The sequence below is a fragment of the Acidovorax sp. Leaf191 genome (assembly GCF_001424425.1).
In the GTDB taxonomy this organism is placed as follows: Bacteria; Pseudomonadota; Gammaproteobacteria; order Burkholderiales; family Burkholderiaceae_C; genus Acidovorax.
The window spans coordinates 735,654-790,864 of the sequence record NZ_LMPT01000001.1; the positions used below are offsets into that span (position 1 = coordinate 735,654).

General features: G+C 70.3%; 52 protein-coding genes (2 of these 52 cut by a window edge). 36 read left to right on the forward strand and 16 right to left on the reverse strand.

The window, feature by feature from the left end; translation table 11 throughout:
• Positions 1-137: the 3' portion of a GNAT family N-acetyltransferase gene (locus ASG27_RS03175; protein WP_056411257.1), read on the forward strand. 364 nt of this gene lie to the left of the window's left edge; 137 of the gene's 501 nt are visible here — the last part of the coding sequence; its start codon lies off the left edge, out of view; the stop codon is at positions 135-137.
• A 157-nt stretch (positions 138-294) separates the two neighbouring features.
• The gene (locus ASG27_RS03180; RefSeq protein WP_056171071.1) at positions 295-546 is read left to right on the forward strand and encodes a hypothetical protein; all 252 of its coding nucleotides are present in this window, start codon (positions 295-297) and stop codon (positions 544-546) included.
• 56 nt (positions 547-602) lie between these two features.
• Here the strand turns inward: ASG27_RS03180 and yjjJ are convergent, their stop codons facing one another.
• Positions 603-1,952 carry a type II toxin-antitoxin system HipA family toxin YjjJ gene (yjjJ, locus tag ASG27_RS03185; RefSeq protein WP_056411260.1) on the reverse strand — a complete coding sequence of 450 codons (1,350 nt, stop codon included), beginning with the start codon at positions 1,950-1,952 and terminating at the stop codon, positions 603-605.
• A gap of 178 nt (positions 1,953-2,130) precedes the next feature.
• Between yjjJ and ASG27_RS03190 the strand changes: the two genes are divergently transcribed.
• The gene (locus ASG27_RS03190; RefSeq protein WP_056411261.1) at positions 2,131-2,706 is read left to right on the forward strand and encodes a hypothetical protein; all 576 of its coding nucleotides are present in this window, start codon (positions 2,131-2,133) and stop codon (positions 2,704-2,706) included.
• 155 nt (positions 2,707-2,861) lie between these two features.
• Here the strand turns inward: ASG27_RS03190 and ASG27_RS03195 are convergent, their stop codons facing one another.
• The 3 genes from ASG27_RS03195 to ASG27_RS03205 form a co-directional block, all read right to left on the reverse strand.
• Positions 2,862-3,944 carry a serine hydrolase domain-containing protein gene (locus tag ASG27_RS03195; RefSeq protein WP_056411263.1) on the reverse strand — a complete coding sequence of 361 codons (1,083 nt, stop codon included), beginning with the start codon at positions 3,942-3,944 and terminating at the stop codon, positions 2,862-2,864.
• Between the two features lie 144 nt (positions 3,945-4,088).
• Positions 4,089-4,850, reverse strand: a complete 762-nt coding sequence (locus ASG27_RS03200; RefSeq protein ID WP_082485733.1) for an aspartate/glutamate racemase family protein — start codon at positions 4,848-4,850, stop codon at positions 4,089-4,091.
• Between the two features lie 129 nt (positions 4,851-4,979).
• The gene (locus ASG27_RS03205) at positions 4,980-5,903 is read right to left on the reverse strand and encodes a LysR family transcriptional regulator (protein WP_056411267.1); all 924 of its coding nucleotides are present in this window, start codon (positions 5,901-5,903) and stop codon (positions 4,980-4,982) included.
• Positions 5,904-6,058: 155 nt separating this feature from the next.
• On the opposite strand from ASG27_RS03205, the gene ASG27_RS03210 reads away from it, so the two are divergent.
• Complete coding sequence (locus tag ASG27_RS03210) at positions 6,059-6,871, forward strand: SDR family oxidoreductase (RefSeq protein WP_056411269.1); 813 nt, start codon at positions 6,059-6,061, stop codon at positions 6,869-6,871.
• A 39-nt stretch (positions 6,872-6,910) separates the two neighbouring features.
• Here ASG27_RS03210 and ASG27_RS03215 read toward each other — a convergent pair whose 3' ends face one another.
• A complete protein-coding gene (locus tag ASG27_RS03215; protein WP_056411271.1) occupies positions 6,911-7,894 on the reverse strand; it encodes a LysR family transcriptional regulator in 984 nt (327 codons plus the stop codon).
• 168 nt (positions 7,895-8,062) lie between these two features.
• Between ASG27_RS03215 and ASG27_RS03220 the strand changes: the two genes are divergently transcribed.
• From ASG27_RS03220 to ASG27_RS03230, 3 genes are all read left to right on the forward strand, one after another.
• On the forward strand, positions 8,063-8,953 hold the full coding sequence (locus tag ASG27_RS03220; protein ID WP_056411273.1) for an oxidoreductase: 891 nt from the start codon (positions 8,063-8,065) through the stop codon (positions 8,951-8,953).
• Between the two features lie 170 nt (positions 8,954-9,123).
• The gene (locus ASG27_RS03225; protein WP_056411275.1) at positions 9,124-10,128 is read left to right on the forward strand and encodes an SDR family oxidoreductase; all 1,005 of its coding nucleotides are present in this window, start codon (positions 9,124-9,126) and stop codon (positions 10,126-10,128) included.
• A gap of 111 nt (positions 10,129-10,239) precedes the next feature.
• The gene (locus tag ASG27_RS03230) at positions 10,240-10,674 is read left to right on the forward strand and encodes a hypothetical protein (RefSeq protein WP_056411277.1); all 435 of its coding nucleotides are present in this window, start codon (positions 10,240-10,242) and stop codon (positions 10,672-10,674) included.
• A 99-nt stretch (positions 10,675-10,773) separates the two neighbouring features.
• On the opposite strand, the gene ASG27_RS03235 is transcribed toward ASG27_RS03230, so the two are convergent.
• Entirely contained in the window at positions 10,774-11,310 is a 537-nt protein-coding gene (locus tag ASG27_RS03235; protein ID WP_056411280.1) for a hypothetical protein, read from the reverse strand.
• 23 nt (positions 11,311-11,333) lie between these two features.
• Positions 11,334-12,137, reverse strand: coding sequence for an NIPSNAP family protein (locus tag ASG27_RS03240; protein ID WP_082485734.1), 804 nt, complete (start codon positions 12,135-12,137; stop codon positions 11,334-11,336).
• A gap of 187 nt (positions 12,138-12,324) precedes the next feature.
• Here ASG27_RS03240 and ASG27_RS03245 point away from each other — a divergent pair, with 187 nt between their 5' ends.
• On the forward strand, positions 12,325-13,338 hold the full coding sequence (locus ASG27_RS03245; protein ID WP_056411281.1) for a helix-turn-helix transcriptional regulator: 1,014 nt from the start codon (positions 12,325-12,327) through the stop codon (positions 13,336-13,338).
• A gap of 69 nt (positions 13,339-13,407) precedes the next feature.
• Here ASG27_RS03245 and ASG27_RS27840 read toward each other — a convergent pair whose 3' ends face one another.
• Together ASG27_RS27840 and ASG27_RS03255 are read right to left on the reverse strand one after the other, a co-directional pair.
• On the reverse strand, positions 13,408-15,027 hold the full coding sequence (locus ASG27_RS27840; protein WP_056411282.1) for a methyl-accepting chemotaxis protein: 1,620 nt from the start codon (positions 15,025-15,027) through the stop codon (positions 13,408-13,410).
• 298 nt (positions 15,028-15,325) lie between these two features.
• The gene (locus tag ASG27_RS03255) at positions 15,326-15,973 is read right to left on the reverse strand and encodes a TetR/AcrR family transcriptional regulator (protein WP_056411284.1); all 648 of its coding nucleotides are present in this window, start codon (positions 15,971-15,973) and stop codon (positions 15,326-15,328) included.
• A 100-nt stretch (positions 15,974-16,073) separates the two neighbouring features.
• On the opposite strand from ASG27_RS03255, the gene ASG27_RS03260 reads away from it, so the two are divergent.
• The 14 genes from ASG27_RS03260 (at position 16,074) to ASG27_RS03325 (ending at position 30,718) form a co-directional block, all read left to right on the forward strand.
• A complete protein-coding gene (locus ASG27_RS03260) occupies positions 16,074-16,502 on the forward strand; it encodes a VOC family protein (protein ID WP_056411656.1) in 429 nt (142 codons plus the stop codon).
• Positions 16,503-16,510: 8 nt separating this feature from the next.
• Positions 16,511-17,170 (forward strand): glutathione S-transferase family protein, encoded by a 660-nt coding sequence (locus ASG27_RS03265; RefSeq protein WP_056411658.1) that lies wholly within the window; start codon positions 16,511-16,513, stop codon positions 17,168-17,170.
• Positions 17,171-17,237: 67 nt separating this feature from the next.
• The gene (locus tag ASG27_RS03270) at positions 17,238-17,723 is read left to right on the forward strand and encodes a DUF1579 domain-containing protein (RefSeq protein ID WP_082485735.1); all 486 of its coding nucleotides are present in this window, start codon (positions 17,238-17,240) and stop codon (positions 17,721-17,723) included.
• A 95-nt stretch (positions 17,724-17,818) separates the two neighbouring features.
• Positions 17,819-18,187, forward strand: coding sequence for a DUF1428 domain-containing protein (locus ASG27_RS03275; protein WP_056171024.1), 369 nt, complete (start codon positions 17,819-17,821; stop codon positions 18,185-18,187).
• A 289-nt stretch (positions 18,188-18,476) separates the two neighbouring features.
• Positions 18,477-19,562: a pirin family protein gene (locus tag ASG27_RS03280; RefSeq protein WP_056411286.1), complete on the forward strand. Its 1,086-nt coding sequence runs from the start codon at positions 18,477-18,479 to the stop codon at positions 19,560-19,562.
• Between the two features lie 166 nt (positions 19,563-19,728).
• Positions 19,729-20,202 carry an FKBP-type peptidyl-prolyl cis-trans isomerase gene (locus ASG27_RS03285; RefSeq protein ID WP_056411288.1) on the forward strand — a complete coding sequence of 158 codons (474 nt, stop codon included), beginning with the start codon at positions 19,729-19,731 and terminating at the stop codon, positions 20,200-20,202.
• 51 nt (positions 20,203-20,253) lie between these two features.
• Positions 20,254-20,790 carry a prolyl hydroxylase family protein gene (locus ASG27_RS03290; RefSeq protein WP_235503882.1) on the forward strand — a complete coding sequence of 179 codons (537 nt, stop codon included), beginning with the start codon at positions 20,254-20,256 and terminating at the stop codon, positions 20,788-20,790.
• Positions 20,791-21,214: 424 nt separating this feature from the next.
• Positions 21,215-22,867 carry a hypothetical protein gene (locus ASG27_RS03295; RefSeq protein WP_056411289.1) on the forward strand — a complete coding sequence of 551 codons (1,653 nt, stop codon included), beginning with the start codon at positions 21,215-21,217 and terminating at the stop codon, positions 22,865-22,867.
• Positions 22,868-23,128: 261 nt separating this feature from the next.
• Positions 23,129-24,688, forward strand: a complete 1,560-nt coding sequence (locus tag ASG27_RS03300) for a sensor histidine kinase (RefSeq protein ID WP_082485736.1) — start codon at positions 23,129-23,131, stop codon at positions 24,686-24,688.
• Positions 24,673-26,079 carry a sigma-54-dependent transcriptional regulator gene (locus ASG27_RS03305; protein WP_056411291.1) on the forward strand — a complete coding sequence of 469 codons (1,407 nt, stop codon included), beginning with the start codon at positions 24,673-24,675 and terminating at the stop codon, positions 26,077-26,079. The genes ASG27_RS03300 and ASG27_RS03305 overlap by 16 nt, the downstream gene beginning before the upstream one ends.
• A gap of 364 nt (positions 26,080-26,443) precedes the next feature.
• Positions 26,444-27,616 (forward strand): SLC13 family permease, encoded by a 1,173-nt coding sequence (locus ASG27_RS03310; RefSeq protein ID WP_056411292.1) that lies wholly within the window; start codon positions 26,444-26,446, stop codon positions 27,614-27,616.
• A gap of 181 nt (positions 27,617-27,797) precedes the next feature.
• Complete coding sequence (locus tag ASG27_RS26465) at positions 27,798-28,766, forward strand: hypothetical protein (protein ID WP_156370424.1); 969 nt, start codon at positions 27,798-27,800, stop codon at positions 28,764-28,766.
• Positions 28,767-28,884: 118 nt separating this feature from the next.
• Complete coding sequence (locus ASG27_RS03320; protein ID WP_056411294.1) at positions 28,885-29,433, forward strand: hypothetical protein; 549 nt, start codon at positions 28,885-28,887, stop codon at positions 29,431-29,433.
• Positions 29,426-30,718 carry an MFS transporter gene (locus tag ASG27_RS03325; RefSeq protein WP_082485737.1) on the forward strand — a complete coding sequence of 431 codons (1,293 nt, stop codon included), beginning with the start codon at positions 29,426-29,428 and terminating at the stop codon, positions 30,716-30,718. The genes ASG27_RS03320 and ASG27_RS03325 overlap by 8 nt, the downstream gene beginning before the upstream one ends.
• A gap of 81 nt (positions 30,719-30,799) precedes the next feature.
• On the opposite strand, the gene ASG27_RS03330 is transcribed toward ASG27_RS03325, so the two are convergent.
• Positions 30,800-31,753, reverse strand: a complete 954-nt coding sequence (locus ASG27_RS03330) for a LysR family transcriptional regulator (RefSeq protein WP_056411296.1) — start codon at positions 31,751-31,753, stop codon at positions 30,800-30,802.
• Positions 31,754-31,861: 108 nt separating this feature from the next.
• Between ASG27_RS03330 and ASG27_RS03335 the strand changes: the two genes are divergently transcribed.
• Positions 31,862-32,506 carry a glutathione S-transferase family protein gene (locus ASG27_RS03335; RefSeq protein ID WP_056411297.1) on the forward strand — a complete coding sequence of 215 codons (645 nt, stop codon included), beginning with the start codon at positions 31,862-31,864 and terminating at the stop codon, positions 32,504-32,506.
• Positions 32,503-33,489: a pyridoxamine 5'-phosphate oxidase family protein gene (locus ASG27_RS03340; RefSeq protein ID WP_056411299.1), complete on the forward strand. Its 987-nt coding sequence runs from the start codon at positions 32,503-32,505 to the stop codon at positions 33,487-33,489. The genes ASG27_RS03335 and ASG27_RS03340 overlap by 4 nt, the downstream gene beginning before the upstream one ends.
• A 45-nt stretch (positions 33,490-33,534) precedes the next feature.
• On the opposite strand, the gene ASG27_RS03345 is transcribed toward ASG27_RS03340, so the two are convergent.
• Both ASG27_RS03345 and ASG27_RS03350 read right to left on the reverse strand, forming a co-directional pair.
• Positions 33,535-34,422, reverse strand: coding sequence for a TIGR03915 family putative DNA repair protein (locus ASG27_RS03345; RefSeq protein ID WP_056411300.1), 888 nt, complete (start codon positions 34,420-34,422; stop codon positions 33,535-33,537).
• 146 nt (positions 34,423-34,568) lie between these two features.
• The gene (locus tag ASG27_RS03350) at positions 34,569-35,849 is read right to left on the reverse strand and encodes a putative DNA modification/repair radical SAM protein (protein ID WP_056411302.1); all 1,281 of its coding nucleotides are present in this window, start codon (positions 35,847-35,849) and stop codon (positions 34,569-34,571) included.
• Between the two features lie 233 nt (positions 35,850-36,082).
• On the opposite strand from ASG27_RS03350, the gene ASG27_RS03355 reads away from it, so the two are divergent.
• Entirely contained in the window at positions 36,083-36,481 is a 399-nt protein-coding gene (locus ASG27_RS03355; protein ID WP_156370425.1) for a hypothetical protein, read from the forward strand.
• A 43-nt stretch (positions 36,482-36,524) separates the two neighbouring features.
• Here ASG27_RS03355 and ASG27_RS03360 read toward each other — a convergent pair whose 3' ends face one another.
• Complete coding sequence (locus tag ASG27_RS03360) at positions 36,525-37,409, reverse strand: gamma-glutamyl-gamma-aminobutyrate hydrolase family protein (protein ID WP_056411306.1); 885 nt, start codon at positions 37,407-37,409, stop codon at positions 36,525-36,527.
• A gap of 294 nt (positions 37,410-37,703) precedes the next feature.
• Here ASG27_RS03360 and ASG27_RS03365 point away from each other — a divergent pair, with 294 nt between their 5' ends.
• The 3 genes from ASG27_RS03365 (at position 37,704) to ASG27_RS03375 (ending at position 43,877) form a co-directional block, all read left to right on the forward strand.
• Positions 37,704-41,318: a TonB-dependent receptor domain-containing protein gene (locus ASG27_RS03365; protein ID WP_056411307.1), complete on the forward strand. Its 3,615-nt coding sequence runs from the start codon at positions 37,704-37,706 to the stop codon at positions 41,316-41,318.
• On the forward strand, positions 41,299-43,284 hold the full coding sequence (locus tag ASG27_RS03370) for a CHASE2 domain-containing protein (protein WP_056411309.1): 1,986 nt from the start codon (positions 41,299-41,301) through the stop codon (positions 43,282-43,284). Before ASG27_RS03365 ends, ASG27_RS03370 begins: the two co-directional genes overlap by 20 nt.
• A gap of 224 nt (positions 43,285-43,508) precedes the next feature.
• A complete protein-coding gene (locus tag ASG27_RS03375; RefSeq protein ID WP_056411311.1) occupies positions 43,509-43,877 on the forward strand; it encodes an HPF/RaiA family ribosome-associated protein in 369 nt (122 codons plus the stop codon).
• A gap of 221 nt (positions 43,878-44,098) precedes the next feature.
• On the opposite strand, the gene ASG27_RS03380 is transcribed toward ASG27_RS03375, so the two are convergent.
• Together ASG27_RS03380 and ASG27_RS03385 are read right to left on the reverse strand one after the other, a co-directional pair.
• The gene (locus ASG27_RS03380; protein ID WP_056411312.1) at positions 44,099-45,064 is read right to left on the reverse strand and encodes a PDR/VanB family oxidoreductase; all 966 of its coding nucleotides are present in this window, start codon (positions 45,062-45,064) and stop codon (positions 44,099-44,101) included.
• Positions 45,061-46,119, reverse strand: a complete 1,059-nt coding sequence (locus tag ASG27_RS03385; RefSeq protein ID WP_056411663.1) for an aromatic ring-hydroxylating dioxygenase subunit alpha — start codon at positions 46,117-46,119, stop codon at positions 45,061-45,063. Before ASG27_RS03385 ends, ASG27_RS03380 begins: the two co-directional genes overlap by 4 nt.
• A gap of 280 nt (positions 46,120-46,399) precedes the next feature.
• Between ASG27_RS03385 and ASG27_RS03390 the strand changes: the two genes are divergently transcribed.
• From ASG27_RS03390 to ASG27_RS03420, 7 genes are all read left to right on the forward strand, one after another.
• Positions 46,400-47,179 carry a GntR family transcriptional regulator gene (locus tag ASG27_RS03390; RefSeq protein ID WP_056411313.1) on the forward strand — a complete coding sequence of 260 codons (780 nt, stop codon included), beginning with the start codon at positions 46,400-46,402 and terminating at the stop codon, positions 47,177-47,179.
• A gap of 292 nt (positions 47,180-47,471) precedes the next feature.
• Positions 47,472-48,662, forward strand: coding sequence for an ABC transporter substrate-binding protein (locus tag ASG27_RS03395; RefSeq protein ID WP_056170959.1), 1,191 nt, complete (start codon positions 47,472-47,474; stop codon positions 48,660-48,662).
• A 384-nt stretch (positions 48,663-49,046) separates the two neighbouring features.
• Entirely contained in the window at positions 49,047-49,919 is an 873-nt protein-coding gene (locus ASG27_RS03400) for a branched-chain amino acid ABC transporter permease (protein ID WP_056170957.1), read from the forward strand.
• A 1-nt stretch (position 49,920) separates the two neighbouring features.
• Positions 49,921-50,916, forward strand: coding sequence for a branched-chain amino acid ABC transporter permease (locus ASG27_RS03405; protein ID WP_056411316.1), 996 nt, complete (start codon positions 49,921-49,923; stop codon positions 50,914-50,916).
• Position 50,917: 1 nt separating this feature from the next.
• Positions 50,918-51,691 (forward strand): ABC transporter ATP-binding protein, encoded by a 774-nt coding sequence (locus ASG27_RS03410; protein ID WP_056411318.1) that lies wholly within the window; start codon positions 50,918-50,920, stop codon positions 51,689-51,691.
• The gene (locus tag ASG27_RS03415) at positions 51,684-52,415 is read left to right on the forward strand and encodes an ABC transporter ATP-binding protein (RefSeq protein ID WP_056411321.1); all 732 of its coding nucleotides are present in this window, start codon (positions 51,684-51,686) and stop codon (positions 52,413-52,415) included. Before ASG27_RS03410 ends, ASG27_RS03415 begins: the two co-directional genes overlap by 8 nt.
• Positions 52,416-52,434: 19 nt before the next feature.
• The gene (locus ASG27_RS03420; RefSeq protein ID WP_056411665.1) at positions 52,435-53,415 is read left to right on the forward strand and encodes a tripartite tricarboxylate transporter substrate binding protein; all 981 of its coding nucleotides are present in this window, start codon (positions 52,435-52,437) and stop codon (positions 53,413-53,415) included.
• Between the two features lie 194 nt (positions 53,416-53,609).
• Here ASG27_RS03420 and ASG27_RS03425 read toward each other — a convergent pair whose 3' ends face one another.
• Positions 53,610-54,530: a LysR substrate-binding domain-containing protein gene (locus ASG27_RS03425; protein ID WP_056170950.1), complete on the reverse strand. Its 921-nt coding sequence runs from the start codon at positions 54,528-54,530 to the stop codon at positions 53,610-53,612.
• Positions 54,531-54,715: 185 nt separating this feature from the next.
• On the opposite strand from ASG27_RS03425, the gene ASG27_RS03430 reads away from it, so the two are divergent.
• On the forward strand, positions 54,716-55,211 hold the 5' portion of the coding sequence (locus ASG27_RS03430) for a substrate-binding domain-containing protein (RefSeq protein ID WP_200912368.1). The gene runs 194 nt beyond the window's last position; the window shows 496 of its 690 coding nt (coding positions 1-496); it begins with the start codon at positions 54,716-54,718; its stop codon lies beyond the right edge, outside the window.

A 55,211-nucleotide genomic window follows, 5' to 3' on the forward strand; every position in this document is an offset into this window, starting at 1 on the left:
GCCTGACCGCCGAGCCGTTTTTTGCCGCGCAGGGCTTTGTGGTGCAGGCGCGCCAGCAGGTGGAGCGCGCGGGCGTGGTGCTGCACAACGCGCGCATGGACAAGGCGCTGGGGGTGGGGATGGGCGCCCACTCCTGATTCGATAGCTGGTGGCGCTTTATCATCGGGCACCACAGGCCGATTTGGCTTGCAGTCAGCCTGCCCTGCCGGGCTCCCGTGTTCGCCGGTGCCTTACAGTAGCCGCCCCGCAGCACGCAAACCACCCCCACACCACAGCCCCCAGGCTGCCCCACCCATGACCAAAGACCTGGCCCGACAGAACGATCTCAAACCCATGGCTCTGTGCGAGCCGTGCCAGGGCATCCAGCGCAACTGGCGCAAGGCCCCTGGCCACGCCGAGCTGGTGCAGCGCGGCAACCGCAAGGAAGAGCGCGACCACGGCACCGTCACCATCACCCGCTATGTGTGCGACCGCTGCGGCACCGCGTGGGAGTATGAGAACGACAAGACCGACCAGAAGGTCGGCTGGTCGGTGGTGGGGCGCTGAGACGCCAGGGACTTCAGCTATTGAAATAATAGCTGGCAGCGCTTTGTGGATAAGCGCTAGCGGCCTATGTGGCCTATGTGACCTGCATTCTCGGCCGCGATGTCCCGAAACTGAGCCGACACCCGCGCATCCGCCGCCGCTGCGCGCCAGAACGCCAGTGCCAGGCCCCGCGCGTCGGCCCATTCGCTCAGCGTGGCGGCGGTGGGTTGCAGGGGGCGGCTGGCAAAGTCGCGCGGCACCAGCTCGCCACCCACCGGGGCGTAGAGCATGGGCAGCATGTCGTAGGTGGGGGACAGCGCCCAGTCGTCATCTTTGAGCACCAGCGAGATGTTGCCGTAGTGCCGGTCGGTGTTGGCGATGAGCTGGCCGTAGGCCTCCAGCAGGCGCAGGGTGCGGGCGTCGGCCGGGGTCAGCAGGTGGCGCGCTGCCATGCGGTTGGCGGTGGCGGCCCAGTTGTCGATCTCGCCCACGTACTCGGCGTTGTACACCTGCAGCGACACCATGCCGATGCGTCCGCCCAGGCTGTCGGTGCCCTGCCACGTCAGCGGCGTGCGGTCAAAACGCTCCGATTCCAGGAACACGCGCCCCGCGTCCATGAACAGCTGCGTGGGCGCCGCCGGCAGCCCGGCCTGCGCCAGGGTCTGCAGCGCCAGGTGCTCGCACACCAGCAGGTCGCGCAGGCGCTGGTCGGCGGGGGCGTCGCCCGCGGGCGAGAACTTGACGATCACGTGCCGCCCCGCGGTGATGGTGCAGAACTTGGGCTGCTCGCCGCCCGCCGACGAGCCGGGGTGGGTGCCGCGCATGGCCTGCTCGGCCAGGGCCGGGTAGGCCGCGGCAGAGTCCACCCGCGAGGCGCGTGCTGGCAGCGTGTGAAAGCGCTGGAACGCGGCCTCGCCCATGATGAGGTTGCCCGGCAGGTCGTCGCCATACAGCGTCATCGCGCGCAGCACGTCGTCGTCGCTCCAGTGGCCCGGGTCGTGGCCCAGCTGCAGCTCGGGGTGGGCGTGCGCAAAGGTGCGGCCCATGAAGCCCTGGGGCCGCATGTCGTCCAGAAACCAGGGCAGGCCGTCGTGCCGCGCACTCACACCGTCGGCCTCGTCCACCCAGAAGGCGCCGCCCTCCAGCGGCACCATGCGTGCAAACGGAGACGGGCGGCCGTGAGCGTCGATGCGCATCACCAGCACTTCGTTGCCCACGTTGGGCACGGTGCGCGGCAGTACATAGCGCTGCGACCGTGCCGCGCCCACCTTTTGCACCTGCCCCCCGTGGATCAGCGGTGCCAGCGCCCGCGACACGGTGGGCTGGCTCACGCCCAGCAGCTCCTGCAGCTCGGCACTGGTGAGCACGCCGCCCTGGCGGCGCAGGGCGGCAAGGGCTTTGGAGGTGAGGTCTGGGGCGCGCGCCATGAATGATTATATGAATGGATAAAAATCAGTGGATAGCCAATGAATTCAATGGTTTTTTGATATTTTTGAATAGATAAATTGGAATGCAGCTGGCGCGAAGATGGCACGATGGCGGTGATGGCCCGGCACCTTTTCAAAGCATCCGTGTCTCACCCAACCCTTCAAGGAGAGAACCCCCATGCTGCACCGCCGACGATTTCTGACCACCGCCTCCCGCAGCCTGGCCCTGGGCGGCGCTGCGCTGACGCTGGCGGGGCGTGCCGCGTGGGCCCTGCCCAGCTACACCGTGCCGCTGTCGCAGCTGCAGGAGATGACGGCCACCAAGTTCCCGCGCAGCGTGCCGGTGCAGGGCCTGTTCGACCTGACCCTGCAGGCGCCGCGGCTGCGCCTGTTGCCCGAGGTGAACCGCATCGGCGCCACCATGGCGGTGGACGCGGCGGGCGCTGCGCTGCGGCGCAGCCATGCGGGCACGTTCGATGTGGAGTTTGCGCTGCGCTACGAGGCCAGCGACCGCACGCTGCGGGCGCACCAGATCAAGCTGGGCAAGCTGGATTTCCCCACGCTCAAGCCGGCGGTCAACGAACTGCTCAACGCCTACGGCCCGGTGCTGGCCGAGCAGTCTCTGGGCGAAGTCACGCTGCACCAGCTGCGCCCGCAAGACACCGCCGTGTTCGACGGCATGGGCCTGCAGCCGGGGCCCATCACGGTGACGGCCAAGGGGCTCACGGTGGCGTTCGTGAACAAGCAGCCTTGACGCCCTGGGGCGCTGCTGCCATCAACCACCACCGCAGCGCCCTGCCTGACTCCCTCTCCCCCCGCGGGAGAGGGCCGGGGAGAGGGGGCTTTTGCGGGGGGGCGCGGCGCTTGTCCCTCCTCAGGCCAGGAGGGCGGATTCAACGCCCCGCCTTGCTACTTCCGCTTCGCCGCCACCCGCCGCTGCGCCGCTGCAAACGCATGGTGGCGAATCCACTGCAACGCCTGTCCGCGCTGCCCGCTCTCGGCCGACACGGTGGACGTGGTGGCCACCACCAGGTCCATCGGCGGATACACCCAGATGAACTGCCCGCCAAACCCGCTGGCCATGAACGTGGGGCGCGGCGCCTTGCCGGGCACCACCCACCACAGGTACCCGTACGACAGCCCCACCGGCGGGCCGCCGGTGTTCTGCACCTGCACTGAGGCATCGGCGAATGCCTCTGGCACCAGCGGCTTGCCGTCCCACTGGCCGCGTTGCAGGTACAGCTGGCCGAGCTTGGCCATGTCCTGGGTGCGCAGGTGCACGATGCTGCCCTGGTAGCGCGGCGCCGCCCACCCCATGGGGCCGACCAGTTGCTGGTGCGCATAGTCGGGCAGGGGCATGCCGGTGGCTTTCTCCAGCACGGCGGCCAGCAGCGGCGTCACGGAGTTGTCGTAGGCGAAGGCCTGGCCCGGGTCCGCCACCAGCGGCCGCGCCCAGGCCTCGCGCGCGGGCAGCGGCGGCGCGTTGCCGGACCGGGTGCGCGGGTCGCTGGGCAGCGCAAAGCCCGCCGTCAGCGTCAGCAGGTTCCGCAACGTGATGGTGGCGGCGCGCGGGTCGGGGTTCAGGGGCGCCCATTCGGGCACCAGGTCCACCACGCGCTGGTCCACGCTGGCAATGCGGCCCTGCGCGATGGCCGTGCCCAGGAGGGCCGACAGTGCGCTCTTGGAGGCCGACTGCGTGTCGCGCAGCTTGTCCGGCTCGCCATCGCGGTAGAAGCGGTACACCACGCGGCCGCGCAGCACCACCACGGCGCTGTCGACATCGGCAAACTGGGGCGTGGCCAGCGTGGCCTGCACGCCCTCGAACGCCGCGGCATCCAGCGCCTGCTCTTCAGGCGTGGAGGTTTCGCGCCAGGGCGTAGGGGTCGATTGCGTTGGCGATTGGGATTGCGCCTGCGCGGCAGGCCCGGCCAGACACGCCAGCAGGCCGACGGTGATGCCGATCGAGCGAATGGGCCAGCGACGAGTGCGCATGCAGACTCCTTCATCAAGCGGTGGGCGGACGGTGCGTTCGCGCAGTGTAGAAGCGCAGACCTTTGCGGCAGCCAAAGGCGGCGCGCTGTGCCGCGCGCCCACGTGGTCGTGCGTTGAAGTGAGCCGGACCCTGGGAGCTATCGCTCAGTGGCCCGCCACAGCCCTGCGCAGCGCTGCGCGCGCCAGCAGCCGCGTCGAATCCAGCGTGGGCAGGGCCGAGTTCGCGTCGCTGAGGATGAGCGGGATCTCGGTGCAGCCCAGCACCACCGCGTCGCAGCCCTCGTCGCGCTGCATGCGCGCGATGACCTGCTGAAACGTCGCCACCGACGGCGCGCGGATCACGCCGGGCACCAGCTCGTCCATGATGATGCGGTTGATCTCGCTGCGCTCGGCCTCGGCGGGCCTGACCCAGGCCAAGCCCTGTGCAGCCAGGGCGTCGGGGTACACGCTGCTGTCCACCAGCCAGCGGGTGCCCGTGAGCGCCAGGCGCTGGTAGCCCCGCGCCGCGGCCTCGGCGGCCACCACCTGGGCAATGTGCAGCCAGGGCAGCGGTGAATGCGGCTGCACCCGGTCGAACGCCTGGTGGATCGTGTTGTCCGGGCAGATCAGAAAGTCCGCGCCCGCCCGCGCGAGCTTGTGGGCCGACGCCAGCATCAGGTCGGCCACGCCCTGCAGGTCGCCGCGGTCCAGGCAGTCCACGTAGTCGGCCAGCGAGGGCGTGTGCATCGACACCTCGGGGTGCGCGTGCGCACGGCCCATCAGCGCTGCGCCTTCGGTGCACAGCGTGCGGTAGCACAGGGCCGCACCTTCGGCGGAGCAGCCCACGATGCCGATGTGCAGCGGCTTTGCGCGCGCGTGTGCCGGGGTTGGCAAGGGGGTGTGGGGGGCGGGCGTGGATGCGGTCATGCGGCGGCGGGCACGGTGGCCGGGTGGGCGACGGGGAGGCCTCCATGATGCCAGCCGCGCCAGCCGCGCCATCCCCCACCAGGCCAAGTCAGCGCAGCGCCGCGCTGCCCGTCCCTGGCCGGTGCGCCGTCAGTCGCCCCGCACGCGCTGCGCAAAGCCGCGCTGCGCGAACTGCTCGACGATGAAGTCCACGAACACCCGGGTGCGCGCGGGCAGCAGCTTCTTGCTGGGGTAGTACAGCGACGTGGGGCCCGAGTCGGCCCACCAGCCGGGCAGCACCCGCACCAGGTCGCCGCGCGCGAGCCAGGGCTGCGCAAACGGCATGGGCAGCACGGCCATGCCCAGGCCCATCATCGCAGCCTGGCACATGGCCTCGGGGTCGTCGAAGACGATGCGCGGGCGCAGCTCCGCGGGGGCCGCATCGCCCGCCTTGTTGCGCAGGGTGGTCACCTGCACGCGCCCGGTGCGGATGGTGCGGCGCGCAATGCCGTCCCAGCGCGCCAGGTCGGCGGGGTGGCGCGGCGCACGCCGGCCGCGCAGCAGCGCGGGCGCGGCCACCACCACTAGGTGGATCTGCCCCAGCGTGCGCGCCACCATGTCGGGGTTCAGGTTGAGGCCACCGCCGATGCCCGCGTCGAAGCCCTCGCCGATCAGGTCGACCTGCCGGTTCTCGAAGCGCCAGTCCGGCTGGATGGCCGGGTAGCGCTGCAAGAACTCATCGAGCAACGGCACCAGGTAGGCCCTCCCGAACGCCAGGCCCATGCTGACCTTGAGCGTGCCCGCCGGCTGCCCATCGGCCTCGGCCGCGTGTGCCACCGCGTCGGCCAGCGTGCCCAGCGGCTCGCTGATCTGCGCCAGCAGCCGCTGCCCGCCCTCGGTCAGCGCCAGGCGCCGCGTGCTGCGCTGGAACAGCCGCACCCCCAGGCCGGCTTCGAGCCGCGCCACGTTCTTGCTCACGGCCGCAGGCGTCAGGCCCATGAGCCGCGCGGCGGCCGAGAAGCTGCCGGACTCGGCGGATTTGACGAAGGACTCGAGGTGGCTCAGGGGCTGCATGGTGGGGCTCGGGGTGGCACGCCATTTTCAACCAGGGGTTGAAATAAATACAGCCCATTCATGGCTACCGCACATGCAATGGTTTGCCGACACTGCAGGTGTTTCGCGGCTTCCACAACCGCTCTTTGCAAACCCCTGATTCCCCGGAGAACACCATGACCAGCACCTCTACCCCTGCCCCCGCTTCCGTGCAGCCTTCACCGTCCCCCGCAACCACCGCAGGCGCCCTGGCCGGCAAGGTGGCGTTCGTCACCGGCGGCTCGCGCGGCATCGGCGCGGCCATCGTGCGGCGCCTGGCGCGCGATGGCGCCGCCGTGGCCTTCACCTACAGCAACTCCGAGGCACCGGCCCAGGCCGTGGCCGCAGCCGTCGAGGCCGCCGGTGGCCGTGCGCTGGCCTTGCGCGCCGACAGCACCGATGCCGCGGCCCTCACAGCGGCCATCGACAACGCCGCCCGCACGCTGGGCCGCATCGACATCCTGGTCAACAGCGCCGGTGTGGCGGTGGCGGGCGAGATCGACAGCTTCTCGCTGGCGGACTTCGACCACACGGTGAACGTCAACGTGCGCGCCGTGTTCGTTGCCACGCAGGCCGCCGTGCGCCACATGGGGCAGGGCGGCGCCTACGGCCGTGTGATCACCATCGGCAGCACCAACTCCGACCGCATTCCATGGGCGGGCTTCAGCGTGTACGGCATGAGCAAGGCCGCCATCGTGGGGCTGACCAAGGGCCTGGCGCGCGACCTGGGGCCGCGCGGCATCACCGTGAACAACGTGCAGCCCGGGCCGGTGAATACCGACATGAACCCGGCCGACGGCCCGCTCGCCGGCAACATGCATTCAATGATGGCGCTGGACCGCCACGCGCACCCCGACGAGATCGCGGGCATGGTGGCCTACCTGGCGGGGCCCGAGTCGGGCATGGTCACGGGTGCCAGCCTGCTGATTGACGGCGGCTTCGCGGCCTGACCGGCCTGACCGGCCCGTGCATCGCCCGGTGCGCTACCGTCACTGCGCCGGCTTGCGTGCGCGGGGCTTTTTCTGGACGCCAGGGCCGTGGGCCGCCAGCTCCTGCGGCGTGAGGGTGTAGGCCGGGTTGCCCGCCACCATCTCCACCGCCAGGTCGATGAAGGCCCGCACCCGCGCGGGCAGCGCGGTGCGGCTGCCGTAGTACGCGTACAGCGCCAAGTGCTGCGCCACGTGCTGGGGCAGCAGCGGCACCAGCTGGCCGCTGCGCACCAGCGGCGCCGCGGTCACGCCCACCAACTGGCCCACCGCGTGGCCGCCCACCACGGCGCGCGCCTCGACCTCGATGTCGTTGGTGCAGAACGCGGGGTGCACCGTGCGCGCCACGATGTCGTCGCCCACCTGGAACTCCCACGGCATGGGTTTGCCGGTGGACGGGTGCCTAAACCCGCTGCAGCGGTGCTGCGCCAGGTCGTCGATGCTGGCGGGCGCGCCGTGGCGGGCGATGTAGGCGGGCGCGGCGCACACGATGAGCTGCAGGGTGATCAGCCGCCGCGCGACCACGCCGCCCTCAGGCGGGTAGCCCGAGCGAAAGCCCACGTCCACGCGGTCTTCCACCCAGTTGCCGATGCGGTCGTCCAGCTGCACATCGGGCTCCACCCGCGGGTGGCGGCGGCAGAACTCGTGCAGCACCGGCCAGATCACCTCCAGCACGATGGAGCGCGGCGCCGCAATGCGCAGCGGCCCGGTCATCTCCTCGCGCCCGCGCCGGGCGCCCTGCACCGCGTGCTGCAGCGTGGCCAGGCCCGGCTGCGCCGACGCCAGAAACTGCCGGCCCTCCTCGGTCAGGCTCAGGCTGCGCGTGGTGCGGTGGAACAGCCGCACGCCCAGGTGCGACTCCAGCTGCACCAGCAACTGGCTGGCCGCCTGGGGCGTGATGCCCTGCGTGGCGGCGGCCTGGCGCAGGCTGCCCAGCTCGGCGGCCTTGGCGAAGTTGGCGATGGCGCGCAGTTCATTGATGGCCATGGTGGGCAGGCATTGTGCCGTTCGGGTGCGGGGTGAGTGTGTGGTGGATTGGCAAGCACTGCTTGCGAATGAATCCAGAGATTATGGGCTAGTCGCTTGGCAATGAAGTGCCTAAAGTTCACGGCCATGGGCACCGCCCATTGCTCAACACCACCTCAAGGACCTGCCATGACTTCCACCACAGCCACCACCATCCATTCCTCGTATCCCCGCGTCTGGATGATCACCGGCGCCTCGCGCGGCATCGGCGCGCGCATTGCCGAGGCCGCGCTGGCCCAGGGCGATGCCGTCGTCGCCACATCGCGCAGCGCCGCATCGGTCGAACAGCGCCTGGGCGCCCGCGACGCGCTGCTGCCCCTGGCGCTGGACGTGACCGACGAAGCCCAGGCGCAGGCCGCCGTGCAGCGCGCGCTGGCGCACTTTGGCCGCATCGATGTGCTGGTCAACAACGCAGGCTACGGCCTGCTCGGCGCGGTCGAAGAAGCCACGGCCGACGAGGTGCGCCGCCTGTACGACACCAATGTGTTCGGCCTGCTGCACGTGACCCGCGCGGTGCTGCCCGCCCTGCGTGCGCGCCGCGCCGGGCACGTGGTCAACATCTCGTCGCTGGGCGGCGTGCAGTCGGCCGCGGGGTTCGGTGTGTACTGCTCGACCAAGTTCGCGGTCGAAGGGTTGACCGAGGCCCTGCACGCCGAACTGGCGCCGCTGGGCATCCACGCCACGGTGGTGGAGCCCGGGTACTTTCGCACCGAGTTCCTGGACGGCAGCTCGCTGGCCGTGTCGCCCCAGGTGATGGACGACTACGCCATGAGCGCCGGCGCCGTGCGCGAGGCCGCGCGCCGCATCAACCTGAACCAGCCCGGCGACCCGGTGCGCCTGGCCCAGGCCATCATGCAACTGGTGGCCAGCCCCACGCCCCCGCTGCGCCTGCCGCTGGGCACAGACACGTTGCAGACCATTGCCGACAAGCACGCGTTCGTCGAGCGCGAAACCGCGCAGTGGCGGGCGGTGGCGGCGTCCACGGACTTTCCGGCAGAGACGGCATTGCGCGCGGCTTGACGCAGGCCGGATGCACGGCGCGGGCTGGGCGGCGTGCGCCCCGCCCGCCGCATCGGGTGGGGGTTCTGGCAACCGTCCTACAGCGGCGCGGCAGCGCGTGGATTACAACCGGACATCGTTGTTGTCCATGCCCTGCCGACGCACCGGCCGGCGCTGATCCCCCTTCTGCCATGGCATCTCCATCCTCCGCTTCTTCCAACGCCTTCCGTACCGCCAGCGCCCGGGTGGCGCCGGTGGTGGTCATCACCGGTGCCTCCAGCGGCATCGGCCACGCCACCGCGCTGGCCTTCGCCCGCCGCGGCGCGCGCCTGGTGCTGGCGGCCCGCAACCCCGACACCCTGGCCCCCGTGGCCATGGCCTGCCGCGAGGCCGGCGCCAACACCGCGCTGGGCGTGCCCACCGACGTGACCGACCCCGACGCCGTGGCCCAACTGGCCGATACCGCGCTGCGCCACCATGGCCGCATCGACGTGTGGATCAACGGCGTGGGCGTGGGAGCGGTGGGCCGGTTCGACGAGACACCGGTTGCATCGCACCGCCGCGTGCTGGAGGCCAATCTGCTGGGGCACCTGCACGGCGCACATGCAGCGCTGCGCCACTTCCGCGAGCGCGGCGAGGGCACGCTGATCAACATGATTTCTGCGGGCGGCTGGATCCCCTCGCCCTATGCGGCCGCGTACACGGCCAGCAAGTTCGGGCTGCGCGGCCTGTCCGAGGCGCTGCGGGCCGAAGTGTCCGACCTGCCCCGGGTGCATGTGTGCGATGTGGCGCCCACCTTCGTCGATTCGCCGGGCCTGTCGCACGGCGCCAACTACACCGGCCGCAACCTGCAGCCCCGCATCCCGATGCTGGACCCGCGCCGCGTGGCCGACGCCATCGTGGCGCTGGCCGACAGCCCCCGGGCCGTGACCTGGCTCGGCGCTGCCGCCGTGCCGGGCCGCGTGGCCCACACGCTGGCGCCGGAGCGCCTGGGCGCGGTGATGCGCTGGGTGACCGAGCGCGCCCTGGGCAGCGCGCGCGCCGTGCCGTCCGGTGACGGCAACCTGTTCGAGCCCTCGCGCGGCACCGCCATCGACGGCGGCCAGCGCCGCGCGCAGCGCCACAGCCTGGGCCTGGTGGCCGCGCTGGGCGCCGCAGGCCTGGCCCTGGGCGTGTGGGCGGGCCGCCGCCGTTGACGATGATGATGGGGACGACCCAGCGCAGATAACGAAACCCAGCGCAGCGGCTCTGGCCGGCCGCTGCAACGACGCCCGCAGAGTTTTTACAGCCGCTCCAAGGAGCTTGCCATGCCGGATTCCATCCCCCTGTCGTCGGCGCCCGTTGCGGCACCGGTCGCTCCCGCTGTTCCCACTGCCCCTGCTGCGCCTGTTGCTGCTGCGGGCAGGGCCGCGGCGCCCTTCGTGCTGTATGCGGTGCGGGGCCGCGTGTACGCCAGCAACGTGAAGAACAAGCTCGTGGACCTGGGCCGCCTGTCGCACGACGGGGCCGATGGCACGTATGCCTATCTGCTCGATGGCGACAAGGCCACGGGCAGCGGGTTCGCCGATGCGCAGGCGGCGCTGGCGCACATCGCGCAGACGACCACCTTCCTCTTCCTGGACGGCCAGTTCACCGCGCTGGAGGACCTGGGCGGTGCCGACCGACCCGACATCGCCGATGTACCGCAATTGTCGGTCGCGCTGGAGCGCCCGGGGCGCGGCGATACGGCGGTGTCGAGGTAGCGAACGAGCTTCGGCCGGGGCACTGCCAGGCCGCCGGCAGGCAGCGCCCGGCATCGGCCAGGGGGCCTGTCTGGCACGGCGGCCTGCAGCGCGGCGTGTTCACACCGGCCGCGAGAATTCCATCACCCAGTTCACTTCCCAGGTGCCGCCACCGTCGCCTGAAAACGCCTGCTGCCAGCGCGGCGTCGGCGTGCCGGTCCGGGTCCATTCAAAGCGCACCTGCACGGGGCGGCCGTCCAGCAGTTCCTGGCCTTCAAAAATGCCCACGCCGTTGTCGAAGCCGCCCACCACCGGCGGCATCAGCAAACCCGTGGCGGCATCAAGCCCGCCGGTGGTGTTGTCCAGCCAGTAGATGCTCCAGCGCTGCGCGGCGGGGCTGAACACCCGCAGCGTCATGCCCACGAAGCCGGGCTTCCAGGCCAGCGGCACAAAGTCGTCGCAGTTGCCGATGCCGCCGGGCAGGGGCCGCGCCTGCCCGGTGGCGTCGAACACCTCCCAGTCGTTGCAGCCCGCCAGGCGCCGCACCAGCCGCGTGTTGCGGATGCGCCAGGGGCCCATGAGGAAGTCGAAGTCGCGCGCGGCGCTGGGCGCCACGGCGGGCGAGGGGATGGTGATGAGGTGGGGCGTCGTGGCCATGGTGGTGCTCCGGTGAGGCCGCTTCAGGCGTGCAACGCGCTGCGCGCCGTGGGCTGCAGCCGCAAGGACTCGGGCGCGCGGGCCAGCCAGGGCGCCAGGCCCGGCGCGACGCCGCGCTCCCAGGCGCCGCTGGTGGCAAACGCCTGCGCCGCCGATTCGCTGCCGAACAGTGCCAGTGCCAGCAGCACATGCTCGCCTTCGCGCACCGGCAGGCGGGGAAAGGTGTTGGGGCTGGTCTCGGTGCAGTACCACGCCACCTGCCGCGCGCCGCTGCGCTGCAGCAGGGGCGCCATGCGGTGGCGGCAAAAGTCCAGCAGCGCGGGCGTGGCGGCCTCGTGCAGGTGGAACACGGTGGCCGCCAGCAGGCCGGGGGCTGCGCCGCTGGCGGCGGCGGCACCCGGTGCGGGGCGCGGGTGCTGGGGCAATGCCGCCGCGGCGCCGGGCCAGGCGGGGCGCAGCAGCAGCACGTTGTCCGAGTCGATCATGGTGGCGTTGGCGGCGCTGCGGTGCGCCGCCCAGGTGGGCCCGCCGTAGAAGGCTTCGAGCGCCTGGCGCCGGGCGGGCATGCTGGCAAAGCCGCGCAGCCAGACGAACAGGTCGGGCCGCTCCAGGTCGCGGAACTGGCCCAGCACGCGCATGCCCTGTGCCTCCTGCGTTTCCACGAACTCGCGGTCGAACAGGTCGATGAGCACGTCGCGCTGGTGCGGGTGCAGCGTGTACTGGCGCAGCTCGACGATGGCGCATGCGTCGGCGGCAGCGGGCGGGGCGGTGGTGTCGGTGGTGTCGGTGGTGTCGGGCGTCGTGGCGGTGAGGGTGTCTTCGGGCATGCGGGCTCCTGGTGGAAATGGCGGGTGAAAGGGGTTGAAAGGCAACCAGCACTGCAGTCTGCGCCCGCATACCTGCCACCGCATGGCAGGTATTTCGGCTATCTTTGCGATGCCTGTTTCTGGCGGGGTGCGGCCGGCCGTTCGGCCCGCCGGTCCCCGTCACGCCACCGACCTCATCGATCCACCCATGCGCGCCAGCCGCCTGTTGTCCCTTCAGATGCTGCTCGAGACCCAGGGCCGCATGAGCGCGACCGTGCTGGCCGATGCGCTGGAGATCTCGGTGCGCACGCTGTACCGCGATGTGGACCAGCTGAGCGCAGCCGGCGTGCCCATCTACGCCGAGCGCGGGCGCCACGGCGGGTTTGCGCTGCTGCCGGGCTGGAAGACCACGCTCACCGGGCTCACGCCGTCGGAGGCGCAGGCCGTGTTCCTGAGCGGCCTGCCCGGCCCCGCGCAGCAGCTGGGGCTGGGCGACGAGGTGGAGGGCGCGCGCCTGAAGCTGCTGTCGGCCCTGCCCGCTGCCTGGCGCGAAGACGCCCAGCGGGTGAGCACCCGCCTGCACCTGGACCCGGTGGACTGGTACCGCGAGAGCGACCCCACGCCCCACCTCGCCACCGTGGCCGCCGCCGTTTGGAACGGCCACCAGATCACGATGCGCTACGTAAGCTGGGCCGACACCGTGCAGCGCACCGTGAGCCCGCTGGGCCTGGTGCTCAAGGCCGGTGTCTGGTACCTGGTGGCGCTGCCTGCCGCCCGGGCAGGGGGCGATGCCCCGGCGCGCGGCGAGGGCGGGCCGCGCACCTACCGCGTCTCCAACATCCTGGCGGCGCAGGCGCTGGAGGCGGCGGTGCGGCGCCCGGCGCGGTTCGACCTGCCCGCGTATTGGGCGGCATCCATCGAGCGCTTCGAGTCTTCGCTGTACACCGGCGAGGCCACGCTGCTGGCCACGCCGGCAGGCCTCAAGGGGTTGCGCATGCTCAGCAGCGCGGTGGCGCGGGCGGTGGCAGCGGCGCCGGCCTCACGCCGGCAGGACGGGCGGGTGGCGGTGACGGTGCCCATCGAATCGGTGGAGCACGCCTGCGGCCAGTTCATGCGCCTGTCGCCCCAGGTCGAGGTGGTCAAGCCCGCCGCGCTGCGTCGCGCGCTGGTGGAGCGGTTGCGCCGCACGGCAACGCTCTATGGCCTGTCGGTCGATGGGTAATAGGGTGCTATTAAATTTGTAGCTGGTAGCGCTGGATGGTCGCGCGGTAGAGGCCGAAAAGATTCTGAATCAGGCCGCGAGCAGTGCCGGTGCGGGATGCGCGTGCGTCAGCTGAAAGCGGGTGTCCACGCGGAACACGGCCACCGATTGCACGAGCCCGTGGGTCTGCTGGTTCAGGGTGTGCGCGGCGGCGGCCATCTGCTCCACCAGGGCCGCGTTCTGCTGCGTGGACTGGTCGAGCTCGGCCACGGCGCTGCCGATCTGGCTGATGCCGGTGGTCTGCTCGCGGGTGGCGGCGCTGATCTCGCCGATCAGGTCGGCCACGCGGTGCACTTCGCCCACGATCTCCGTCATGGCCGAGCCCGCGGTGGTGACCAGGGTCGAGCCGGTCTTGACCTTGTCCGCGCTGGCTTCGATGAGCGACTTGATCTCCTTGGCGGCCTGGGCGCTGCGCTGCGCGAGCGTGCGCACCTCGCTGGCCACCACGGCAAAGCCGCGGCCCTGCTCGCCGGCGCGCGCCGCCTCGACCGCAGCGTTCAGCGCGAGGATGTTGGTCTGGAACGCGATGCCGTCGATCACGCTGGTGATGTCGGCGATGCGGCGCGAGCTGGTGGCGATGTCGTTCATGGTGGTGACCACCTGGGCCACCACCGTGCCCCCGTTTTCGGCCGCGGCGCGTGCGGAGGATGCCAGCTGGCTGGCCTGCTGCGCGGTGTCGGAGTTCTGCTGCACGGTCGCGGTCATTTCTTCCATGGACGCGGCGCTCTGCTGCAGGCTGCGCGCCTGCTGTTCGGTGCGGTGGGACAGGTCGGTGTTGCCCGTGGCGATCTCGCGCGAGCCCGCTTCGATGGCGGTGGCCGCGGCGCGGACCTGGTCCACGATGCCCGCCAGCGCCGCCTGCATGCCGCCCAGCGAGGCGAGCACGCTGTCGGCCGGCGCTGCCGCGCCGCCGGGCACCGGGCCCAGGTCGCCCGAGGCCACGCGGCGGGCCGCGGCGCTCAGCTCCACGGGGTCGGCGCCCAGGGAGCGCATGAGGCTGCGGTTGATCAGCAGCGCCAGGCCCACGGCCGCAGCGATGGCGACGAGCGCCACCGCCACGAGCGCCAGGCGGTTGTCGCTGTAGTGTTCAGCGGCGATGCGGATCTCCTGCGCGCCCGACGCGGTGATGAGCTGCGTGTACTGCGACGTGGTGGCGATGAGCTGCTGCAGCAGCGGCTGGCATTCGGCGTTCATCTTGACCGTGGCCTCGTCCTTCCTGCCGGCCAGCGCCAGGGCCACGATGTCGAGCGCCACCGGGCCGTAGCGGCTTTCGATGGCCTCGAGCTTCTCGAACAGCGCGCGCTCGCCGGGCTCGACGTGCGTGCCGCGGGCCAGTGCCGCGCGCAGCTGGGACATCCCGTCCTGCACCCGCTCGTGCGCCGCCTTCACGGCGGCGGTTTCCATCGCGATGTCGGACGCACCGGTGAGCAGGATCAGGTTGCGCGCCGAGATCGCCCGTGCGCTGGCGGCGGCGTGCACATCGCGCGCCAGGCTGCCGCGGGTGAATTCGTTGCCGACGAAGCTCTGGAACTCGGCCTGTGCGCCGCCCAGGCTGCGCAGCGACAGGATGGAGACACCGATCAACAACGCGATCAGTACAAAAAATGCCATCGTCAGTTTCTGGGTGACGGTTTTGCTGTGGAAGTTCATGGTGGTGCTCAAGGGGCGCTGCAACGGTCACATCGGCGTGCGGCTCCCGGGGGACGCACTGGCGGTTAGCGGCTTTGTGACCAATTGGTTTTGTTTGTGACTTTTGGTTTCAATATGCGAATTATTGGTACGCAGGCGGCGCGTCTGTGTAGGCGAACTTCGACAACCCAGTCTAAAAAGGGGGCATCGGGTGGCGATGGGAGGGGGTGCAGGCCCACTTGAGCGGTCCCTGGCCGCAGCGAAGGGCCGCCTCCAGGCGATGCGGGTCGGGGGTGGGCTGCGCAGTGTGCGCCGCGGTCTACAGCCCGCGCTCGACCATGTCCAGCAGCCGCTGGCCCAGGGCGTCCAGCATCGGCTGCGGCGTGCCCCGCAGCGGGCCGTCGATGGCCAGCAGCGCCATGCCGTGCACGGTGGACCAGGCCAGGTACTCCGCGCCGGGGCGGCGCTCGGCGGGCAGCGCGCCAGCGGCCACCAGGTCATCGAGCGCCGCACTCAGGTGCTCGAAAGGGTTGAGCCCCGTGGCGCCGCCCATGGCCGGGTCCGGGTCGTGCTGCACCGTGAAGCGGCCGCCGAACGCCGTGCGGAACAGCCCGGTCTCGGCGTGGGCAAACCGCATGTAGCCCGCGCCCACGGCGCGCACCCGGGCGTGGGCCTGCTCGGTGGGCGTACCGGTGGCGGGCACCCGGGACAGCTCGTCCTCCATGAAGCGCGCGGCCGAGGCCACGGCGGCGGCGCGCACGGCATCGAGCAGATCGTCGCGGTTGGCGAAATGCCGGTACGCCGCATTGGGGGCCACACCCGCGCGGCGCGTGGCCTCGCGCAGCACCACCGCGTCGGGGCCGCCCTGGCGGGCCAGCTCGATGCCGGCATCCAGCAGGGCGCGGCGCAGGTCTCCATGGCGGTAGGTGCTGCGTGCGGCCGGGGTGTTGCGGGTGCTTACGTTCATGGGTGGGGCAGATGTGGACACTGTCCATTATCTTTGGTATTGTTTGTGGACGGTGTTCACAATTGCGCGCCGCACCCCACACGACCCCAAGGAGACCGCCATGAAGATCGAGCCGTACCTGATGTTTGAAGGCCGCTGCGAAGAGGCCCTGGATTTCTACCGAAGCGCCCTGGGCGCCCAGGTGACCACCCTCATGCGCTACAAGGACAACCCCGATCCCGCCGCCGGCCCGGGTTGCGCCGAGGGCGGCGGGCCCGGCCCCACGCCGGAGATGGTCATGCACGCCGCGTTCACCGTGGGCGAGACGCAGCTCATGGCGTCCGACGGCATGGGCTCGGGCAAGGCCAGCTTCCAGGGCATCTCGCTGGCCCTGAGCCCTGCCGACGAAGCCGAGGCCCGGCGCTACTTCGATGCGCTGGCCGACGGCGGCCAGGTGCAGATGCCGCTGACCAAGACCTTCTTCTCCAAGGCCTTCGGCATGGTGGCCGACCGCTTCGGCGTGTCGTGGATGGTGGTGGCACCCGAATGAGCGCGCCGATGCTTGCCCTCTACGGGCACCCCTTCTCGTCGTACACCCAGAAGGTGCTGACCGCGCTGCATGAAACCGGCACACCGTACGAGCTGCGCAATCTCGACCCCGCCGCGCCGGGCGGCCACGCCGCCGAGTGGCTGCGCCACTGGCCGTTGGCGATGTTCCCGGTGCTGGTGGACGGCGAGCGGACGGTGGTGGAGAGCAGCATCGTGATCGAGCATCTGCAACTGGCCCACGCGGGCCCCGTGCGCCTGATACCGCTCGACCCGAAGGCCGCGCTGGAGGTGCGGTTCATGGACCGCTTCTTCGACCTGCACGTGATGGCCCCGGTGCAGCAGGCCGTGAGCGCGGCGCTCACCGGCGACCCGGCCCGCCGCGCAGAGGGCGTGGCCGCGGCGGCCGACAAGCTGCAAAAGGCCTACGCGTGGCTGGAAGGCGAGTGGGGCGGCCGGACCTGGGCCGCTGGCGCCGATTTCACGATGGCGGACTGCGCCGCGGCACCCGCGCTGTTCTACGCCGACTGGACGCATCCCATTGCCGACGCCTACCCGATGCTGCGCGCCTACCGGGCCCGGCTGCTGGCCCGCCCGTCGTTTGCGCAGGCTGTGGACGGCGGACGTCCGTACCGCCACTACTTTCCGCTGGGCGCACCCGACCGCGACTGAGTGAAGCCCGTGCCACCTTCCCCCCATCCTCCATCCCAGCATTGACTGAACCCATAAGGAGACCGCCATGATGAACACCGAACCCCACACCATGCACCGCTGGCTGCAGCAACTGCTGGGCGACTGGACTTGCACGTCCGACTGCGACATGGGCCCCGACCAGCCGGCCGAAAAGGGCACCGGCACGGAACACGTGCGCGCGCTCGGCGACCTGTGGGTCATCATGGAAGGCGCGGGCACCATGCCCGGCGGTGGCGGCGAGGCGCGCATGCAGATGACGCTGGGCTATGACCCTGAGCAGAACGTGTTCCTCGGCACCTGGGTCGGCTCGATGATGACCCACATGTGGGTGTACCGCGGCACGCTGGACGCCGGCCAGAAGGTGCTCACGCTGGAAACCGAAGGCCCGAGCTTCAAGGGCGATGGCGCCACGGCGCGCTACCGCGACGTCATCACCCTTGTCGGCCCCCATGAACGCACGCTCACCTCATTCGGCCAGCAGCCGGACGGGAGCTGGAAGCAGTTCATGCAGGCGACGTATCGCCGCAAGTGATGGCAAGGCGGGCTCCGGTCCGCCGGGCCGGGTGAATACGGGATGAGACGCCCCAGGTGGGTAGGTCGAACAGTCAACCTCACAGGAGTCAGGATATGTCTTACATCGATGGTTTCGTGATCGCGGTCCCCACCGCCAACAAGCAGAAATTCATTGAGCACGCACGCCAGCTCGACCCGATATTCATCGAGCTCGGCGCTCTGCGTGTGATCGAAGGCTGGGGCGATGACGTCCCCGACGGCAAAGTCACCGATTTCCGCCGCGCGGTCCAGGCGACGGCCGAGGAGACGGTGGCCTTCTCCTGGATCGAATGGCCGGACAAAGCCACGCGCGATGCAGGCATGAAGAAGATGATGGAAGACCCGCGCATGGACCCCTCCACACCCGGCAACCCGCCCATGCCGTTTGATGGCAAACGCATGATCTTCGGCGGCTTCGTACCGGTGGTCGAGGTGAAGGCCTGAGCCGCTGTCGCAGTCGTGCTGCCCGGGCCCGGGCCATGGGACGAGAAGGGCGACCATCACGATGGCTGTCCTGATATCAAAACCATAGCTATCTGCGCTTGCCAGACAAGCGCTGGAGCCGAATTTTGTCAAATATCTCCGGCATGGCTGGGTGAGCCGCCAAGCCCCCACTGTCCCGCCCGGCGCACCGCACTGTCCTATCCGCCGCACTTCTGTTCAGGCACCATGGGCTCCATATTCGACAGGCAACCGTCCGATAGTGGCGGTGCACAACACGAGGAGCCCCCTGATGTCGTCGTCCACCCCTGCCACCACCGCCACGCTGGTCCCCATCGTCCGGGCCCAGCTGCTGGGCCCGCAGTGGCCCACCATGGACCCGTTTCTTTTCTGCGCCCACCACGACGATGCCTACCCCGCGGGCAACGCCGCGTTCGGCCCCGCCGTGCCGGTGGAAGACCGCCAGATCGGCAGCGACTTCAGCGGCAAGGACGGCTGGAGCATGTACCACGGCGACACCGTGCCCGGCTTTCCCGGCCACCCGCACCGCGGCTTCGAGACCGTGACGCTGGTGCGCAAGGGCCTGATCGACCACTCCGACTCGCTGGGTGCGGCCGCGCGGTTTGGCGGGGGCGACGTGCAGTGGGTCACGGCCGGCAAGGGCATCGTGCATTCCGAGATGTTCCCGCTGCTCAACGCCACCGAGCCCAACCCGCTCGAACTGTTCCAGATCTGGCTGAACCTGCCCGCCAAAAACAAGATGGTGGAGCCGCACTTCACCATGCTGTGGGACGAGCGCATTCCGCGCCTGGTGCACAACGACGCCGCCGGCCGCGCGACCACCGTCACCGTGGTGGCGGGTGCGCTGCCCGGCGCGCCCGACCCCCTGGCGCCGCCGCCCGAGTCCTGGGCCTCGCAGCCCGAGGGCGACGTCGCCATCTGGACGCTGCGCATGGACCCGGGCGCCGAGTGGACCCTGCCCGCCGCGCAGGGCGAAGGCACGCAGCGCATGCTGTACTTCTTCGTCGGCGACAGCCTGCGCGTGGGCCCGCAGGACGTGGACCGCCACGCCGCGCTGCAGGTGCGCGCCACCGAGGACTGGCTGCTGACCAACACCGGCCCCACCACCGTGGAATGCCTGGTGCTGCAGGGCCGCCCCATCGGCGAGCCCGTGGCGCAGTACGGCCCGTTCGTGATGAACACGCAGGCCGAGATCATGCAGGCCATGAACGACTACCGCCGCACCCAGTTTGGCGGCTGGCCTTGGGACGACCAGGACCCTGTGCACGGCACTGAAGCCCGCCGCTTTGCGCGCTACCCCGGCCAGACCGAGGAAGAGCGCCCGGGCGAGGACGCCGCAGCGGCGGTGCAGGCCTGAACACCTTCCCCCGGTGGGGTCGCCGGGGGTGCCCGGCAGGCGCCGGGCGGCTCGTGGACAATCCAGGGTTTCGATGCGCGCAGCGCTGCCAGGGGTTGGTGCCCGTTGGCCGACCGCTGCGCTGCGCCCTCTTTTTTAGACACCCAGACGAAAGCGCCAGCGAGCCATGACCACCATCACCAAAGACTCCGCCGTCACCATCACCTACAAGGTGACCACGCCCCAAGGCAAGCCGCTCGATGCCGGCAGCCTGGCCTACCTGCACGGCGGCTATGACAACATCTTCCCCAAGGTCGAAGCCGCACTGGAAGGCCAGGCCGTGGGCTTTGCCACCACGCTGCAACTGGCGGTGGAAGACGCCTTCGGCGTGCGCGACGAAGGCCTGGTGCGCACCATCCCCAAGAGCGAGTTCCCGCCCGGCGTGAAGGTCGGCGGCCAGCTGCAGGGCGTGGGCACCGACGGCCAGCCCGCGGTGTTCAACGTGGTCAAGATCAAGGGCCCCGAAGTCCACCTGGACGGCAACCACCCGCTGGCCGGGCAGGCGCTCACCTTCAGCTGCAAGGTCACGGCAGTGCGCTCCGCCAGCGCCGAAGAGATTGCGCACCGCCACGTGCACGGCGACCACGGCCACCAGCATTGAAAGCGGTCACCTGGCACCGCACCCACACCCACGCACCGCGCCGCACGACCCATGCGCCTGATCCGTCACTCCGAGCGGGCCTTTTCGCTGCAGGACTTCCTGTCGGCCGATGAATGCGCCCAGCTGGTCGAGCTGGCGGAGGCGGGCGGCTTCAGCGCAGCGGGCGTGCGCACCACCGGCGGCCCCAAGTCCATGCCCCTGGTGCGCAACAACGAGCGCGTGATGGTCGAGGCGCCCGGCTGGGTGGCGCTGCTGTGGCAGCGGCTCGGCCAGGTGGCCCTGCCCGCCGTGGGCACGCAGGTGGCGCAGGGGCTGCCCAAGGACCTGCGGTTCTACAAATACGCCCCCGGCCAGCGCTTCAAGATGCACAAGGACGGCCCGTGGATGGAGTCGGGGCTGACCAGCCAGCTCACGCTGCTGGTGTATCTGAACGACGACTTTTCCGGCGGCACCACCGACTTCCGCGAGTTCGCCGTGGCACCGCGCACGGGCAGCGCGCTGCTCTTTGTCCACGACACCTGGCACGAAGGCACCGCCGTCACCGAGGGCACCAAGTACGTGCTGCGCTCGGACGTGCTGTACGGCTGAGGCAGGCGCCCACGCTGCGTTGACCTGGTGTTGACGTGGCGTTGGCATTGACGCGGCCCGTCGGCTGTCGCGTCCATCGGCCCCACCTCTACGCATTCGGTCGCCCGCATGGCGGCGTGCCCGGGACTTGGCCCCTCTGCAGGCGCTGGCGCACCCGCCGCAGCTTCTGTCTAAGCGCGGGGCGCTCACCCATTTTTGTGTCGAACATGCCCCTCGTTTCAGCGCCGCCGGTTCGGTGCCGGGGCCGGCACGGGCATGTCGAAAAGCCGCGTTTTCATAGGCGCGAAGCTTTCAAAACAGGCGCTTTTTGCGCACTGCGCGGCCCACACAACGCGTCACAGAACGTTCATCTGCGCTACCTATAACCACGCGCTGTGCGGGCCCCACCACGGTGGTCCGACAGCCCTCCCACCATCGGTACGCCATGAACACTCCCTCCGCTCCCTGCCTTTCCGGCCTTCCCCGCGGCCGCCGCGCGCGCCTGCTGCCCGCTGCGCTGCTGCTCCCCGTCTTCCTGCTCAGCGCCTGCGGCAGCTCCGGCGATGGCACCGGCACCACGGCCGCAGAGCCCGGCCGCTGGACCACCGGCGACCTGCACGTCCACACCGTGCAGTCCGACGACTCGCGCACCACCCAGACGCTCGACTTTGTGCTGGGCAAGGCGTTCGGCACCTACCACCTCGACTGGATGTCGCTGAGCAACCACCTGCGCTCGTCCAAGTACGACCACGCTGCCAACCCCCTGCCGGCGCCCAAGGCCTTTGCCTACGGCATGGAGGCCTACGAGATGCCCCGCGTGGCCGCACTGCAGGCCGCGGGCACCTACGCCGACAAGACCATCTTCTCGGCCTTCGAGTGGGACATGCCCACGCGCGACCACGTCAACGTCGGCATCTTCGAAGGCAGTCCCACCTTCAAGACCTCGGCCAGCGCGGCCAAGGAGTTCCAGTACCGCTTCACCACGGGCGACGAGTCGCTGTTCGATGCGTCCGACGTCGCGCGGTGGAAGGCGCAGTCGCCCGAGCGCTACAACAAGACCGGCGAAGACGCGATGAAGGCCATCGCCTGGCTCAAAGACAAGCACCCGAACACCAGCTACGCCACCATCAACCACCCCTCGCGCAACCCCGGCAAATACACGATCGCCAAACTCCGCGAGATGCACGACCTGGCGCCCCGGATCGTCTTCGCGATCGAAGGCATGGTCGGCAACCAGCTCGAACCCGACCGCGGCGGCTACACCTCGGCCTACATCGACGCCAACAAGCCCAACCGCACCTACGGCGGTGTCGACAACGTGGTGGCGCAGCTGGGCGGCACGTGGGACGCGCTGCTGGGCGAAGGCCGGCGCATCTGGAACATCGCCAACTCGGACTCGCACTTCGAGATCGACGCCAACAACAACAGCAGCGGCTACTACCCGGGCGAATACGCCAAGAACTACGTCTGGCAGACCAAGTCGCAGTCGCAGGCCGGCATCTCCGGCGTGGTGGACAGCCTGCGCGCGGGCCGCAGCTTCGGCGTGTTCGGCGACCTGATCAACGGCCTGGACTTCAACGCCACGGGCGCCGAAGGCACCGCCACCATGGGCCAGGACCTCAAGGCCACCAAGGGCGAGACCGTCACCGTGCGCATCCGCTTCAAGAGCCCGCCGGTCAACAACTACCAGCGCCCGGTCAGCAGCGGCAACCTGGGCAACATGACGCCCAAGGTGGACCACATCGACCTGATCGCAGGCGACGTGGGCCCCCGGGCGCAGCCCGGCACGGCCGCCTACCAGCAGGCCACGAACGCGAGCACCCGCGTCGTCAAGCGCTTCACCGCGGCGGACTGGACGCAGGAGAGCGACGGCTACTACGCCATGGAGATCACGCTGCCCGCGGCCAAGAGCCAGTACTTCCGCCTGCGCGGCACCAACCTGGGCGAGAACGTCGCGGGCCTCACGCTCCAGGGCGAGCCGCTGTCCGACCAGCCCGTCAAGACCGCCGACGCGGCCACCCGGCACGACCAGATCAACGACCGCAACTACGGCAACCTGTGGTTCTACTCGAACCCGATTTTCGTGTCGGTGCGCTGAGAGCGGGGTGGCGGTGGCTCGGCCCGCCGGGGTGGCGGATGACCCCTGCGCTGTAGGCGCACAGCCCGCTGTGGACGCCCGTTTGCCTCACACGCCGCGGGTGTCAACTTGGATACGATGACCGCGGGCTGTCACCCGCACCCTGGTGCCTGAGCACCGAATGGCGGGTGGCGACCCCGGCCGCCCTTGCGGCTGGCGTGAACGTCGACCTCGCACCCCGCACCCCGCCACCTTCCACCGACCCTGCCTGCTGCCCCCGCCATGAGATCGCTCCGAAGCCAGCTGGTTTTCTTCTGGGTCCTGCTGTTCGCCATCTGCGCCACGCTGGCGGTGGTGATGGTGTCGGTCTACCGGGGCAGTGCCGGTGCCCAGCTGGCGGCCGGCCGCACGGCGGCCGAGCGCTCGTGCAGCGCCATCGCCGCACGCTACGCGCGGTCGGTGCCGCAGCCCGCGCCCGCGCAGCCGCAGATCGACCTGCTGCAGGTGCTGCTGCAGCTGGTGCTGATCGAGGTGCCGCATGTCGAGGGCGGCGTGTGGCAGGCCCAGGGCGGGTTCCTGGCGTATGCCTACCCCACCTACGAAGGCAGCGGCGTCAAGCGCGACGTGCCCGCGGCCGAGCAGCCGCTGATCCTGGAGATGGCCGAGCTGGCCGCCCGCACCCGCCAGCCCCAGACCGACGTGGTGCGCGGCAGCCGCGAGGCGCTCATCGTCACCGCCTGCCCGCTGGCCGCGCCGGGCAACGACCTGGCCGCCTGGACCATGACGCGCACCCATGCGGGCGCGCTGGCGGCCGAGAACAGCCTGCGCATCGGCCTGGCGGTGCTGCTGGTGGGCGTGCTGGCCTCGGGTGGTTGGCTGGGCCTGATCCTGCTGCGCGGCCTGCGGGCGGTGCAGCGGCTGGAGGCGCGCCTGGCCGCCGCCGAGGGTGACGCGGTGCCGGTGCTGGAGCCCACGGGCGTGCGCGAGATCGACCGCATCGTCGACGGCTTCAACCGCTACCGCCTGCGCTTCGAGGAAACGCGGGCCCAGCTGCGCGCCGCCGCCCAGCAGCGCAGCCGCGACCAGCGCCTGGCCGCGCTCGGCCGCATGACCGGCGGCTTGGCCCACGAGATCCGCAACCCCATCGCCGCGATGCGCCTGAAGGCCGAGAACGCACTGGCCGCCGCGCCCGAGCGCCACCCGGCGGCGCTGCGCGCCATCCTCGGCCAGATCGAACGGCTGGAAGGCCTGGTGCAAAGCCTGCTCGCGCTGGTGCAGCCCTTGAACCTGGCCCCCCGGCGCATCGACCTGCCCGCCTGGCTGCAGGAGCGGCTCGATGCCGCCGCCCCCCGCGCCGCCGGGCGCGGCGTGGCGCTGGTGCTGCGGCCCGGCGCCCCCGCACAGGCCGAGTTCGACCCGCAGCACGTGGGCCGCGCCATCGACAACCTGCTCGACAACGCGGTGCGCCACGCGCAGCAGGGGGGCACGGTCACGCTGGGTGCCGTGGTGCAGCCTGCCGACCGCCTGGTGCTGCAGGTGGACGACGACGGCCCCGGCGTGCCCGAGGCGCTGCAGGCGCGGCTGTTCGAGCCCTTTGCCACCGGCCGCGCCGACGGCACCGGCCTGGGCCTGGCGCTGGCGCGCGAGGTGGCGCTGGCCCATGGCGGCGACCTGCACCATGTGCCGCTGGGCGGCGCCACCGCCACGGCCTCCACCGAAGCACCCGAAGCAATCGACGCACCCGCAGCGCCCCACCACGACCCCGCAGGCGCCACGCCGCCTGCCGCCGCGCCGCCCCGCGGCACCCGCTTTGCACTGGAGCTTCCATGGCACGCCTCTTGATCGTCGACGACGACGACGCCTTCCGCGAAACCCTGGCCGAGACGCTGGAGGGCCTGGGCCACACGGCGGACCAGGCCGCCAGCGGCGATGCAGCGCTCGAAGGCATGCCGCGCCAGCGCTACGACGCCGTCTTTCTGGACCACCGCATGCCGGGCATGGACGGCCTGCAGACCCTGGCCGCATTGCAGGCCCGGCTGCCCCGCCTGCCGCCGGTCATCGTGCTGACGGCGTATGCCAGCGGCGCCAACACCATCGACGCGATGCGCCTGGGCGCCTTCGACCACCTGGCCAAGCCCATCGGCCGCGACGCGGTGATCGAGGTGCTGGCCCGCGCGCTGCGGCAGGAGACGGCGTCGCCCGACACGGCGCGGCAGCTCGCCCACGGCGCGGACGGCGGCGGCGATGGCAACGATGACGAGAACACCCTCGTCGGCCCCAGCCAGGCGATGCGCGAGGTGCACAAGCGCATCGGCCTGGCGGCGGCCAGCCACGTGCCGGTGCTGGTGCTGGGCGAGACCGGCACCGGCAAGGACATGGTGGCGCGGGCGCTGCACCGGCATTCGGACCGCGCCCACGCGCCCTTCGTCGCGATCAACTGCGCGGCCATTCCGCCCGAGCTGCTGGAGAGCGAGCTGTTCGGCCACGTGCGCGGCGCCTTCACCGGCGCCACCGGCGACCGGCCCGGGTGCTTCCGTGCGGCCGACGGCGGCGTGCTGCTGCTCGACGAGATCGGCGACATGGCGCTGCCGGTGCAGGCCAAGATCCTGCGCGTGCTGCAGGCGGGCGAGGTGACGCCGCTGGGCAGCCACCGCACGGTGAAGGTCGACGTGCGCGTGGTGGCTGCCACCCACCACGACCTGGCCGCGGCGGTGCGCGCGGGGCGCTTTCGCGAAGACCTGTACTACCGGCTCGACGTGCTGTCGATCCGCGTGCCGCCGCTGCGCGAGCGCCTGGCCGACATCGTGCCGCTGGCCGAGCATTTCCTGCGGCTGGCAGCGGGCCACGGCGTGCCCAAGGCGCTGTCTGCCGACGCGGCGCAGGCGCTGCTGCAGTACCGCTGGCCCGGCAATGTGCGCGAGCTGCGCAACCGCATGGAGCGCTGCCAGGCGCTGGTGCGCCACCCGGTGATCAGCGCGGCGGACGTGCAGGGCGACCTGGCACACGGCTCCGCGCCCACCGATGCCCATGCTGTGGGCGCGGAAGGCGCCGCAAGCGCATTGCCCGCCGACTGGTTCGACACCGAGCTGCCCGTGGCGGTGGAGCGGCTGGAGCGGCTGCTGATCGAGCAGGCGCTGCAGCGCGCCCAGGGCAACCGCGCCGAGGCCGCGCGGCGCCTGGGCATCCACCGGCAGCTGCTGTACCGCAAGCTGTCGCAGTACGGGCTGGAGTAGCGATGGCGATAAGCACTCCGTCCGCGCAGCCCACGGCCTGCGCGCGCCGCCAGTGCGGCTACAAGCTGTCGCCGTCACGCGCCCAGGTGTCTCATCCGCGGACACCGCCTGTCCGCATTGCATCCACGCCAACGTGCCTGGCAGCCCGGTCGCCCTGTACGGGGCAGCGTTCGTGCGGTGTTGAACAGCGGGCACGGGTCTTGAGTGCCACATCGCTTCCTGCGCGCTGCACGCACTGGCCATTGGGCTGGCACTGTGACCGGCCCATGCCTGCCTCTGTGTCCGCCGCCGTCGTTGCCGGTTTCGATGTCGCTGTCGCGTTCTCATCGCTCCGCGCGCCTCGTTTTCTTACCTTCGCCCGTCCATGACCGACTCCTCTCCCGCCCGCGCAACCGCACCTGCCACATCCACTGCGCCTTCCCACAGCGCGTCCTCTGCAGCCGATGAGGCGCCCGGCGGCGGCAACGGCCTGTTGTGGGTGCTGGTGGCCGTGGCCGTCCTCTTCGCCGTGCTGCGGCCCCGCGCACCCATGGACTACCTGCGGCTGGTGGACTGGCAGACCGTGGGCGCGCTGGCGGGTCTTTTGGCCATCACCCAGGGCGTGGAGAAAAGCGGCATGCTGCAGGCCACCGCCCAGCGCCTGCTGGGCCGCATGACGGATCTGCGCAGCCTGGCGATGCTGCTCACGGCCGGTGCCGCGGTGCTGTCGGCGCTGGTCACCAACGACGTGAGCCTGTTCCTGCTGGTGCCGCTGACCCGCGTGCTCGCCACCCAGGCCGACCTGCCGCTCGCGCGGCTGGTGGTGCTGCAGGCACTGGCGGTGAATGCGGGCTCTGCGCTCACGCCCATCGGCAATCCGCAGAACCTGTACCTCTGGCACCGCTCGGGCGAGAGCTTTGTCGGCTTCATGGGGATGATGGCGCCCACGGTGGCGATCATGCTGTTCTGGCTCTTCGTGGCGGTGTGGGTGCTGGTGCCGCGCACCGCGATCACGCTGCGCCCTGCGACCGAGGTGCCTGCCGTGCAGCCCCGGCTGTTGACGCTGGCCGGCGTGCTCTTCGTCGCCTTCGTGGTGGCGCTGGAGCGGCACTGGCTGGTGGCCGGCCTGGCACTGGTGTTCGGCGCGTTCGTGGTGTTCTACCCGCGCGTGCTCAAGGGGGTGGACTGGGCGCTCTTGGCCATCATCGCGCTCATGTTCGTGGACCTGCGCCAGCTGGCCGACCTGCCCGCGGTGGCCAGCCTGCTGCAGCACGCGCCCATTGCCGAGGGCTGGCGCGCGTACCTGGCGGCCATCGTCGCCTCGCAGTTCATCAGCAACGTGCCTGCGGCCATCCTGCTCGACGGCCCGGTGCGCGACCTGCCCGCGCTCGCCGCCGGGGTGAGCGTGGGCGGCTTCGGCTGCGTGCTGGGGTCGCTGGCCAACCTGATCGCGCTGCGGTTGGCGCGCCTGCCGCACGGCCTGCGCGAGTTCCACAAGATCAGCATTCCCTTCCTCATCGTGTGTGCGCTGTCGGCGCTGTGGCTGCGGATGGGGTGATGCGGGGGCGGCGATGGGGGGGATGGCCTGTGCCACCTGTCCGCAAAGCGGACGCCAGGGTGTCCCCCGCGCATGCAGCCAGCCGGCGGTGCAACGATGCAAGTGGTTGATTTGAAAGGGAATCGTGCCTGGCACGCAATGTGAGTACAGCCAGGGCATTCCCACCCACTGGAGTTGATCCATGCGACATTCCCTTCGTCCCCTTGCCCTGTGCGCAGGCCTGTGCCTGGCAGGTGCTGCCTGGGCCCAGCAGCCCCCACCACCGCCTCTCGCGCCGCCACCAGCCGGCGCAGCGGTCCCCGGTCTCGCAGGCGCACCCGGTGCCCTGCCACCGCCCGGCGCACGCCCCGCGCGGCCGCTGCCGCCGCCGCCCGATGCGGCGCAGCAAGGCACGGCGCCCGTCATCTCCGGCCAGCTCAAGCGCTGGCTGGTCAACCCCGGCGGCGACGTGGACGGCCTGCTGCTGACCGACGGCACGCAGGTGCAGTTGCCACCCCACCTCTCGCCAGCCTTGCTGCAGGCCGCACGGCCCGGCGACACGGTGCAGGTCAGCGGCTGGCGCGCGCCCAATGCGCCGGTGCTGCGCGCCGTGCGGCTGACCGTCGGTGGCCGCACGGTCGAAGACACGCCACCGGCCCCGGGCAGCGCCCCTGCGCCGCGGCCCGACCCCGCTGCGCTGGCCGCGATGAGCGCCAGCGGCCGCGTGGCCCAGGTGCTGTACGCCCCCGGCGGCGAGGCGAACGGCGTGCTGATGGACAGCGGCACCATCGTGCGGTTCCCGCCGCATGTGGGCACGGCCATGGCGGCGTCATTGCAGCCGGGCAGCACGCTGTTCGCACGCGGATGGGGCTCTCGCGGGCCGCATGGCAGTGCGCTGGAGGCCACGGCGATGGGCCCTGCTGCCGACACCGCCCGCGAGCTGTTCGCAGGCCCTGGCGTGGAGCCCCCGCTGCCCGGTCCGCGAGGAGCCCAGCCGCCCCAGGCCGGTCCCAAGGGCGGCCCCGGAGCACGCGGTCCTGCCGGCCCCAAAGGCCCCCGCGAGCCAGGCCCCGGGCCTGCGGGTCCTGCCGGTGTCCCGCCGGCAGCCGGGCCGGGAGCGCCCATGGCGCCGCCAGTACCACCTGTGCCAGCCCCGCTGCCCGCATCGTGACCTGTCGTCAGGCCGGCGGTGTCGCAGCCGCCGCCTGACGGGTCCCCGCAGCGTTGTCAGTCCTTTTTCTCTTGCATTTTCTTTCGCGTTTTTTCGTTCACTTCACACAAGGATTTCCATGCCCGCCCAACCCCATGACATCGACGTCTGGTCCGTCGAAGGCCAGTTCCAGCACCTGATCTACAGCCCCAAGGGCACCATTGAAGGCGTGATGATCGACAGCGAAGGTGCCCCCGCCCAGTTCGTGTGCGACGCGCACGACAGCGCGGCCCACGCCGCACTGGCGGGCCTGAAGCCCGGCCAGGCCGTGGTCATCGAAGGCACCGTCGCCGAGCCCTCGCCCAAGGGTGAAGCCGAGCACGAGGTCTACCAACTGGAGCGCGTGGTCTCGGTCGACGGCAAGCCCGCCGCGCCGCACCACCACCCCGGCCACGTGGCAGGCACCGTGGCGCGCCTGAACTACGCCAGGCACGGCGAGCCCAACGGGGTGGTGCTGGACACCGGCGACTTCATCCACACCAAGCCCGATGGCCTGAAACACCTGGGCCTGAAGGTCGGCGACAAGGTCAAGGCCGAGGGCGATGTGCGCCCTCTGGCCAACGGCGGCGGCCAGGTGGTGCAGGCGCGCACGGTGAACGGCAAGCCCGTGGGGCCTGGCCATGGCTGATGCCGGCGCAGCAACTGTCGGCGGTCTGCCCGCTGGCGGCAACGCTGGCGCGGGCCCGGCAGCGGTGCCGGGCTCGCTGATGGCGCTGGCGCTGCTGGCGTTCTTCATGGCCGATGTGCGCGACGGCCTGGGGCCGTTCCTGGCCACCTACCTGCAAAAGAGCCAGGTGCAGCAGGAGCTCATCGGCTACACCATGACCGCTGGCGGCCTGGCGGGCATGGCGATGACGCCGCTGGCCGGCGCGTGGGTGGACGGCTCGCGCGCCAAGCGCCTGCTCACGGTGGTGGCGGCGCTCGCCATCCTGGCGGCCAGCGCGCTCGCGTTTTCGACGCTGCAGGGCACGTGGCTGATCGCATCACAGGTGGTGACCGGCGTGGCCGGGGCGTTGCTGGCGGCCACCATGGCCGCGCTCACGCTGGGGCTGGCGCGGGCTTCGGGCTTCAAGCACCAGACGGGCCGCAACGAGGCCTGGAGCCACGCGGGCAACATGGTGTCGGCCATCGGCGCGGGGCTGGTGGCGCACTGGTTCGGCGCGCACTGGATCCTGGCCGTGATGGCAGCGATGACCGTGGGCGCGGTGCTGGCGGTGTTGTCGATCCGCGCGGGGGACATCGACCACCAGGCCGCGCGCGGCTGCGAGTCGCCCGAGACGCTGGGCGAGCATGTCGAGCGCGGCACCGGCTGGGGCGCACTGCTGTCCAACAAGCCGCTGCTGCTGTTCGGCATCACCTGCCTGTTCTTTCACCTGGGCAATGCCGCGATGCTGCCGCTGCTCAACCAGCGGCTGGCCGCCACCGTGGCCGATTCGTCGCCGCTGCTGTGGACCGGTATCGCCATCGTGGTGGCCCAGGTCACGATGATCCCGGTGGCGCTCTGGGTGTCGCGCAGCAAGCGCTTCGACGTGGCGTGGTTCGTGTACGCCGCCATCCTGGTGCTGCCGGTGCGCGGCGCGCTGGCCTACCTCATCGCCGCCGACTGGGGCAACGTGCCGGTGCAGATCCTGGACGGCCTGGCCGCCGGCGCGCTGGGGGTGGCCACGCCGCTCATGGTGCAGCGCTTCACGCAGGGCAGCGGCCGCTTCAACACCGCGCTGGGCCTGGTGATGACGCTGCAGGGCGTGGGCGCGGCGCTCAGCCCCACGCTGGCCAACTCGGTGGTGGGTGCCGGGCAGCACTTCGGCCTGGCCTTCGTCGCGCTGTCGGTGGCGGCGCTGGTGGCATTGCCGATGTTCTGGTGGGCGCAGCGGCACGCGCCAGTGATCGATGGTGCAGTTGCTATTGATTAGATAGCTGCTTGCGCAATGGCAGCGAGCGCAAGGCCATGAAATCGCCGTGAACTGCGTGGTCCACCGCGCACCCGCCGGTGCTCACCGCTTGCTGCTTCTGGTGCTGCTTCTGGTGCTGCTGCTGCGCCGTGCCAGGCCGCGGCCCTGCAGCACCGGCTCGGCGGCCAGGCGGTGCCGTGCGAACTCCACAAAGGCCCGCACCTTGGCCGGTGCGCGCCGCCCCGCGGGGTAGACGATGTGCACGGGCACCGGGTCGGGCTCATGCTCGGCCAGAACGATGCGCAGGCGCCCTGCGCGCAGGCTGGCGGCGGCCTGGTAGGCCAGGCAGCGGGTGAGCCCCAGGCCCGCCTCGGCCGCGGCGATGTCCACCTCGTTGCTGTTGCTGATCCAGGCCTGCTGCGGTGTGCCCGTGGTGCCATCGCGAAACCGCCAGGGCGAGGGGGCCCGCGCGTCGAACGAAAACGCAATCGCGCGGTGCTGGCCCAGCTCGTGCGGGTGGCGCGGCTCGCCGTGCCGCGCCAGGTAGCCGGGCGATGCGACCACCATGCGCCGCAGCGCGCCCACCTGCAGCGCGGTCAGGCCCGAGTCGTGCAGGTGCGCGATGCGCACGGCCACGTCCATGTCCTCCTCCAGCAGATGCACCACGCGGTTGACGAACAGCGTGCGCGCCTGCACCCGTGGATGCGCCTGCAGAAAGTCGAGCACGATGGGCGCCACATGCTGAATGCCGAACATCTGCGGCGCGGTGATGGACAGCAGGCCCTGCGCCTCGGCCTGTGCGCCGCGCGCCGCCTGCTCGGCCTCGTGCAGGTCGTTCAGCAGTGGGCGGCAGTCGGCCAGAAAGCGCTCACCCGCCTCGGTCAGCCGCACCATGCGCGTGCTGCGCTGGAACAGCAGCACCGACAGGCGCGCCTCCAACGCCGCGATGGCGCGCGTGACCGCCGCCGCCGAGCAGCCCAGCCGCCGCCCCGCCACCGCAAAGCCGCCCGCATCGGCCACTGCCACAAAGCAGCGCAGGGTCTCCAGATGGTCCATTGTTTCGATTCGTGCAATTTTGAAAGTCGCACTATCGCTATTCACGCCGTGGTGCGCAATAGATAAGGTCGAGTCCTGCACAACTTCTGACACCAAGGACACGACACCATGGCCCCCACCCCACCCATCACGCTGTACCGCATGGCCGTGTCCGGCCACTGCCACCGCGTCGAACTGATGCTGTGCCTGCTGGGCCTGCCCTACCAACTGGCCGAGGTGAACCTGCTGCAGGGCGAGCACCAGCGCGCAGAGCACCTGGCCCTGAACGCCCTGGGCCAGGTGCCCGTCATCGTGGATGGCACCGTGGTGCTGAGCGACAGCACCGCCATCCTGGTCTACCTGGTGCAGCGCTACGCCCCCGGCAGCGCCTGGATGCCGCAGGACCCGGTGGGCCAGGCGCGCCTGCAGCGCTGGTTCAGCCTGGCCGCCGGCCTGCTGGCACCGGGCGTGGCCGTGCCGCGCTTTGCCGCCATCACAGGCAAGCCCTTGAACGCAGCCTCCCAGGCCATCGGCCAGCGGCTGCTGGCCTTCATGGAGGGCGAGCTGCAAGGCCGCACCTGGCTGCTGGACGGCGACGCGCCCACCCTGGCCGACATCGCCATGGTGAGCTATATCTCGCAGGCACCCATCGGCGGACTGCCGCTGGCCGCCCATCCGCGCGTGGCCGCCTGGGTGGCGCGCATGGAGGCCCTGCCGGGCTACGTGCCGCTGGCCGACCGCCTGCCCGACGCCGCTGCAGCGGTACCCGCATGAGCGCCGGCCTGCGGCCCCTTGAAGCCCCGGCCTTCCACGCGGGCGAGCAGGCCCTGCAGGACCGCGTGGGCGTGCGCGAACGCATGGGCGAGATCGGCCCCATGGTGCTGCGCGACCACATGCCCGACCAGCACCGCGAGCTGTTCGAGAAGCTGCCCACGCTGCTGCTGGGTGCGCTCGACGCCGACGGCCAGCCCTGGGCCACCATGGTGGCGGGGCCCCCGGGCTTTGTGTACACGCCCGATGCGCGCAGCATGCAGGTCGCGGTGCCGCCTGATGCGGCCGACCCGGCGCTTGCGCAGCTCGCGCCCGGCACCCCTGTGGGCGTGCTGGGCCTGGAGCCCCACACGCGCCGCCGCAACCGCATGAACGGGCGCGTGGCCGCCTTCGGTGCGCAGGGCCTGGCGGTGGACGTGGTGCAGAGCTTCGGCAACTGCCCCAAGTACATCCAGGCGCGCGCGCCCGGCCTGCGGGAGGTGGTGACCCCGCCCGCACCTCCACAGGCCCTGGGCCCGCAGCTCGACGCCGCCGCGCTCGCGCTCATCGCCCGCAGCGACACGCTGTTCATCGCCAGCGCCTCGGCCGCGCGCCCCGGCGCAGCGCGCAACGAAGGCGTGGACGTATCGCACCGCGGCGGCGAGCCGGGCTTCGTGCACATCGCGCACAGGGAGGAGGGCGGCGTGGTGCTGTCGGTGCCCGACTACCCCGGCAACCTGTTCTTCAACACGCTGGGCAACCTGGCCCTGCACCCGCTGGCGGGGCTGCTGTGGGTGGACTACGACGGCGGTGGCCTGCTGCACGTCGCGGCACGGTCCGAGCTGCTGTGGGACGACGCAAGCCGCGCGCCCTGGCCCGGTGCCCAGCGCGTGCTGCGGCTGCAGGTGCTGGGGGGCGTGTGGCGGGCCAATGCGCTGCCGTGGCGGTGGACGGCGGCGCAGGCTGCGCCGCAGTTCGGGGTGCTGCGGGCGCGGGCAGCGGGGTAGGGTGGGGTAGGGCGGGACATTGGCCCCGGCATGCCCCACCAGGGTTTATGCGTGCCGCCGCATCGGCTCGATCCGCTTGCGCGGCGTGCTCGCCTCGGCCTCCACCATGTGCCCGCTGCGTTCGTGCGCACCGTGCGACAGCTCGGTGATCAGCGCGGCCTCGGGCAGGTTGCGCCAGTAGCGGGTGGGCATTTCCTTTTTCATCATCGTGGTCTTGAGCCGCGCGGGGTTAAAGATGTGGCGGTAGTAGGTGAGCCAGAGCGCCTCGCCGGCGTCGGGCGGCGGGGCGTCGCTGCGCTGGCCGCCGGGGCCCACATGCAGCGCCGTGCCGTCCCAGCGCACGCTGGCGTCGGGCGTGAGGATGGCCCAGTGCATCTGCGTGAAGCGCCGCACGAAGAAGCCCGCGTTGGCCTCGGTGATGTAGTGGTCGGGCTCGAACCAGGCGACCTGCACGGTGTGGCCGTCGCTGTCGGTCACCGGGCGAAAGCGCACGAAGGCGTGCATCTTGTGCATGTCGCGTGCCACGGCGCGCACCATGTGGTGGGCCTGCATGCGGTCGGCGTCCAGCGGGTCGTGGCGCAGCGCGCGGTCGTGCGCCAGGCGCCACAGCAGCCGGTACATGAGCGCGAAGCGCGCGGGGTTGCGGTGCAAGACCAGGCGCTCGCACAGGCGCACGAAATCCTCGGGCACGCGCGGCGCTGGGCGGTCGGTGCGGGGCTGCAGTGCGGCCAGGTCGAGCGGCGTCGATGCGGCAGCATCAGCATCGGTGCCAAAGCCAGCAGTTGGACTGGCGAACAAGTCTTCCGCGACGTCCTGCGTGGTGAACCAGTCGACAGCCTGCGGCGGCACGCCGGCCTGCACCAGCGTGCGCGCGGCATGGCGAAAACCGGCCCAGTCGGTCGGGTGGTCGAGCGTCACAGTGTGTTGTGCCATGGCTTATCGAGGCACGCGGGAATGCGCGCCACGGACCGTTCGGGCTGAGCCCGTCGAAGCCAGTGTGCTGCCGCAGAACGTGGCCCGGGCGGGGCCCGAGGGCGCAGGGAGGGTCTTGCTGGCGCAGCGGGGCATCGATCGGTCCCTCAAAACAGGCTGCGCTGCGCGGGCGGCGGCGCCAGGCGGGCGGCCAGGTCCGCGGCATCGAGCGCGCGGCCCGGGCGGTAGTCGGCCGCTTCCACAAACGGCAGCACCTTCTTGAGCGGCACATGCAGACGGGTCAGGTCGGCATGCCGCAGGCGGCGCACGCGGCGGGCGGCCAGCAGGCGGTCCACCGTCTGCACGCCGAAGCCGGGCACGCGCAGCATCAGCTCGCGCGGGGCGGTGTTCAGGTTGACCGGGAAGCGCTCGCGGTGCGCAATCGCCCAGGCGAGCTTGGGGTCCATGTCCAGCGCCAGCATGCCGCCCTGGCTGGCGGGCACGATCTCGCCGTGGGTGAAGCCGTAAAAGCGCATGAGCCAGTCGGCCTGGTAGAGCCGGTGCTCGCGCACGGTGGGCGGGGCGATGAGCGGCAGCGCGCGCGCCGCATCGGGGATGGGGCTGAAGGCCGAGTAGTACACGCGCCGCAGCCGGTGCACGCCGTACAGCCCTGCGCTGGTGGCCAGGATGGTGCGGTCGTCGGTGGCGTCGGCGCCCACGATCATCTGCGTGCTCTGCCCGCCCGGCGCGAAGTGGGGCGCCGCAGCGCGCCGCGTGAGGGTGCGTGTGGTGGCGGGCATCGACACCACCTTGGCCGCGGCCTGCTCCTTGCGCGCCTGCCGCGCGTCCTCGATCCGCACCGCCATGCGCGCCATGGACCGTTCAATCGCCGCGCCGTCCTTCTGGGGTGCCAGGGCGGCCAGGCCTTCGGGCGTGGGCAGCTCCACGTTGATGCTCAAGCGGTCGGCATAGCGGCCGGCACGCTCCATCAGCTCGGGCGACGCATCCGGGATGGTTTTGAGGTGGATGTAGCCGCGAAAGTCGTGGTCCTCGCGCAGCACGCGGGCCACCTCCACCACCTGCTCCATGGTGTAGTCCGGGCTCTGGATGATGCCGCTGGACAGGAACAGGCCTTCGATGCAGTTGCGCCGGTAGAAGTCGAGCGTGAGCTGCACCACTTCATCGACGGTGAAGCGTGCGCGCGGCACGTTGCTGGTGACCCGGTTCACGCAGTACAGGCAGTCGTACTGGCAGAAGTTGGTCAGCAGAATTTTCAGCAGCGAGATGCAGCGCCCGTCCGGCGCGTAGCTGTGGCAGATGCCCATGCCTTCGGTGGAGCCCATGCCCCGCCCGCCCACCGAGTCGCGCGGCGCTGCGCCGCTGGATGCGCACGAGGCGTCGTACTTGGCGGCGTCGGCCAGGATGGCGAGTTTGGACTGTAATTGCACTGGATGAATTTACAGTATTTTCCGCTGCAAGGCGAGTGTGGGGGCATCTGCGCGCTTGATATTCGCTATTAAAAATGTAGCTATTTGCGCTGGCTGGATAAGCGCTGGAGGCCAAAAAGCATGAAAATTCGTCGCCGACACGCTTCGCTGTGCCCAAAGCCGCGCCTGCGCGCTGCCTGGCTGGGCACAATGCAGTCTCTTTGCATGTCCCTGCATCCCCAAGGAGCCCGCTCATGACATCTTGCAGATCCTTGCGTTCCTCTGGCGTGGCCCTGGTGCTGGCCGGCCTGGTGGCTGGCGCCATTGCCCAGGCGCCCTACAGCCTCAAGACCGTGGAAGCACGCCCGATTCCCCGCGACGACATCCTGCAACTGTGGCGCGAGGTCGCCCTGCAGCAGTGCGCGGATGCGCGCAAGCGCTTCAACCTGTCGAACGAGGAATGCCTGCGCGAGATCGCCCGCCGGGCAGATGCCTGCACGGTGTCTCAGGCCCCGTCCACGCCGGCCCTGGTGGCCAGCACCGCCGTGTCGAAGGACATCGGGCGCAAGTACCTGCAGTGCGCCGTGCCTTATTACTTCTGTCGAGGCGTCGAGGTCAAGACCGAGAAGGAAGCGCTGGCCCAGTGCCGCTGATGCGGCGGTCGATGCGCGGCTGACGCCTCTCAGCCGGGCAGTGTCACGACTGGGCCCGGCTACGGTCCCGGCGCAGCGCCTGGCGCAGCAGGCGGGTGGCGCGGTCGCGCATGCCGGTGGGGTGGCTCACGGCCGGCGGGTTAGCCTTGGCTTCTGCGCAGGCCGCCAGAAAGTCCTGCAGGATGGCGGTGTCATCGAGCGTGTCCGCGCCGACCTTGTGGAACTCGGGGTGCCACTGCGTGGCGGCGATGTAGCCGCGCCCCGGTGCCGACTGCAGGCGGATGGCTTCGGGCACGCCGTCGGGCTCGCTCAGGGCTTCGACGACGAAGTCGGGGGCCACGGTTTTGATGCCCTGGTGGTGGATGCTGTTGACTCGGGCCCGGGGCTTTTCGGGGTAGAGCTGCGCCAGGCGCGTGCCTTCGACGATGTGGATGTCGTGGAAGTGCTGGTCGTAGGTCGATGCATTGCGGTGCTGCAGCGCGCCCGGGTGCTGGGTCTGCAGGTCCTGGTAGAGCGCGCCGCCAAAGGCCACGTTGATCAGCTGCAGGCCGCGGCACACGCCGAAGATGGGCTTGCGCACTTCGGCAAACGCCTTGACGACCGCCAGGTCGTACAGGTCGCGCACGCGGTCGCCGATCCACTCTTCCCGCAGGGGCTCTTCGCCGTAGTTGCCCGGCCACACGTCCGCGCCGCCGTGCATCACCACGCCGTCGAGCCACTCGGCATAGTGCGCCAGCGTCACGTCGCCGCGCGCCGTCTCGCCGGTGGGGCAGGGCACCATCACCACCATCGCACCGGCCGACATGATCCAGTGCGCGATGGACTGCTCGACGTACTGCAGGGTCTTGTTGGTGAACAGCGGGCGGGTGGGGTCGGCGTGCTGGAAACAGGCAGACAAACCAATCTTGAGGCGGCGATCAGTGGGCATGGATGGAGGCTCCGGGCAGCACGCTGACACGGTGCTGCAGATGCGATGAAAAGGTCTGCTCCGTTGTAGCACTGCGGCATGCAGGGCGTCTGTAGGAGAGCGGCGTGCACCCCTGAGCGCCCCCCGCTCTGGTAACGCGGTGCAACAAAATGTGGCTTTCTTCATGAAATGTTCTGCCGCGCCGCTGCCCGGATGCCGCATTTTCTGCGCGCCTCGCGATAATTTTTGCTCACCCGGCGCCAGGGAGGGGCGACCGGTGAAGCGTCCGTTTCGCATCTCCCGGAAAGCCCACGAATGCCACACAAAAAGAACCGCTGGCCCGCGCTCACCGCCATGGCGGCCCTGACCAGCATCGCCTGGCCGCTGCTGTCGCAGGCCGCCGTGCCCCCAGGCGCCGCCGCAGAAATCATCAGCCTGCAGGGCGCAGGCGACCAGCGCAACGCAGCTGCCGCCGACTGGCAGCCCGCCCGCCCCGCCCAGGCCCTGGCCACGGGCGACTTCGTGCGCACGCGCCAGGCTGCCAAGATGGCCTTGCTGTTCGCCGACGACACGCAGCTGCGCCTGCACCAGAACACCGTGCTGCAGGTCAAGGGCGTGGCCACGCCCGCCCAGCCCGTGACCACGCTGCTGCTCAACGCGGGCCGCGCCTGGACGCAGACCCGCCGGCCCGATGGCAGCCGCCTGAACCTGGAGACCCCCGCCGCCACCGCCGCGATCCGCGGCACCGACTGGGACCTGTCGGTGGACGACGACGGCCGAACACTGCTCACGGTGCTTTCCGGCACGGTGGAGTTCTTCAATGCGCAGGGCCGGGTGCTGGTCGGTGCCAACGAAGCCGCCGTCGCCGACGTGGGCAAGGCGCCGGTCAAGCTGGTACTGAGCCAGCCGCGCGACCGCATCCAGTGGGTGAACGCCCTGCGCGCCGACCCCGTGCCGCACCTGGTGGCCGCCGAGCCCCTGCCCGACGCAGTCGCCCCCGTGCGCGCCGCCCTGCAGGCCCGGGACCTGGCTGCGGCACGCGCAGCCCTGGCGCAGGGCCGCGGCAGTGCGCCCGCACTCTGGGTGCCCGTGATGGAGGCCGCCATCGCGCTGCAGTCCGGCGAGGCGCTGGCGGCCCGCGAGCAGCTTGCGCGCCAGGTGGCGCTGAACACCCCCGCAGCCGCGCCCCTGCCTGCCTGGCTGATGCAGTCCGACCTGCAGCTCATGGACGGCGACGGCCCCGCCGCCGTGCAGACGCTGCGCACGGCCCTGCAGCACTGGCCCGCGCACCCGGCCCTGGTGGCCCAGCTGGCGCGCGTGCAGATGCTGAGCGACCGCATGGACGACGCCACCGCCACGCTCGCCGCAACGCAAGGCACGGCGCATGCCGACATCGCCCTGGTGCGCGCCGAGCTGGCCCGCCGCCGCGGCGACGCCCCCGCCACCCTGGCGGCCTACACCGAAGCCACGCAGCTGGCGCCCGGCGACGCCCGCGGCTGGCAGGGCCTGGGTAGCGCACACACCGAGCGCGAAGACACCCGCCCCGCCCGCGAGAACCTGCAGCGCGCGCTGTCGATCACGCGCGACGCGCCTGGCGCCTACGGCGAGCTGGGCACGCTCGAGACCTTCGTCAACCAGTTCACCGAAGCCGGCGCGGCGTTTGCCGCCGCGCTGGGCGACAACCCGGCGGACTACGTGGCCCTCACCGGCCAGGGCCTGCTGCATCTCAAGCAAGGCCAGCCGCAGCAGGCGCTCGACGACTTCCTGCGTGCCGGCGTGATGGAGCCGCGCTACGCCCGCGCCAAGACGTGGACGGCCGTCGCGTACTACCAGCTGGGCCGCCACCAGGACGCGCTGGCCACGCTGCACCAAGCCAGCCGCCTGGACGACAAGGACCCGGTGCCCTACATGCTGCTCGCGCAGATCCACACCGACCTGTTCCAGCCCGGCGAGGCGGTGCAGGCCGCGCGCGCTGCGGTCGAGCGCATGCCGTACCTCAAGTCGCTCAACCAGGTGGCCAACGACCAGAAGGGCAGCGCCAACCTGGGCGCGTCGCTCGCGTTCTTCGGCATGGAGGAGTGGGCGCAGGAGCTGGCGCGGCAGAGCTTCACGCCCTACTGGGGCGGCAGCCACCTCTTCCTGGCGGACCGGTACCAGGGCGAGTTCAACAAGAACTCGGCCCTGTTCCAGGGCTTCCTGACCGACCCCATGGCCTTCGGTGCCAGCCAGCGCTACTCGCCGCTGCTGCAGCAGCCGGGCAGCCACGGTGTGCTGGGCCTGACGCACGACCGCGAGTTCTCGCGCATGAGCGTGCCGTCGGTCACGCTCAACGGCATGAACAACAGCCACGTGCCGGTGTCCTGGTTCGTGAAGGCGCAACGGGCCAACGCAACGCGGTTTCCGATCGACGTAGGCGTCTCGAACTCGCCAGCCTTCTACGATGCGTCCGGTACGGCAAACGTGGGGGCGGAGGCGTTCACGCTGGGCCTGGGCATGCTGCCCACGGAGCGGCTGAACCTGTTTGCGTATGCCAACCAGTTCAACGTGTCGACCCAAGGGCACAACCTGGTCGATCTGTTCGGTACGGGCGAGGATTCGCCACAGACGGCCAGCAGCAACCGCGTTCGCCAGGGCATGGCCGGCCTCTCCTACCGCTGGAGCCCGGTGGAGCAGACCTGGCTCAAGCTGGGCCGCAGCATGGAAGACCTGCGAGCCAGCGACTACCCGACGCTGTTTTTGGCACCTCCGCTGGCATCGCTGATCGGCCTGGACGTTTTCGCGCGCAAGGCGTTCAACGAATTTCAAGTGCGCCACACCCTGGACCCGCAGCCGGGCACGCGCCTGAGCGTGGCGCTGGAGCATGTGGCCGAGAAGCAGTTTGGCGGCGTGGAAGGTTCAGGCCCGGTGCTCAACAGAAATAACGGGGGACTCGACATCCTCGCGTTCGGCGGCGCCAATCGCATTGACCGTCGCTACACGGCGCTGACGCTGGCGGGCAGCCAGCAGGTCACATCCGGCGCGCTGGTGGACGCTGCGCTGGGCCTGCAGCAGATCCGGCACCGCGTGGTGGGCGCCAATGCGGTGAGCCTGGTGTTCAGCGGCGGCTACGACGAGACGCTGGAGCGTCGCAACGACACCGAAAGGACGGTCACGCCCCGCATCGGCGTGGTGCTGACGCCCGTTGCCGGTCACACCGTGCGGCTGGCCTACCAGGACTGGGTCCGCCCGCTGAGCACCTCCACGCTCACCAGCGTGGAGACGGCCGGTATTCCGGTGGAAGATCGCCTGGTGGAGGCTGGCGGGCGCCAACGGCGCACGGCGGCGCAGTGGAGCACGGAGGTGGATGAGCGCACCTTCGTGAGCCTGCGTGCCGACCATCTGCGCGTGCAGAACCCGGGCACCATCGGCGTAGATCTGCGCGTGCCGAGCATGCCGTTCCTGGAGGAGATGCGCAATGCGCAGCTCATCAACCTCTCGACCACGGATGTGATGGAGGGCACACCAGGGTTCGAGCAGGGCACCCTGCGGGTGCTGGGCGCGGGCGTCAACCGCATGTTCAGCCGGCAGTGGTCGGGCTACGCCAAGTACCTGTACCAGCGCAGCAGCAGCGATTACATGGACAGCGTGGGCCACGACATCGTCCGCGGCCTGCGTATTCCCTACATACCGCGCCACACGGCCGTGCTCGGCGCCACCTGGGCCAGCGGGCAGCGGGTGTATGCCAGCGCGCGCGTGGTCTACCGGTCCGAGCGGTTCGAGGACAAGACCAACCTCACGCGCCGGCCCCCTGGCTGGAGTATGGACCTGGTGGGCTATTGGGAAACGCAGGACAAGCACTGGGTGCTGGGCGCCGGCGTTCTCAACCTGTTCGGCGACCGCACCGACCGCCAGTCCGTGCGCTATGTGATCGATGCGCGCTACCGCTTCTAAGGGCGCGCGGCGGCAGGCGGCTTGGGTGCTGGGCGCGTGCGCGGCCGCACTGCTGCTGCTGTGGGCCGCCACCTTCAGCCGCACCTGGCACGCGCTGGAGTTCAAGACCTTCGACGTGCTCACGACCTTGACGGCGCCACACCGCACCACGCTGCCCGTGGTGATCCTGGCGATCGACGAGCCCACCTTCCAGGAGCTGCAGCAGGCCTGGCCCTTCCCGCGCGGCGTGCATGCGGCGCTGCTGCAGCGCCTGCACGCCGAAGGGGCTGCCGCCGTGGGCCTGGACGTGGTGTTTGCCGAACCCACGTCCGAGGCCGAGGATGCCGCGCTGGCCCGCGCCATCGGCGACGCGGGCCCGGTGGTGCTGGCCTCCACGCGCGACAAAGTCGACAGCGGCAACGCGTCGGTGTGGATGGACATCCTGCCGCTGCAGCGCCTGCTCGATGCCGGCGCCGAATCAGGCGATGCAGGCGTGGAGCCCGACGACGACTTCGTGGTGCGGCGTGCCCCCGTGGCGCCCGACGGGTTTGCCCTGCGGCTCGCGCAGCGCGCGGCCGAGGCACGCGGCGCCACGCCCGTGCTGCGCCACTTCGACTGGATCGGCTACCGGGGCCCGCGCGGCACCTTCGACACGCGCTCGTACTACCAGGCGCTGGAGCCGGGCCTGCTGCCGCCCGGGTTCTTCAAGGACAAGATCGTGCTCGTCGGCCGATCCGCACGCACGGCCACCGAGCTGTCGCGTGCGCAGGCCGACCTGTTCAACTCGCCGTTCGGTACGGCCGGGGGCGAGCGGCTGTTCCCGGGCGTGGAGCTGCAGGCCACGCTCGTCGACAACTTCCTGGCGGGGGCCGGGCTGCGCAGTGTCCCTGAGGGCTGGAGCCTGGCCCTCATCGCCGCGCTGCTGCCGCTGCTGCTGTGGGCCAACCGCAGGCTGCACACCGCAGGCGCTGCAGCGCTGGCCGCCGGCGTGGTGGTTGTGATCGCAGGTGTGTCGTGGTGGCTGTTTGCGCAATGGCGCCTGTGGTGGCCGCCGATGCTGCCGGTGGCCGGTGCCCTGGCCATCTACGGCGCGGCGGCACTGGTGGGCTATGCCGCCGTGCGCCAGCGGGCGCGGCAGATCCGCGCCATGTTCGCCCAGTACACGCCGCCGGCCGTCGTCTCGCGGCTGATCGCGCAGCCCGAGCTGCTGCGCCTGGGTGGCGAGGCGCGCGAGGTCACGCTCATGTTCACCGACCTGGCCCACTTCACCACGCTGTCCGAGCAGCTCACGGCCGAGCAGACGGTCGAGGTGCTCACCGGCTACTTCAACGCGATGACGCCCATCGTCCACGCCACGGGCGGCACGGTGGACAAGTTCATCGGCGATGCGGTGATGGCGTTCTGGGGCGCGCCGCTGCCCGACGCGCAGCATGCCGAGCACGCCGTGCACGCGGCCGTGGCCATGCAGCAGGCCATGGCGCCGTTGGTGGCCGACCTGCGCGCGCGGGGCCTGCCGCCCATCCACATGCGCATCGGCCTGCACACCGGCCGCGTGGTGGTGGGCAACGTGGGCTCGGAGCAGCGCTTTTCCTACACCGCCATCGGCGACGCGGTGAACCTGGCCGCGCGCCTGGAAGGCGCGAACAAGGCGTTTGGCACCGGGATCCTGCTGTCCGCCGCCACCGCTGCGCAGCTGCCGCCAGGCATGGCGCTGCGACCGCTGGACGATGTGATCGTGAAAGGCAAGACCGAGCCGGTGCGTGTGTTCACGCCCTGCGATGACGCTGCGGCTTGCCAGGCGAGCCAGGGCGCGCTCGACGCGTTCCATGCGCGCGACTGGCAGGCCGCCGACACGCATCTGGCAGCCATACTCGAACGGCTTCCTGGGGATGCGGCGGCGCTGCGCCTGCAGCAGCGCGTGGCCGCTGCGCGCCTGCTGCCCGAGGGTTCTGCGTGGTCGCCTGCCGTGGCGCTCGACAAGCTCTGAGCGAGCGAGCAAGCCGCTGCGCCAGCCGGGTCGCCCGTCATCAGCCCGCCACATTGCAAAGACCTCTGCACCGCAGGGACATGGAAGACCCGGCGACTAACAGGTTCTTACGGGCGCAGCGCCCCGAAGGTGCGACCATGGGGGTTCACGGGACGGCTGCCCAGCCGGGACGCAAGACACGGCAGGGCAGGGTCCTTCGCTTGAATTCTTCAAGGAGCACCACCATGCAAGTACAAGTCAATACGGACGACCACATCGAAGGCGGCGAATCCCTCAGCGAGTGGATCGCCACCGAAGCCAAGAGCCGGCTGTCGCGCTTTCAGGACCATGTGACGCGGCTGGATGTGTTCTTGAGTGACCTCGACGCCGGCAAGTCCGGTGCCAACGACAAGCGCTGCCGCATCGAGGCGCGCGTCACCGGCCGCCAGCCGATCTCCGTGGCCGACGATGCCAGCGAAATGGGCCGGGCGTTCATCTCCTCGGTCGACAAGCTGACCCGCGCGCTCGACACCGACCTGGGCCGCGCCAAAGACCGCCACGGGCGTGACACCATCCGGACGCTGGACGCGTCGGATGCCGCCGCCGCGGGTTGACCTTGAATGGTGCACCGCATGCCCCGCTACCGCTCTCCGTTCATCATTTTGTTGCTATGTGAACGATAGCAACCGAAGGCGGCGCCTGCATTGCGCGGGCGCGCCTTCGCTGGCTGGGGCTGGCGCGCGGCGCAGCCCGTCACACAGCCACCCCGCGCCGTGCGGCATGGCGCCGGCGCAGTCACCTCAGCCTGCGGCCATCGCCATCGCCGCCGCAGCGCTCACAGATCCAGCACCAGCAGCTTGCTGCGCGCGCGCGAGCAGCAGGGCATGAACTGCTCGTTGCTCGCCTTTTCCTCATCGGTCAGGTACATGTCGCGGTGGTCCACCTTGCCCTCCAGCACGCGGGTGATGCAGGTGCCGCACACGCCCTGTTCGCACGAGGTCATGATGTCGATGCCCTGGCCGCGCAGCGCGTCCACGATCGAAATGTCCGGCGCAATCGCATAGGTCTTGCCGGTGCTCGCGATGCGCACCTCGAAGCCCTCATCGCCCGAGGTGTCCTGCGCGGGCGCCGCAAAGTATTCCAGGTGGATGCGGTCCTGTGCCCAGCCCATCGCTTGGGCCGTGCTCACCACATGGTCAATGAAGCCCGCCGGGCCGCACACATACACCCGCTTGTCGTCTCCCGGCGCTGCCAGCACGGACGCCAGGTCGAGCTTTTGCTCGGGCGCCCCCGCATCGAAGTGAAAGTGCACGTGCGGTGCCATGGGCGAGGCGGTGATCTCGCCGGCAAACGCGGTGCGCTCGGCCGAGCGCGTGCAGTAGTGCAGCGCAAAGCCCGCGCCGGTGCGCGCCAGGCGGTCGGCCATGCACAGCAGTGGCGTCACGCCGATGCCGCCCGCGAGCAGCAGCGTGTGCTGCGCGGGGTGCAGCGCAAAGTGGTTGCGCGGCGTGCTGATGGTGATCACGTCGCCTTCGTTCACGCGGTCGTGCATGCCCACTGAGCCGCCGCGGGAGGCGGGGTCGCGCAGCACGGCGATGCGGTAGCGGTGCTGTTCGTGCGATGCGTTGCACAGCGAGTACTGGCGCACCGTGCCGCCGGGCACATGCACGTCGATGTGCGAGCCCGCGCTGAACGGCGGCAGCGGCTGGCCGTCGAGCCGCGCGAGCTCGAAGCTGGCGATGCCCTCGGCCTCGGCGGTCTTCTTGGCGACGCGGACCTGGAACGTCTCCTGCGCGGTCATGCGGTCACCGCCGGCTGCGGGGCTGCAGGCGCGCGCTCGGCGGCGATCACGCGGTCCAGCACCTTGCGCGACTGCACGCCGCCCGCATCGATGTTGAGCATCAAGAGCTTGCGGTCGGGGTAGCGCAGCAGGTTGTGCTGCTGCTTTTCCAGCATCTCCTGGTCCTCGGCAAAGATGCCGCCCTGGCCTTCGCGGATCTTGGCGGTGAGTTCGGGGTCCTGCGGCTTGAAGTTGCGGGCCATGCCCCAGAAGTAGTGGATGGAGGTGTCGGTCTCGGGCGTGATGAAGTCCACCACGATGCTCGATGCCTTCTTGTCCGCAGGCGCGTCGTAGCCGCCGTGGCCGGCCAGCGCCACGCCCACCTCGATGAGCACATGGCTCGGTGGCGAGAAGTGGCAGATCTGCCAGCGGTCCACCGGCTGGTCGTCGGGCAGGCCGTTCATGCGCAGCGCCATCTGCCAGAACGGCGGCGCCTGGATGCCTTCCATGAAGCGGCTGGTGATGACCTCGTCGCCCTCCACCCGGGTCTTGCAAGGCACCTCGTCGATCTCTTTCTGGCCGATGCTGGTGGAGTGCACATACGTCTCGTGCGTCAGGTCCATCAGGTTGTCGATCATCAGGCGGTAGTCGCAGGCGATGTGGTACAGCCCGCCGCCGTAGGCCCACTCGTCGCTCTCGGCCCAGGGCAGAGGGTGGATCTTGGCGGGGTCGGCCAAGGCGGCATCGCCCGTCCACACCCAGATGAAGCCGTAGCGCTCTTCCACCGGAAAGCTGCGCGTGCGCGGAAAGCCCTGCACGCGCTGGCCGGGCATGGACACCGCCTTGCCGTCGCACCCCACGCGCAGGCCGTGGTAGCCGCACATCAGCTCGCCGTCGCACACTTTGCCCAGCGACAGCGGTGCGCCCCGGTGCGGGCAGAAGTCCTCCAGCGCAGCCACCTTGTCAGGGGCGGGGCGGTAGAACACGATCTTCTCGCCGCAGACCATGCGGCCCAGGGGTTTGTCGGCGATCTCGTCGGGGGTGCAGGCAACGTACCAGGCGTTCTTGGGATACATAGTGGTTGTCTCGTGGGTGTCGATGGCTTGTTCGTGGGGCCAGTGCGCGCCCGGAAAGCCGCGCACTGGGATACAGCGGATTGTGCGAAAGGAGTGCGGCGCTGTATACATAAAATTACTGAAAACCAGCTATCGCACGCCGGCATAGCTTGTAAGTCGTTGTTTTAAATTGGATTGCACCTGTGGCGCCTGGATTTGATGCGGGTTTGTGTATACATTCGGGGCTCGTTGCGGCCCAGCCAGGCTGCCGTCCTCCCTCCGTCCACCCGTCCCGCCAGCCATGCACCTGACCGACGATCCGCAGATCGCAACCCTTTCAGCGCCCGCTGGCGACGCCGCCACCTCGCAGGCCGTCAAGGCGCAGCTGCGCCTGCGCGAGATGATCCTGGCGGGCGAGCTGCCCGGGGGGGCTCGCATTGCCGAGCTGACGCTGGTGGAAAAGCTGGGCGTCTCACGCACCCCCATCCGCGCCGCGCTGATGCGGCTGGAGCAGGAGGGGCTGCTGCACCGCCTGCCCGGCGGCGGCTACGCGGTGCGCACGTTTTCAGAGACCGACGTGGCCGACGCCATCGAGCTGCGCGGCACCATGGAAGGGCTGGCCGCGCGCCTGGCGGCCGAGCGCGGCGTGGAGGCCGCGCTGCTGGCCGAAGCCCACGCCTGCCTGGACGCCATCGACACGGCCCTCGCACCCCGCACGCTGGACGATGAGGGCTTCTCGCGCTACGTGGAGCTGAACGCGCGCTTTCACCTGCTGCTCAGCCGCATGGTCGGCAGCGACGTGATCGCGCGCGAGCTGGACCGGGTGAAGGGCCTGCCGTTCGCATCGCCCTCGGCCTTCGTCGTGGTGCAGACCCATTCCCATGAAGCGCGCGACATGCTCATCGTGGCGCAAGACCAGCACCGCCAGGCCCTCGACGCCATCGAGCGCCGCGAGGGCGCCCGGGCCGAAGCCATCCTGCGCGAGCATTCCCGCATCACGCGGCGCAACCTGCTGGCTGCGGTGCAGGCGGCCCAGGTGCAGGGCTTGCCGGGTGTCGGGCTCATTCGTGAACGCGGGTGATCTGCATCCAAAAAAGGCTTCCGAGCGGGTCGCTGTCGGCGGATGCCGGGCGGCGGAGGAAGAGGGCGTGGCTTCCGCCAGGTAGCCGCGGAACTGGCTGTGCCAGGCCGCTGGCTGCGTCCCCCTCCCGCGCGCAGCGCGAGAGAGGGGGAAGGCGCCGCAGGCGACTCAGGGGGTGATATCCCGTTCTGAGATATCTAAAAGTGGGAAAGCCCGCTTGTCGAAGTCTCCAGCGCGATTCACACTGCGGCCAGCATTGTTCTGTATACAACGACATCCCCAGGAGACATCGATGCCCACCAAACGCCACCTTCTTCGTGCCTCCGCGGCTGCGGCCCTGGTGCTGACCAGCGGCCTGGCCGCACTGCCCGCCGCCGCGCAAGACAGCAACGTCTTCAAGATCGGCCTCATCCTGCCCATGACGGGCCAGCAGGCCACCACCGGCCGCCAGATCGAAGCGGCCGCCAAGCTCTACATGGCGCAGAACGGCGACACCGTGGCGGGCAAGAAGGTGCAGCTCATCATCAAGGACGACACCAGCCTGCCCGACGTGACGCGCCGCCTGGCCCAGGAGCTGGTGGTGAACGAGAAGGTCAACGTGCTCGCCGGCATGGGCATCACGCCGTCGGCCATGGCGACTGCGCCGCTGGCCACGCAGTCCAAGACCCCGCTGGTGGTGATGGCCGCGGCCACGTCCAGCATCACCGAGGCATCGCCCTATGTGGTGCGCAGCAGCTTCACGCTGCCCCAGGTGTCGGTGGCACTGGCCGACTGGGCGCCCAAGAACGGCATCAAGAAGGTCGTGACCCTGGTCAGTGACTACGGCCCCGGCATCGACGCCGAAAAGTATTTCAACCAGCGCCTGACCTTCAACGGCGGCCAGGTGACCGAGGCCCTGCGCGTGCCGTTGCGCAACCCCGATTTCGCCCCGTTCTTGCAGAAGGTGCGCGACGGCAAGCCCGACGCGCTGTTCGTCTTCGTTCCCTCGGGCGCGGGCGCGGCGGTGATGAAGCAGTTCCTGGAGCGCGGCCTGGACAAGGCCGGCATCAAGCTCATCGCCACCGGCGACGTGACCGATGACGATCAGCTCAACGACATGGGCGACGGCGCCCTGGGCGTGGTCACCTCGCACCACTACTCGGCCGCGCACCCCTCGCCGCTGAACAAGAAGTTCGTCGACGCGTTCGAGAAAGCCAACAAGGGCCTGCGCCCGAACTTCATGGCCGTGGGCGGCTACGACGGCATGCGCGTGATCTATGAAGCGCTGCGCACCACCAAGGGCGCGGGCGGCGGCGATGCGCTGCTGGCCGCGATGAAGGGCCAGGTGTTCGAAAGCCCGCGCGGCCCGGTGTTCATCGACGCGCAAACGCGCGACATCGTGCAGAACGTGTACCTGCGCAAGGTGGAGCGCGTGAACGGGCAGCTGTACAACGTGGAGTTCGATGTGATCAAGGATGTGAAGGACCCCGGCAAGACTAAGTAACCCCCTGAGGCGCTGCGCGCCTTCCCCCTACAGGGGGACGCCACCCTTGGCCTGGCGAAGCCAGTTCCACGGTGGCGCTGGCCTTGGGGCGCGCCGGTTTTTGCGGGCGGGGTGCTTCTAATCAGTTGCGGGGCGCGCCAGTTTTCGGGGGAGGCTTTCTTCCACCATCCGTTCGGGTTGAGCTTTTCGAAACCAGGGCGTTACGTTCAGCCTCAGACAGTTGAAGCCACCGCACCACCCGTTCGGACTGAGCTTGTCGAAGCCGGGGTGCTGCTGTTGAGGCTGACCTTGTAGAGAGGCACCACCCGTTCGGGCTGAGCCTGTCGAAGCCAGGGCGCCACGCGCGGACCCATGACCCTTGTTCGTCTTCATTGAAGTGATTTCATGCTGACCATTCTTTTCGACGGCGTTGCCTACGGCATGCTGCTGTTCATCCTGGCAGTGGGCCTGGCCGTGACCATGGGGTTGATGAACTTCATCAACCTGGCGCACGGGGCCTTTGCCATGGCGGGGGGGTACATCACGGTGCTGCTGATGCAGCGGCTGGGTGTGCCGTTTCTGGTGTGCCTGCCCATCGCGTTTGTGGGCACGGCCTTGCTGGGGGCGGTGCTGGAGCGCACGCTGTACCGGCCGCTGTACAACAAGGCGCACCTGGACCAGGTGCTGTTCTCCATCGGGCTGGTCTTCATGGCCGTGGCCAGCGTGGACTACTTCGTGGGCTCTACGCAGCAGATCATGCAGCTGCCCGAATGGCTCAAGGGCCGCACCGAGATCGGCAGCGGCGCCTTCATGCTGGGCATGGGGCACTACCGGCTGTTCATCATCGCGGTGTGCGCGGCGCTCACGGTGGGGCTGCAGTACGTGCTGACCAAGACGCGCTTCGGCAGCCGCCTGCGCGCGTCGGTGGACGACCAGCGCGTGGCCGCGGGCATGGGCATCAACGTGAACATCGTGTTCCTGTCCACCTTCGCGTTCGGCTCGGGCCTGGCGGGGCTGGGCGGTGCGCTGGGGGCCGAGGTGCTGGGCCTGGACCCGAGCTTTCCGCTCAAGTTCATGATCTATTTCCTGATCGTCGTGGCGGTGGGCGGCACCTCGTCCATCACCGGACCGCTGCTGGCCGCGCTGCTGCTGGGCATTGCCGACGTGGCGGGCAAGTACTACATCCCCAAGCTGGGCGCCTTCATCGTGTACAGCCTCATGATCGTGATCCTCATCTGGCGCCCGCAAGGCCTCTTCGTTCGCAAAGGAGGGAAATGAGATGAACGCTCAGACCTCCATCCTCTTGAAGGCCCGGCGCTTTCGCTGGTGGGAACCCATCTTCTGGATCCTGGCCTTCGTCGCGCCGCTTGCCCTGCCCAGCCACGCGCTCATCATCAACGAGATCGCCATCGTGGCGCTGTTCGCGATCTCGCTGGACCTGATCCTGGGCTACACCGGCATCGTGTCGCTGGGCCACGCGGCCTTCTTCGGCATGGGCGGCTACGCGGCGGCGCTGTTCGCCAAGCATGTGATGCCCGACCCGCTGGTGGGCCTGGCGGTGGGCATTGCGGCGGCCACGGTGCTGGGGGCGGTGGCGTCGCTCACCATCATGCGCGGCACCGACCTCACGCGGCTCATGGTCACGCTGGGCGTGGGCCTGATCATGCTGGAGCTGGCCAACAAGCTCGACTGGCTGACGGGCGGCGCCGACGGCCTGCAGGGCGTGGTGATAGGCCCGGTGCTGGGCCAGTTCGAGTTCGACCTGTATGGCCGCACGGCGGCGTGGTATTCGCTCACGGTGCTGCTGGTGTTCTTCCTCATAGCGCGGCGCATCGTGCAGTCGCCGTTCGGCGCCACGCTCAAGGCCATCCGCGACAACCGGCTGCGCGCCATGGCCATCGGCATCCCCGTCACGGCCAAGCTGGCGCAGGTGTACACGCTGGCGGCCGCGCTGGCAGGCGCTGCGGGCGCGCTGCTCACGCAGACCACGGGCTTTGCATCGCTCGACCTGTTCGAGTTCCACCGCTCGGCGGACGTGATGCTGATCCTGGTGATCGGCGGCGTGGGCTGGCTCTACGGCGGCATCCTGGGCGCCGTGGGCTTCAAGCTGCTGCAGGACGTGATCTCGTCTGTCACGCCGCAGTACTGGACGTTCTGGATCGGCCTGTTCCTGGTGGTGCTGGTGCTGGTCGGGCGCGACCGCCTGTTCCGCCCCTGGACCTGGTTCGGGGCCGGGCGCAAGCCCGGTGCCAGCTCCAGCGCGGGAGGCCATTGATATGAACACGACAACCTCCACCACCGTGCTGTCGGCGCAGGGCCTGGTCAAGCGCTTCGGCGGTATCACCGCCACCAACAACGTCACGCTGGACTTGAAAAAGGGCGCACGCCACGCGCTCATCGGCCCCAACGGTGCGGGCAAGACCACGCTGATCAACCTGCTGACCGGCGTGCTGGAGCCCACCGAAGGCGCCATCGTGCTCGAAGGCCAGGACATCTCGCGCCTGGCGCCGCACCAGCGTGTGGCGCGCGGCATGGTGCGCACGTTCCAGATCAACCAGCTGTTCGACAGCCTCACGCCGCTGGAGACCCTGGCGCTCACCGTGTCGCAGCACCAGGGCCTGGGCGGCAAGTGGTGGCAGCCGCTGGGCGCGCGCCGCGCCGTCACCGAGCGCTGCGAGCAGCTGCTCGAGCAGTTCCACCTGACCTCGGTGATGGCCGAGGAAACGCGGGTGCTGGCCTACGGCAAGCGCCGCCTGCTGGAGATCGCCATCGCGCTGGCCTGCGAGCCGCGCGTGCTGCTGCTCGACGAGCCCGTGGCGGGCGTGCCCGCGGGCGAGCGCGAAGAACTTTTGCAAACCGTGGCGGCACTGCCCGCCGATGTCTCGGTGCTGTTGATCGAACACGACATGGACCTGGTTTTCAGCTTTGCCAACCGCATGACGGTGCTGGTCAACGGCACGGTGCTGACCGAGGGCGACCCGGACACGATTGCCAACGACCCGCAGGTGAGGGCGGTGTATCTCGGCCATGGGGAGGACGCCCATGTCTAAGACCGAGCTGCTTCGCATCGAGGGCTTGAGCGCGGGCTACGGCGAAGCCGTGGTGCTGCAAGGCATCTCCCTGTCGCTGGCCGAAGGCGACACCCTGGCCCTGCTGGGCCGCAACGGCACGGGCAAGACCACGCTCATCAACACGCTGGCAGGCGCCACGCGCCAGCACGGCGGCGCGGTGATGCTCGGCGGCGCGGCGCTGCACAAGCTGCCCTCGCACGAGCGGGCGGGCGCCGGCATCGGCTGGGTGCCGCAGGAGCGCAACATCTTCAAGTCGCTCACCGTGCACGAGAACCTCACGGCCGTGGCGCGCCCCGGCCGCAAGGGCTCCACCGCGCGCCCATGGACGCCCGAGCGGGTGTACGAGATGTTCCCGCGGCTGGCAGAACGCAAGACCAACCTGGGCACGCAGCTGTCGGGCGGCGAGCAGCAGATGCTGGCCGTGGGCCGCGCGCTGGTGCTCAACCCGCGCCTCTTGCTGCTGGACGAGCCGCTCGAAGGCCTGGCGCCCATCATCGTGGAAGAGCTGCTGCGCGCCATCCGCCGCATCACGCGCGAAGAAGGCCTGTCGGCCATCATCGTGGAGCAGCACCCGCAGGCCATCCTGGTCATCTCGGACCAGGCCGCCGTGCTGGACCGGGGCACGGTGGTGCACGCGGGCACAGCGGCAGAGCTGAGCGCGCAGCCCGCGCTGCTGGACCGCCTGCTGGGCGTGTCGCGCTGACAGGGGCCAAGGCATGCGCATGAACCTCACCATCCACCGCAGAACCCTCCTGGCCCTGGCCGCCGTGTGGGGCGCGGCCGCCGCCCACGCGCAGCCCGCGTTCCCCTCGCGCCCGATCCGCATCGTGGTGCCCAATGCGGCGGGCGGCGCGGCCGACATCACCGCGCGCACGGTGGGCCAGAAGATCGCGGGCCCGCTGGGGCAAAGCGTGGTGATCGAGAACAAACCCAGCGCGGGCGGCGTGGTGGCCGGCGAGCAGGTCGCACGCGCCGAGCCCGACGGGCACACGCTGCTGCTCATCAGCAGCGGCACCGCGGTGAGCGCCGCGCTGTTCAATACGCTGCCGTTCGACACGCTGAAGGACTTCGTGCCGGTGTCGCTGCTGGCCACGTTCGACCTGGCCATCGTCGTGCGTGAAGGCGGGCGCTTCGGCACCCTGGCAGAGCTGCTGGCCTATGGCCGCGCGAACCCGGGCAAGCTCAACATCGGCACGCCGCAGATCGGCACCACGCAGAACCTGGCGGCCGAACTCTTCAAGGTGACCGCCGGCATCGACGCCCAGGTGGTGCCCTTCAACGGCACGCCGCCGGTCATCACCGCACTGCGCGGCGGCGAGATCGACGCCATGGTGGACATCCTCGGCGGGCTGATGCCGCAGATCGGCTCCAGGGCCCTGCGCCCGCTGGCGGTGCTGGGCGCCCAGCGCGCGCCGCAGCTGCCCGACGTGCCCACGGTGCGCGACAGCGGCGGCCCCCTGGCCGGCTTCAACGTCACGTCCTGGAACGGCCTGGCCGTGCCCGCACGCACCCCGCCCGCCGTGGTGGAGCGCCTGTCGCGCGAGGTGCAGTCGGCCCTGGCCCAGCCCGACGTGAAAAAGCGCCTGCTGGAGCTGAACCTGCAGGCCCAGGGCAGCACGCCCTCGCAGGCCGCCGAACACCTGGCAGCCGATGTGCGGCGCTGGGGCGATGTGATCACGCGGGCCAAGATCGCGCGGCATTAGGCAGGGTTCGCGTTCAATCAGCCGGTCCGATACCGGTCGGGCTGACTGCCCCCGTACCGCACCCCTTTACCGCACCCCTTGCCGTTCGGGCTGAGCTTGTCGAAGCCTGGTGCCGCGCTTCGACAGGCTCAGCATGAACGGTAGGAGGTGAACCGTTTTTCTCCTTCCATAAGCAGCGTGATACCCGGCGACGTTCACGGGTGCTCGAACACCAGCGGCACCGTGCGCTGGATCAGCTCCAGCGCCGCTTTCTGCACCTGCGTGGCCGGCCGCTGCAGGCTGGTCGCCAGCGACAGCGCGATGCGCAGCGGCGGCTTGCCCGGCGTGCCGATGACCTGGGCCGTGTAGGCCGAAGGCCGGGGCGAGTTGAGCAGCGCGTTGCGCGAGAGGATGGCGCAGCCCGCGCCGTCGGCCACCAGGTCCAGGATGGCGGAGACGCCGTCGATCTCCAGCGCCACCTCAGGGCGGCAGCCGATGTTGGCCATCTCCGATTCCACATGCATGCGGATCGCGTTGGGCCGCGACGGGATGATCAGCGGCAGCCGCGCCACCTCGGCCAGCGGGATGGGGCCGGGCGGCGGGTCTTCGGCCAGGCCGGGCGGGCGCACGCGCACCAGCACCAGGTCTTCGTCGATGAGGTGCGCCACATCGATGTCGCGCGAGGGCTGGGCGTTGTAGAGCACCACGATGTCCAGGCGCCCGCTGACCAGGCCTTCCAGAATCGCGCCCGACAGCCCCTCGCTGATGGACAGGCGCGCCTCGGGCAGCTCCTGGCGGAAGGCGCGGGTCAGCGGCACCGTCATCACCCGCGCCACGCTGTTGGGCAGGCCGATGGCCACGCGGCCCGACAGCCCGCCGCGCATGCGGTCCATGTCCTCCCGCGCCCGCGCCATCTGGTGCAGGATGCCGCGCCCGTGCTCCACCAGCAGCTTGCCCGCTTCGGTGGGCGTGGCGCCCCGGCCATTGCGCACCAGCAGGTTCTGGCGCAGCTCCACCTCCAGCAGGCGGATCTGGCGGCTCAGCGCCGACTGCGCCACGTCCAGCGCCGCGGCCGCGCGGGTGAAGCTGCCGAGCTCCGCCACGCGCACAAAGTATTCCAGCTGCTTGAGGTCCATCGGAGAGGCGCGAAGCGGGGGCTCGGCAAAAGTGTTTCCTATCGGTAAATGATATACCTGCTAGACGGTGTAGCTACTTTTTGTATAGCTCGGCTTCGCCCAGAATCCGGCCTAGACAGCGCTCCAAGGCTCCGTGCGGGCTGGGCGCCCTGGCCCTTTTGTCTGCCTTTCACCTTCACGCCACCATGCCCCAACACCTTCGCGGAATCTCGTCCATGGCCACCCGCCAGGTGTTGGCCGAGCTGACTGCGGGCTTCGAGCAGGCCACGGGCCACCGCGCCAGCATCGAGGCCGTGGGCGGTGTGGACGCCGCCCAGCGCGTGAGGGCCGGCGAGGCCTTCGACGTGGTGGTGCTCGCGGCCGATGCCATCGCCAAGCTGCTGGCCGCGGGCTGCATCGTGCCCGGCAGCGTGGTCGACCTGGTGCATTCGGGCGTGGCGGTGGCCGTGCCCGCCGGTGCGCCGCAGCCGGACATCGGCTCCGAAGACGCCGTGCGCCAGGCCGTGCTGGCCGCGCGCAGCATCAGCTACTCCACCGGCCCGAGCGGCGTGGCGCTGGCAAAGCTGTTCGAACGCTGGGGCATCGCCGGCGAGATCGCGGGCCGCATGGTGCAGGCACCGCCCGGCGTGCCCGTGGGCTCGCTGGTGGCCAAGGGCGAGGTGGCGCTGGGTTTTCAGCAAT

Bases quoted from the DNA above. Each gene is read 5' to 3' on its own strand.
- ASG27_RS03180 (WP_056171071.1), top strand. From the start codon at position 295: ATGACCAAAGACCTGGCCCGACAGAACGATCTCAAACCCATGGCTCTG.
- yjjJ (WP_056411260.1), bottom strand. From the start codon at position 1,952: ATGGCGCGCGCCCCAGACCTCACCTCCAAAGCCCTTGCCGCCCTGCGC.
- ASG27_RS03190 (WP_056411261.1), top strand. From the start codon at position 2,131: ATGCTGCACCGCCGACGATTTCTGACCACCGCCTCCCGCAGCCTGGCC.
- ASG27_RS03195 (WP_056411263.1), bottom strand. From the start codon at position 3,944: ATGCGCACTCGTCGCTGGCCCATTCGCTCGATCGGCATCACCGTCGGC.
- ASG27_RS03200 (WP_082485733.1), bottom strand. From the start codon at position 4,850: ATGACCGCATCCACGCCCGCCCCCCACACCCCCTTGCCAACCCCGGCA.
- ASG27_RS03205 (WP_056411267.1), bottom strand. From the start codon at position 5,903: ATGCAGCCCCTGAGCCACCTCGAGTCCTTCGTCAAATCCGCCGAGTCC.
- ASG27_RS03210 (WP_056411269.1), top strand. From the start codon at position 6,059: ATGACCAGCACCTCTACCCCTGCCCCCGCTTCCGTGCAGCCTTCACCG.
- ASG27_RS03215 (WP_056411271.1), bottom strand. From the start codon at position 7,894: ATGGCCATCAATGAACTGCGCGCCATCGCCAACTTCGCCAAGGCCGCC.
- ASG27_RS03220 (WP_056411273.1), top strand. From the start codon at position 8,063: ATGACTTCCACCACAGCCACCACCATCCATTCCTCGTATCCCCGCGTC.
- ASG27_RS03225 (WP_056411275.1), top strand. From the start codon at position 9,124: ATGGCATCTCCATCCTCCGCTTCTTCCAACGCCTTCCGTACCGCCAGC.
- ASG27_RS03230 (WP_056411277.1), top strand. From the start codon at position 10,240: ATGCCGGATTCCATCCCCCTGTCGTCGGCGCCCGTTGCGGCACCGGTC.
- ASG27_RS03235 (WP_056411280.1), bottom strand. From the start codon at position 11,310: ATGGCCACGACGCCCCACCTCATCACCATCCCCTCGCCCGCCGTGGCG.
- ASG27_RS03240 (WP_082485734.1), bottom strand. From the start codon at position 12,137: ATGCCCGAAGACACCCTCACCGCCACGACGCCCGACACCACCGACACC.
- ASG27_RS03245 (WP_056411281.1), top strand. From the start codon at position 12,325: ATGCGCGCCAGCCGCCTGTTGTCCCTTCAGATGCTGCTCGAGACCCAG.
- ASG27_RS27840 (WP_056411282.1), bottom strand. From the start codon at position 15,027: ATGAACTTCCACAGCAAAACCGTCACCCAGAAACTGACGATGGCATTT.
- ASG27_RS03255 (WP_056411284.1), bottom strand. From the start codon at position 15,973: ATGAACGTAAGCACCCGCAACACCCCGGCCGCACGCAGCACCTACCGC.
- ASG27_RS03260 (WP_056411656.1), top strand. From the start codon at position 16,074: ATGAAGATCGAGCCGTACCTGATGTTTGAAGGCCGCTGCGAAGAGGCC.
- ASG27_RS03265 (WP_056411658.1), top strand. From the start codon at position 16,511: ATGCTTGCCCTCTACGGGCACCCCTTCTCGTCGTACACCCAGAAGGTG.
- ASG27_RS03270 (WP_082485735.1), top strand. From the start codon at position 17,238: ATGATGAACACCGAACCCCACACCATGCACCGCTGGCTGCAGCAACTG.
- ASG27_RS03275 (WP_056171024.1), top strand. From the start codon at position 17,819: ATGTCTTACATCGATGGTTTCGTGATCGCGGTCCCCACCGCCAACAAG.
- ASG27_RS03280 (WP_056411286.1), top strand. From the start codon at position 18,477: ATGTCGTCGTCCACCCCTGCCACCACCGCCACGCTGGTCCCCATCGTC.
- ASG27_RS03285 (WP_056411288.1), top strand. From the start codon at position 19,729: ATGACCACCATCACCAAAGACTCCGCCGTCACCATCACCTACAAGGTG.
- ASG27_RS03290 (WP_235503882.1), top strand. From the start codon at position 20,254: ATGCGCCTGATCCGTCACTCCGAGCGGGCCTTTTCGCTGCAGGACTTC.
- ASG27_RS03295 (WP_056411289.1), top strand. From the start codon at position 21,215: ATGAACACTCCCTCCGCTCCCTGCCTTTCCGGCCTTCCCCGCGGCCGC.
- ASG27_RS03300 (WP_082485736.1), top strand. From the start codon at position 23,129: ATGAGATCGCTCCGAAGCCAGCTGGTTTTCTTCTGGGTCCTGCTGTTC.
- ASG27_RS03305 (WP_056411291.1), top strand. From the start codon at position 24,673: ATGGCACGCCTCTTGATCGTCGACGACGACGACGCCTTCCGCGAAACC.
- ASG27_RS03310 (WP_056411292.1), top strand. From the start codon at position 26,444: ATGACCGACTCCTCTCCCGCCCGCGCAACCGCACCTGCCACATCCACT.
- ASG27_RS26465 (WP_156370424.1), top strand. From the start codon at position 27,798: ATGCGACATTCCCTTCGTCCCCTTGCCCTGTGCGCAGGCCTGTGCCTG.
- ASG27_RS03320 (WP_056411294.1), top strand. From the start codon at position 28,885: ATGCCCGCCCAACCCCATGACATCGACGTCTGGTCCGTCGAAGGCCAG.
- ASG27_RS03325 (WP_082485737.1), top strand. From the start codon at position 29,426: ATGGCTGATGCCGGCGCAGCAACTGTCGGCGGTCTGCCCGCTGGCGGC.
- ASG27_RS03330 (WP_056411296.1), bottom strand. From the start codon at position 31,753: ATGGACCATCTGGAGACCCTGCGCTGCTTTGTGGCAGTGGCCGATGCG.
- ASG27_RS03335 (WP_056411297.1), top strand. From the start codon at position 31,862: ATGGCCCCCACCCCACCCATCACGCTGTACCGCATGGCCGTGTCCGGC.
- ASG27_RS03340 (WP_056411299.1), top strand. From the start codon at position 32,503: ATGAGCGCCGGCCTGCGGCCCCTTGAAGCCCCGGCCTTCCACGCGGGC.
- ASG27_RS03345 (WP_056411300.1), bottom strand. From the start codon at position 34,422: ATGGCACAACACACTGTGACGCTCGACCACCCGACCGACTGGGCCGGT.
- ASG27_RS03355 (WP_156370425.1), top strand. From the start codon at position 36,083: ATGACATCTTGCAGATCCTTGCGTTCCTCTGGCGTGGCCCTGGTGCTG.
- ASG27_RS03360 (WP_056411306.1), bottom strand. From the start codon at position 37,409: ATGCCCACTGATCGCCGCCTCAAGATTGGTTTGTCTGCCTGTTTCCAG.
- ASG27_RS03365 (WP_056411307.1), top strand. From the start codon at position 37,704: ATGCCACACAAAAAGAACCGCTGGCCCGCGCTCACCGCCATGGCGGCC.
- ASG27_RS03370 (WP_056411309.1), top strand. From the start codon at position 41,299: ATGCGCGCTACCGCTTCTAAGGGCGCGCGGCGGCAGGCGGCTTGGGTG.
- ASG27_RS03375 (WP_056411311.1), top strand. From the start codon at position 43,509: ATGCAAGTACAAGTCAATACGGACGACCACATCGAAGGCGGCGAATCC.
- ASG27_RS03380 (WP_056411312.1), bottom strand. From the start codon at position 45,064: ATGACCGCGCAGGAGACGTTCCAGGTCCGCGTCGCCAAGAAGACCGCC.
- ASG27_RS03385 (WP_056411663.1), bottom strand. From the start codon at position 46,119: ATGTATCCCAAGAACGCCTGGTACGTTGCCTGCACCCCCGACGAGATC.
- ASG27_RS03390 (WP_056411313.1), top strand. From the start codon at position 46,400: ATGCACCTGACCGACGATCCGCAGATCGCAACCCTTTCAGCGCCCGCT.
- ASG27_RS03395 (WP_056170959.1), top strand. From the start codon at position 47,472: ATGCCCACCAAACGCCACCTTCTTCGTGCCTCCGCGGCTGCGGCCCTG.
- ASG27_RS03400 (WP_056170957.1), top strand. From the start codon at position 49,047: ATGCTGACCATTCTTTTCGACGGCGTTGCCTACGGCATGCTGCTGTTC.
- ASG27_RS03405 (WP_056411316.1), top strand. From the start codon at position 49,921: ATGAACGCTCAGACCTCCATCCTCTTGAAGGCCCGGCGCTTTCGCTGG.
- ASG27_RS03410 (WP_056411318.1), top strand. From the start codon at position 50,918: ATGAACACGACAACCTCCACCACCGTGCTGTCGGCGCAGGGCCTGGTC.
- ASG27_RS03415 (WP_056411321.1), top strand. From the start codon at position 51,684: ATGTCTAAGACCGAGCTGCTTCGCATCGAGGGCTTGAGCGCGGGCTAC.
- ASG27_RS03420 (WP_056411665.1), top strand. From the start codon at position 52,435: ATGAACCTCACCATCCACCGCAGAACCCTCCTGGCCCTGGCCGCCGTG.
- ASG27_RS03425 (WP_056170950.1), bottom strand. From the start codon at position 54,530: ATGGACCTCAAGCAGCTGGAATACTTTGTGCGCGTGGCGGAGCTCGGC.